The 54070-nt window shown below is 71.2% G+C and carries 60 protein-coding genes and 1 tRNA gene (1 of these 61 running past the window's edge); 21 read left to right on the top strand and 40 right to left on the bottom strand.

Going from position 1 to position 54070, the window contains the following annotated elements:
• Positions 1-85 precede the first annotated feature (85 nt).
• A tRNA-Thr gene (locus O3X23_RS15765) sits at positions 86-159 on the bottom strand.
• A gap of 202 nt (positions 160-361) precedes the next feature.
• Here O3X23_RS15765 and O3X23_RS15770 point away from each other — a divergent pair.
• The 3 genes from O3X23_RS15770 (at position 362) to O3X23_RS15780 (ending at position 2968) form a co-directional block, all read left to right on the top strand.
• Positions 362-1480 carry an ABC transporter ATP-binding protein gene (locus O3X23_RS15770; protein WP_269271997.1) on the top strand — a complete coding sequence of 373 codons (1119 nt, stop codon included), beginning with the start codon at positions 362-364 and terminating at the stop codon, positions 1478-1480.
• A 227-nt stretch (positions 1481-1707) separates the two neighbouring features.
• A complete protein-coding gene (locus tag O3X23_RS15775) occupies positions 1708-2121 on the top strand; it encodes a hypothetical protein (protein ID WP_269271998.1) in 414 nt (137 codons plus the stop codon).
• Positions 2122-2242: 121 nt separating this feature from the next.
• Complete coding sequence (locus O3X23_RS15780; protein ID WP_269271999.1) at positions 2243-2968, top strand: nucleotidyltransferase family protein; 726 nt, start codon at positions 2243-2245, stop codon at positions 2966-2968.
• 266 nt (positions 2969-3234) lie between these two features.
• Here the strand turns inward: O3X23_RS15780 and O3X23_RS15785 are convergent, their stop codons facing one another.
• From O3X23_RS15785 to O3X23_RS15810, 6 genes are all read right to left on the bottom strand, one after another.
• The gene (locus tag O3X23_RS15785) at positions 3235-4770 is read right to left on the bottom strand and encodes a DoxX family membrane protein (protein WP_269272000.1); all 1536 of its coding nucleotides are present in this window, start codon (positions 4768-4770) and stop codon (positions 3235-3237) included.
• A gap of 349 nt (positions 4771-5119) precedes the next feature.
• Positions 5120-6076 (bottom strand): 23S rRNA (guanosine(2251)-2'-O)-methyltransferase RlmB, encoded by a 957-nt coding sequence (rlmB, locus tag O3X23_RS15790; protein WP_269272001.1) that lies wholly within the window; start codon positions 6074-6076, stop codon positions 5120-5122.
• 98 nt (positions 6077-6174) lie between these two features.
• Entirely contained in the window at positions 6175-7569 is a 1395-nt protein-coding gene (gene cysS / locus O3X23_RS15795) for a cysteine--tRNA ligase (RefSeq protein ID WP_269272002.1), read from the bottom strand.
• A gap of 246 nt (positions 7570-7815) precedes the next feature.
• The gene (ispF, locus tag O3X23_RS15800; protein WP_269272003.1) at positions 7816-8331 is read right to left on the bottom strand and encodes a 2-C-methyl-D-erythritol 2,4-cyclodiphosphate synthase; all 516 of its coding nucleotides are present in this window, start codon (positions 8329-8331) and stop codon (positions 7816-7818) included.
• Positions 8321-9034, bottom strand: coding sequence for a 2-C-methyl-D-erythritol 4-phosphate cytidylyltransferase (gene ispD, locus O3X23_RS15805; RefSeq protein WP_269272075.1), 714 nt, complete (start codon positions 9032-9034; stop codon positions 8321-8323). The genes ispF and ispD overlap by 11 nt, the downstream gene beginning before the upstream one ends.
• Positions 9035-9266: 232 nt before the next feature.
• On the bottom strand, positions 9267-9749 hold the full coding sequence (locus O3X23_RS15810) for a CarD family transcriptional regulator (RefSeq protein WP_033174074.1): 483 nt from the start codon (positions 9747-9749) through the stop codon (positions 9267-9269).
• Positions 9750-10270: 521 nt separating this feature from the next.
• On the opposite strand from O3X23_RS15810, the gene O3X23_RS15815 reads away from it, so the two are divergent.
• Entirely contained in the window at positions 10271-10927 is a 657-nt protein-coding gene (locus O3X23_RS15815; protein WP_269272004.1) for a DUF461 domain-containing protein, read from the top strand.
• Between the two features lie 88 nt (positions 10928-11015).
• Here the strand turns inward: O3X23_RS15815 and O3X23_RS15820 are convergent, their stop codons facing one another.
• A complete protein-coding gene (locus O3X23_RS15820; protein WP_269272005.1) occupies positions 11016-11696 on the bottom strand; it encodes a response regulator transcription factor in 681 nt (226 codons plus the stop codon).
• The gene (locus O3X23_RS15825; RefSeq protein WP_269272006.1) at positions 11693-12982 is read right to left on the bottom strand and encodes a sensor histidine kinase; all 1290 of its coding nucleotides are present in this window, start codon (positions 12980-12982) and stop codon (positions 11693-11695) included. Before O3X23_RS15825 ends, O3X23_RS15820 begins: the two co-directional genes overlap by 4 nt.
• Before the next feature lie 182 nt (positions 12983-13164).
• Here O3X23_RS15825 and phoU point away from each other — a divergent pair, with 182 nt between their 5' ends.
• Entirely contained in the window at positions 13165-13845 is a 681-nt protein-coding gene (phoU, locus tag O3X23_RS15830) for a phosphate signaling complex protein PhoU (RefSeq protein WP_269272007.1), read from the top strand.
• 397 nt (positions 13846-14242) lie between these two features.
• Here the strand turns inward: phoU and O3X23_RS15835 are convergent, their stop codons facing one another.
• Positions 14243-15001 (bottom strand): phosphoglyceromutase, encoded by a 759-nt coding sequence (locus O3X23_RS15835; protein WP_269272008.1) that lies wholly within the window; start codon positions 14999-15001, stop codon positions 14243-14245.
• 124 nt (positions 15002-15125) lie between these two features.
• Here O3X23_RS15835 and O3X23_RS15840 point away from each other — a divergent pair, with 124 nt between their 5' ends.
• Positions 15126-16406 (top strand): MDR family MFS transporter, encoded by a 1281-nt coding sequence (locus tag O3X23_RS15840; protein ID WP_269272076.1) that lies wholly within the window; start codon positions 15126-15128, stop codon positions 16404-16406.
• Here O3X23_RS15840 and O3X23_RS15845 read toward each other — a convergent pair.
• The 3 genes from O3X23_RS15845 to mshA form a co-directional block, all read right to left on the bottom strand.
• A complete protein-coding gene (locus O3X23_RS15845; RefSeq protein WP_269272009.1) occupies positions 16390-18075 on the bottom strand; it encodes a glycosyl hydrolase family 28-related protein in 1686 nt (561 codons plus the stop codon). The two genes, O3X23_RS15840 and O3X23_RS15845, sit on opposite strands and share 17 nt — an antisense overlap.
• 161 nt (positions 18076-18236) lie before the next feature.
• The gene (locus tag O3X23_RS15850) at positions 18237-18836 is read right to left on the bottom strand and encodes a YbjN domain-containing protein (protein ID WP_269272010.1); all 600 of its coding nucleotides are present in this window, start codon (positions 18834-18836) and stop codon (positions 18237-18239) included.
• Positions 18829-20181 (bottom strand): D-inositol-3-phosphate glycosyltransferase, encoded by a 1353-nt coding sequence (gene mshA / locus O3X23_RS15855; RefSeq protein ID WP_269272011.1) that lies wholly within the window; start codon positions 20179-20181, stop codon positions 18829-18831. Before mshA ends, O3X23_RS15850 begins: the two co-directional genes overlap by 8 nt.
• A 155-nt stretch (positions 20182-20336) precedes the next feature.
• Between mshA and O3X23_RS15860 the strand changes: the two genes are divergently transcribed.
• The 3 genes from O3X23_RS15860 to O3X23_RS15870 all read left to right on the top strand — a co-directional run bounded on the left by O3X23_RS15860 (position 20337) and on the right by O3X23_RS15870 (position 23823).
• Positions 20337-21143, top strand: coding sequence for a class I SAM-dependent methyltransferase (locus O3X23_RS15860; RefSeq protein ID WP_269272012.1), 807 nt, complete (start codon positions 20337-20339; stop codon positions 21141-21143).
• 123 nt (positions 21144-21266) lie between these two features.
• Positions 21267-22316 (top strand): C40 family peptidase, encoded by a 1050-nt coding sequence (locus O3X23_RS15865; RefSeq protein WP_269272013.1) that lies wholly within the window; start codon positions 21267-21269, stop codon positions 22314-22316.
• 223 nt (positions 22317-22539) lie between these two features.
• Entirely contained in the window at positions 22540-23823 is a 1284-nt protein-coding gene (locus tag O3X23_RS15870; protein ID WP_269272014.1) for a PP2C family protein-serine/threonine phosphatase, read from the top strand.
• A gap of 53 nt (positions 23824-23876) precedes the next feature.
• Here the strand turns inward: O3X23_RS15870 and O3X23_RS15875 are convergent, their stop codons facing one another.
• The 5 genes from O3X23_RS15875 to O3X23_RS15895 all read right to left on the bottom strand — a co-directional run bounded on the left by O3X23_RS15875 (position 23877) and on the right by O3X23_RS15895 (position 27242).
• Positions 23877-24218 (bottom strand): DUF2516 family protein, encoded by a 342-nt coding sequence (locus O3X23_RS15875; RefSeq protein ID WP_269272015.1) that lies wholly within the window; start codon positions 24216-24218, stop codon positions 23877-23879.
• A 160-nt stretch (positions 24219-24378) separates the two neighbouring features.
• Positions 24379-24942: a hypothetical protein gene (locus O3X23_RS15880; protein WP_269272016.1), complete on the bottom strand. Its 564-nt coding sequence runs from the start codon at positions 24940-24942 to the stop codon at positions 24379-24381.
• 96 nt (positions 24943-25038) lie between these two features.
• Positions 25039-25455 (bottom strand): helix-turn-helix domain-containing protein, encoded by a 417-nt coding sequence (locus O3X23_RS15885; protein WP_269272017.1) that lies wholly within the window; start codon positions 25453-25455, stop codon positions 25039-25041.
• Between the two features lie 60 nt (positions 25456-25515).
• Entirely contained in the window at positions 25516-26814 is a 1299-nt protein-coding gene (locus O3X23_RS15890; protein ID WP_269272018.1) for an RNA polymerase sigma factor, read from the bottom strand.
• A 74-nt stretch (positions 26815-26888) separates the two neighbouring features.
• Positions 26889-27242: a YciI family protein gene (locus O3X23_RS15895; RefSeq protein ID WP_269272019.1), complete on the bottom strand. Its 354-nt coding sequence runs from the start codon at positions 27240-27242 to the stop codon at positions 26889-26891.
• Positions 27243-27403: 161 nt separating this feature from the next.
• Between O3X23_RS15895 and soxR the strand changes: the two genes are divergently transcribed.
• Complete coding sequence (soxR, locus tag O3X23_RS15900) at positions 27404-27940, top strand: redox-sensitive transcriptional activator SoxR (RefSeq protein ID WP_269272020.1); 537 nt, start codon at positions 27404-27406, stop codon at positions 27938-27940.
• A 52-nt stretch (positions 27941-27992) separates the two neighbouring features.
• A complete protein-coding gene (locus O3X23_RS15905) occupies positions 27993-28547 on the top strand; it encodes a DinB family protein (RefSeq protein WP_269272021.1) in 555 nt (184 codons plus the stop codon).
• Between the two features lie 48 nt (positions 28548-28595).
• Here O3X23_RS15905 and O3X23_RS15910 read toward each other — a convergent pair whose 3' ends face one another.
• On the bottom strand, positions 28596-29630 hold the full coding sequence (locus O3X23_RS15910; RefSeq protein WP_269272022.1) for an aspartate-semialdehyde dehydrogenase: 1035 nt from the start codon (positions 29628-29630) through the stop codon (positions 28596-28598).
• The gene (locus O3X23_RS15915) at positions 29627-30541 is read right to left on the bottom strand and encodes a dihydrodipicolinate synthase family protein (RefSeq protein ID WP_269272023.1); all 915 of its coding nucleotides are present in this window, start codon (positions 30539-30541) and stop codon (positions 29627-29629) included. Before O3X23_RS15915 ends, O3X23_RS15910 begins: the two co-directional genes overlap by 4 nt.
• A 126-nt stretch (positions 30542-30667) precedes the next feature.
• Here O3X23_RS15915 and O3X23_RS15920 point away from each other — a divergent pair, with 126 nt between their 5' ends.
• Positions 30668-31090 (top strand): GNAT family N-acetyltransferase, encoded by a 423-nt coding sequence (locus tag O3X23_RS15920; RefSeq protein ID WP_269272024.1) that lies wholly within the window; start codon positions 30668-30670, stop codon positions 31088-31090.
• On the opposite strand, the gene O3X23_RS15925 is transcribed toward O3X23_RS15920, so the two are convergent.
• From O3X23_RS15925 to O3X23_RS15935, 3 genes are all read right to left on the bottom strand, one after another.
• Positions 31050-32177: a phosphotransferase gene (locus O3X23_RS15925; RefSeq protein ID WP_269272025.1), complete on the bottom strand. Its 1128-nt coding sequence runs from the start codon at positions 32175-32177 to the stop codon at positions 31050-31052. The two genes, O3X23_RS15920 and O3X23_RS15925, sit on opposite strands and share 41 nt — an antisense overlap.
• A gap of 109 nt (positions 32178-32286) precedes the next feature.
• Positions 32287-33006, bottom strand: a complete 720-nt coding sequence (locus O3X23_RS15930; protein WP_269272026.1) for an HAD family hydrolase — start codon at positions 33004-33006, stop codon at positions 32287-32289.
• Positions 33003-33896 (bottom strand): GntR family transcriptional regulator, encoded by an 894-nt coding sequence (locus tag O3X23_RS15935; protein WP_269272027.1) that lies wholly within the window; start codon positions 33894-33896, stop codon positions 33003-33005. Before O3X23_RS15935 ends, O3X23_RS15930 begins: the two co-directional genes overlap by 4 nt.
• Before the next feature lie 236 nt (positions 33897-34132).
• Here O3X23_RS15935 and O3X23_RS15940 point away from each other — a divergent pair, with 236 nt between their 5' ends.
• Entirely contained in the window at positions 34133-34291 is a 159-nt protein-coding gene (locus tag O3X23_RS15940; protein ID WP_269272028.1) for a hypothetical protein, read from the top strand.
• Between the two features lie 26 nt (positions 34292-34317).
• Here the strand turns inward: O3X23_RS15940 and O3X23_RS15945 are convergent, their stop codons facing one another.
• Both O3X23_RS15945 and O3X23_RS15950 read right to left on the bottom strand, forming a co-directional pair.
• A complete protein-coding gene (locus O3X23_RS15945) occupies positions 34318-35562 on the bottom strand; it encodes a GNAT family N-acetyltransferase (protein ID WP_269272029.1) in 1245 nt (414 codons plus the stop codon).
• Between the two features lie 149 nt (positions 35563-35711).
• Positions 35712-36344 (bottom strand): RsiG family protein, encoded by a 633-nt coding sequence (locus tag O3X23_RS15950; protein ID WP_443047860.1) that lies wholly within the window; start codon positions 36342-36344, stop codon positions 35712-35714.
• Positions 36345-36543: 199 nt separating this feature from the next.
• On the opposite strand from O3X23_RS15950, the gene dtd reads away from it, so the two are divergent.
• Positions 36544-36969 carry a D-aminoacyl-tRNA deacylase gene (gene dtd / locus O3X23_RS15955; RefSeq protein ID WP_269272030.1) on the top strand — a complete coding sequence of 142 codons (426 nt, stop codon included), beginning with the start codon at positions 36544-36546 and terminating at the stop codon, positions 36967-36969.
• A 14-nt stretch (positions 36970-36983) separates the two neighbouring features.
• On the opposite strand, the gene ygfZ is transcribed toward dtd, so the two are convergent.
• The 7 genes from ygfZ to O3X23_RS15990 form a co-directional block, all read right to left on the bottom strand.
• A complete protein-coding gene (gene ygfZ, locus O3X23_RS15960; RefSeq protein ID WP_269272078.1) occupies positions 36984-37952 on the bottom strand; it encodes a CAF17-like 4Fe-4S cluster assembly/insertion protein YgfZ in 969 nt (322 codons plus the stop codon).
• A gap of 19 nt (positions 37953-37971) precedes the next feature.
• Positions 37972-38409: a Fur family transcriptional regulator gene (locus tag O3X23_RS15965; protein ID WP_269272031.1), complete on the bottom strand. Its 438-nt coding sequence runs from the start codon at positions 38407-38409 to the stop codon at positions 37972-37974.
• 62 nt (positions 38410-38471) lie between these two features.
• Positions 38472-39035 (bottom strand): FABP family protein, encoded by a 564-nt coding sequence (locus O3X23_RS15970; protein ID WP_269272032.1) that lies wholly within the window; start codon positions 39033-39035, stop codon positions 38472-38474.
• 283 nt (positions 39036-39318) lie between these two features.
• On the bottom strand, positions 39319-40269 hold the full coding sequence (locus tag O3X23_RS15975; RefSeq protein ID WP_269272033.1) for a hypothetical protein: 951 nt from the start codon (positions 40267-40269) through the stop codon (positions 39319-39321).
• A complete protein-coding gene (locus tag O3X23_RS15980; protein ID WP_269272034.1) occupies positions 40266-41249 on the bottom strand; it encodes a hypothetical protein in 984 nt (327 codons plus the stop codon). The genes O3X23_RS15975 and O3X23_RS15980 overlap by 4 nt, the downstream gene beginning before the upstream one ends.
• Positions 41246-42037 (bottom strand): hypothetical protein, encoded by a 792-nt coding sequence (locus tag O3X23_RS15985; protein WP_269272035.1) that lies wholly within the window; start codon positions 42035-42037, stop codon positions 41246-41248. Before O3X23_RS15985 ends, O3X23_RS15980 begins: the two co-directional genes overlap by 4 nt.
• A 60-nt stretch (positions 42038-42097) precedes the next feature.
• Complete coding sequence (locus O3X23_RS15990; protein WP_269272036.1) at positions 42098-42835, bottom strand: hypothetical protein; 738 nt, start codon at positions 42833-42835, stop codon at positions 42098-42100.
• Positions 42836-43066: 231 nt separating this feature from the next.
• On the opposite strand from O3X23_RS15990, the gene O3X23_RS15995 reads away from it, so the two are divergent.
• Positions 43067-43429, top strand: coding sequence for a DsrE family protein (locus tag O3X23_RS15995; protein ID WP_269272037.1), 363 nt, complete (start codon positions 43067-43069; stop codon positions 43427-43429).
• Here the strand turns inward: O3X23_RS15995 and O3X23_RS44185 are convergent.
• The 8 genes from O3X23_RS44185 to O3X23_RS16030 all read right to left on the bottom strand — a co-directional run bounded on the left by O3X23_RS44185 (position 43423) and on the right by O3X23_RS16030 (position 48761).
• Positions 43423-43749: a DUF3099 domain-containing protein gene (locus tag O3X23_RS44185; RefSeq protein ID WP_443047861.1), complete on the bottom strand. Its 327-nt coding sequence runs from the start codon at positions 43747-43749 to the stop codon at positions 43423-43425. The genes O3X23_RS15995 and O3X23_RS44185 overlap by 7 nt on opposite strands.
• Positions 43750-43887: 138 nt before the next feature.
• On the bottom strand, positions 43888-44178 hold the full coding sequence (locus tag O3X23_RS16005) for a DUF1416 domain-containing protein (protein WP_138354054.1): 291 nt from the start codon (positions 44176-44178) through the stop codon (positions 43888-43890).
• A 45-nt stretch (positions 44179-44223) separates the two neighbouring features.
• Entirely contained in the window at positions 44224-45063 is an 840-nt protein-coding gene (locus O3X23_RS16010; RefSeq protein ID WP_269272039.1) for a sulfurtransferase, read from the bottom strand.
• Positions 45064-45200: 137 nt separating this feature from the next.
• Positions 45201-45281: an Ms5788A family Cys-rich leader peptide gene (locus O3X23_RS44190; RefSeq protein WP_358789501.1), complete on the bottom strand. Its 81-nt coding sequence runs from the start codon at positions 45279-45281 to the stop codon at positions 45201-45203.
• 160 nt (positions 45282-45441) lie between these two features.
• A complete protein-coding gene (locus O3X23_RS16015; RefSeq protein WP_269272040.1) occupies positions 45442-46155 on the bottom strand; it encodes an LmeA family phospholipid-binding protein in 714 nt (237 codons plus the stop codon).
• 129 nt (positions 46156-46284) lie between these two features.
• Complete coding sequence (locus tag O3X23_RS16020; RefSeq protein WP_269272041.1) at positions 46285-47469, bottom strand: hypothetical protein; 1185 nt, start codon at positions 47467-47469, stop codon at positions 46285-46287.
• A 2-nt stretch (positions 47470-47471) separates the two neighbouring features.
• The gene (locus O3X23_RS16025; protein ID WP_269272042.1) at positions 47472-47765 is read right to left on the bottom strand and encodes a MoaD/ThiS family protein; all 294 of its coding nucleotides are present in this window, start codon (positions 47763-47765) and stop codon (positions 47472-47474) included.
• A 120-nt stretch (positions 47766-47885) separates the two neighbouring features.
• Entirely contained in the window at positions 47886-48761 is an 876-nt protein-coding gene (locus tag O3X23_RS16030; protein WP_269272043.1) for an alpha/beta fold hydrolase, read from the bottom strand.
• 206 nt (positions 48762-48967) lie between these two features.
• On the opposite strand from O3X23_RS16030, the gene O3X23_RS16035 reads away from it, so the two are divergent.
• The 6 genes from O3X23_RS16035 to O3X23_RS16060 all read left to right on the top strand — a co-directional run.
• A complete protein-coding gene (locus tag O3X23_RS16035; RefSeq protein WP_269272044.1) occupies positions 48968-49783 on the top strand; it encodes a response regulator transcription factor in 816 nt (271 codons plus the stop codon).
• Between the two features lie 32 nt (positions 49784-49815).
• Positions 49816-50838 carry a LacI family DNA-binding transcriptional regulator gene (locus O3X23_RS16040; RefSeq protein WP_269272045.1) on the top strand — a complete coding sequence of 341 codons (1023 nt, stop codon included), beginning with the start codon at positions 49816-49818 and terminating at the stop codon, positions 50836-50838.
• Positions 50839-50960: 122 nt separating this feature from the next.
• The gene (locus tag O3X23_RS16045) at positions 50961-52073 is read left to right on the top strand and encodes a S1C family serine protease (RefSeq protein WP_269272046.1); all 1113 of its coding nucleotides are present in this window, start codon (positions 50961-50963) and stop codon (positions 52071-52073) included.
• Positions 52074-52137: 64 nt separating this feature from the next.
• Positions 52138-52377, top strand: coding sequence for a hypothetical protein (locus tag O3X23_RS16050; RefSeq protein WP_269272047.1), 240 nt, complete (start codon positions 52138-52140; stop codon positions 52375-52377).
• Positions 52378-52421: 44 nt separating this feature from the next.
• The gene (locus tag O3X23_RS16055) at positions 52422-53156 is read left to right on the top strand and encodes a response regulator transcription factor (protein WP_269272048.1); all 735 of its coding nucleotides are present in this window, start codon (positions 52422-52424) and stop codon (positions 53154-53156) included.
• Positions 53153-54070: the 5' portion of a HAMP domain-containing sensor histidine kinase gene (locus O3X23_RS16060; protein WP_269272049.1), read on the top strand. Its footprint extends 489 nt past the window's final position; the window shows 918 of its 1407 coding nt (coding positions 1-918); the start codon lies at positions 53153-53155; its stop codon lies beyond the right edge, outside the window. Before O3X23_RS16055 ends, O3X23_RS16060 begins: the two co-directional genes overlap by 4 nt.

Consider the following 54070-nt stretch of genomic DNA (forward strand, 5'->3'; position numbering starts at 1 on the left):
GCAAGCGGCCCCGGACGCAGAGTCCGAGGCCGTTGATGACGCTCCTAGACGACCAAAACTGCAGGTCATCCAGGGTGGGAATGAGAGCCCCCTGTCGGATTCGAACCGACGACCTTCGCTTTACAAGAGCGGTGCTCTGGCCAGCTGAGCTAAGGGGGCCTGGTCCCGTGGGGTGGGGCCAGGAGAAGTGTACTCAAGGCGGGGGGTGCGGGTGGTAGGGGAAAAGTCAGGGACCTGGGGCTACTGACAAAGGGGCAGGCGGCGGGTAGCGTCACCGACAGTTCGCGTCTCGCGGACTAGACCAATCCTTCCTTTACTCGGATCGTCCGGCACGTTCCTGCCGGTGAGGGGCGCATCAGTTATGGCTACTGTCACGTTCGACAAGGCAACTCGCATCTACCCGGGCTCGGAGAAGCCCGCGGTGGACGGCCTGGAGATCGAGGTCGGGGACGGCGAGTTCCTGGTTCTGGTCGGTCCGTCCGGCTGTGGGAAGTCGACCTCCCTGCGCATGCTCGCGGGCCTCGAGGACGTCAACGGCGGAGCGATCCGCATCGGTGAGCGCGACGTCACGCACCTGCCGCCGAAGGACCGGGACATCGCGATGGTGTTCCAGAACTACGCGCTGTACCCGCACATGACCGTCGCGGACAACATGGGCTTCGCGCTCAAGATCGCCGGCGTGAACAAGGCGGAGATCCGCAAGCGCGTCGAGGAAGCCGCGAAGATCCTGGACCTCACCGACTACCTGGCGCGCAAGCCGAAGGCGCTCTCCGGTGGTCAGCGCCAGCGTGTGGCGATGGGCCGCGCGATCGTGCGTGAGCCGCAGGTGTTCCTCATGGACGAGCCGCTGTCGAACCTCGACGCCAAGCTGCGCGTGCAGACCCGTACGCAGATCGCCAGCCTGCAGCGCCGGCTGGGCGTCACGACGGTCTACGTCACCCACGACCAGGTCGAGGCCATGACGATGGGCGACCGCGTGGCCGTCCTCAAGGACGGGCTGCTGCAGCAGGTCGACACCCCCCGCAACATGTACGACCGCCCGGCGAACCTGTTCGTCGCCGGCTTCATCGGCTCGCCGGCCATGAACCTCGTCGAGGTCCCGATCACGGACGGCGGCGTGAAGTTCGGCAACTCGGTCGTCGCCATCGAGCGCGAGGCCATCGCGGCCGCCTCCGACAAGGGTGACCGCACGGTCACCGTCGGTGTCCGTCCCGAGCACTTCGACATCGTGAACGGCGAGGCCAAGTCGCTGTCGAAGGACGAGCCGGCCGGCCTGGCCGTCACGGTCAACGTCGTCGAGGAGCTGGGCGCCGACGGCTTCGTCTACGGCTCCGCCGAGGTCAACGGCAAGCACCAGGACCTGGTCATCCGGGTCGGCGGCCGCGAGATCCCGGAGAAGGGCTCCGTGCTCCACGTCGTGCCGCGCGGTGGCGAGGCCCACGTGTTCTCGACCTCCACCGGCGCGCGCCTCAGCGACTGACGCCAGCAGGACAGCACGACAGCAGGCATATAAGCAGTTCGGAACGGCCGTCCGCGCAACCTGCGGGCGGCCGTTCCGCGTTGCCCGTCGCCGTGTCGACAAATACCCCCACAGATCGGTCCTTTCGACTCTGTTCGTCAACCTGTCGCACCCGTATCAGCGATCTCCCTCACCCGGCAGGGTGACTGAATGTCCCCAATTCATCACCCATCGCTACGATCGCGAGCGTGAACCAGGTAGCTCGCCGCATCGGCAAGACATTCGCGCTCGTACTCCCGGTCGTCCTCGTGCTGTCCGGGACCCTCGCCGTCACCCGCGTCCCGTGGGCGACCTCGGCCTCCGAGGCCCAGGTGCTCACGGCCTCGCACAACAAACCGGAGGTCGTCCCGTCCTCGAAGGAGCCGCAGGAGGTGCTGCGCACCCGCCTGCTGGACGAACTCCAGCACAAGTCCGCGGGCGTCGTCCTGACCGACCTCCAGGCGGCGATGGCCACCAGGCCGTCGCTCGCGAAGTACTGCACGTCGATCGCCCGGTCGCTCGGCCGCGCCGCCGTCGCCAAGTACGGTCCGGTCCGCGCCCAGTCCTTCTCGCGTCCGGTGTGCGACACCTCGTTCGCGACCGGCGTCGCCTCCGTCTTCTGAGCATGACGGGCGTCCCCCGCCGTCCGGGGACGCCGTCATCGAGAGATCGGGGCCTGGACCAGGACCGGGGGCGGTATCGGGGCCGGGATCGAGGTCCCGTGGGTCCCGTAGGGTGCCGGGCATGACGAACGGCGCTCCCCCCGTGACCCAGGCCGTCCTCCTCGCCGGAGGGCAGGGGTCGCGTCTGCGGCCCTACACCGACGACCGTCCCAAGCCGATGGTCGAGATCCCGGGCACCGGGACACCGATCATCGGCCACCAGCTCGACTGGCTGGCCGCCGAGGGCGTCACCGACGCCGTCGTCTCGTGCGGCCACCTCGCCGGAGTGCTCCAGGAGTGGCTGGACGCGGCCCGACTGCCGCTGAACGTCACCACCGTCGTCGAGAAGGAACCGCTGGGTCGCGGCGGCGGGCTCAAGTACGCCGCCGCGTCGCTCCCGCGCCCCGACGAGCCCTGGTACGCCACCAACGGCGACATCTGGACCCGCTTCTCGCTGCGCGAGATGGCCGCGTTCCATCACGAACGCGCCGCGGTCGCCACGCTGGCGCTGGCCCGCCCCCGGATCCCGTGGGGCGCCGTGGAGACCAACGAGTTCGGGCAGATCCTGGACTTCATCGAGTCGCCGCCCTCGCCGTTCCTGATCAACGCGGGCGTGTACGTCTTCGACCCGGAGTTCACCGCATTGCTGCCGGCCCTCGGCGACCACGAACGCACCACGTTCCCCCGGCTCGCCCGCGAACGCCGCCTCGCCGGCTTCCCGATCCCTCAGGGCGCGTACTGGCGGGCCATCGACACGGCGAAGGACCTCACCGAGGCCGCCAAGGAACTGGCCGCCCTCCAGCGCTGAGCCGCGGGGTCACCGCGCCGGCCCCCAGGGGTCACCGCGAGCCGCGGGGGTCACCGCGCCGCGAACGGGAGGCGTCCGTGGCGCCCCGCGCCTCCCTGTGCCGCCCCTGCGCCTCCCGCACGCACGAGAACCACCCGGGCCGACTCCGGGGCGCCCGCTGCCCTCTGGGGCGCCCCCAGGCCCCCGGGTGCCCGTCCGACGCGCGAACGTGGCGGTGGCCCGCACCCCCGGAAGGGTGCGGGCCACCGCCACGTCGTGGGAGGAGCTCAGGCCGCTCCGCCGGTGCCTCCGGCGTCGCCGGCCGGCGAGGACCGGCCGAGCAGCAGCCCGGTGGGTGATCCGCTGCCCAGGAGGCCGCCGATCGGGTCGTGCACGGTACCGCTGCTGGTCGTCGGCGAAGTGGGCGGGCGGTGGGTCTGGCGCGGGGAGCTGGGCTTCGTCGGCTGCGAGGAGGCCTCGCGCGGCTTGCCGCTGCTGCCGCTGCCGCTGCCGCTGCCCGTGCTGCCGCTCTTGCGGGTGCTGCTGGGCGACGCCGAGGGCGACTTCGACGACTTCTTCTTGCCGCTGGGCGACTTCGACGGCTTCGGGGCCGGCTTGGGCTTGTCGCGCGTCGCCGTCCCCGACACCTCGGGGAGCGGAGTGCCCGGCAGGTTGTTGACGGGGATGCGCTCCGGGGCCGGCACGTCCGTGTGCGTGCTGGACGACCGCACCGCGGTACCCAGCACCGAGCCGCACAGCAGCGTCAGGCCGACGAAGACCGTGGCCAGCACCACGCCGCGGCGCAGCACCCGCTTGCGCAGGTCCCACAGGTCGGCGCGCGGCCCGAGCCGCCGCCACGCCTCGCCCGCCAGGCGGCCGTCCACGGAGTAGACGGGGGCGCCCGCGATGACCAGCGGGCTCCAGGCGGCGAGGTAGATGAAGTCCGGCGCGTCGTAGACCGGGACCGTGCGCCAGGTCACGGTCACCAGCAGCGCCACGGAGAGCGCGGCGGCGACGGACGCGGCGACCCGCTGCCACAGCCCGCAGATCGTGAGCACGCCGACGATGACCTGCAGGAAGGCGATGGTCAGCCCGGCGCCCACGGGGTGGGTGAGCGCGAGGTCGCGCAGCGGGGCCGCGGCGGCCCACGGGTGCAGCGACGTCAGCCACTTGACCATCGAGCCGCGCTCGCCGCCGTCGAAGTACACGGGGTCGCAGAGCTTGCTCATGCCGGCGTAGACGGAGGTGAGGCCGAGGAGGACGCGCAGCGGGAGCAGGACGACGCCGAGGTTCATCCGGTGCCCGGGGTACCAGGCGTGCCGGATCGGTTCGGCATTGCGGCCGCGCCGGATCCCGCTCGTCTCGCCGGGTCCGGCCGCGAGGGCCTTGCCCCGGCCGGCACCGCGCCCGGCGCCCGAGTCGCCGTCGTAGCCGTCGTTGTCGTCGTCGAAGGCGCCGCGGGCCGGTCGGATGCCGCGCAGCAGCTCACGTTCCGGCATGCGGGGGCCGACGACGGCGGGCGTCGGCGCCTCGTCGACGTCGATACGGGGCAGCAGCTGCGTCGAGCCGCCGGGGGTGTCGGGGCCGGACCCCGCGCCCGCGTGGCGGACCGCCTGCAGGAGCCGTCCGGCAGCAGGGTCGCCGGGCCCGGACCGGCCGGACCACACCACTGGTGCGGCCCGTCGCTTGACGGAGCTGGGAATGACGGGGATCCGCGCGGTCTCGCCGAGGCTCAGGGCACGGGCCGAGGTCGCGCCGAGCCGAACGCGGAAACTCGCGTGGTTGACGATGACCTGGGCCGGGTCGCTCGGAACCTTGAGCATGCTCAGGGCAGGCTCGTCGAACCCGGGCGTCCCACCCCCCGTAGGAGTGCGGGGTGTTCTGGTGTCCACACTCCACTAACCGAGTGACGGACGGTTAGGACACTGCCGACGGCCCGACGGATGTCCGAGACCCGTCAAGATCAACAGAATCGGGGCCCTGGCCGGGGATGATGCGGATCCGTTCCGCAAAAGATCGCGAACGATCGTGGACCCGGACCGAGGTGATCGGTCCGGGTCCACGTCAGGCATACCCGTCAACGTCACGCACCGCACGCAGCGCGCCGAACGTTGACGGCCGCGTCAGGCATCACGCGTCACGCCGACAGGCGCGTCACACGGTGCGCGCGGTTCACGCGCGGCGGCGGGCCGCCTCGTACAGGACGATGCCGGCGGCGACGCCCGCGTTGAGGGACTCCGAGCCACCCGGCATCGGGATGCGCACCAGGTAGTCGCAGGTCTCGCCGACGAGGCGGGACAGGCCCTTGCCCTCGGAACCCGCGACGATCACGACGGGGCCGGCCAGCGCCTCCAGCTCGTGCAGGTCCACATCACCGTCGGCCGCGAGGCCCACGACAATCAGACCGGCCTTCTGGTAGGCCTCCAGCGTCCGGGTCAGGTTGGTGGCGCGGGCGACCTGGACGCGGGCGGCGGCACCCGAGGAGGTCTTCCACGCACCGGCGGTCATGCCCGCCGCGCGGCGCTCGGGGACGACGACGCCGTGACCGGCGAACGCGGCCATCGAACGGACGACCGCACCGAGGTTGCGCGAGTCGGTGATGCCGTCCAGCGCCATGATCAGCGGGTCCTCGTGGCTGTTGGCCGCGGTCTCCAGCAGGTCTTCCGGGTGCGCGTACTCGTACGCCGGGATCTGCAGGACCATGCCCTGGTGGTTCAGGCCGTTCGTCATGCGGTCCAGCTCGGGGCGCGCGGCCTCCATCAGCGGGACGCCGCGGTCGGTCGCGAGCTTGATGGCCTCGCGCACCCGGTCGTCGGTGTCGATGTACTGCTGGACGTAGACGGCGGTCGACGGGATCTCGGCGCGCAGCGCCTCGACCACCGAGTTGCGGCCGACGACCAGCTCGGCCGTGGACTTCGCGCCACGGCCCGACGGGCGGCGCGACTGCGACGAGACGGTCCGCTTGGCGACGGACTTCGCGACGCGGTTCTTCTTGTGGCCCTTGCGGTCGGCGGCGGGCGGGGTCGGGCCCTTGCCCTCCAGAGCCTTACGCCGGTGACCGCCGGTGCCGACCTTCATGCCCTTCTTGTTGGAGGTACGGCGGTTCCTGCGCTGGCTGTTCCCGGCCATGGGGCACTCTCAATTCTTCGCTGCTGAAAATGTACTGACGTATAGGGGGACTGGGCTGATCGGGCGGCTGATCCGGCGGAGCCGGCACGGCGACGCGCTCAGCGCGTGCCGAGCGACCACCGGGGTCCGGACGCGGTGTCCTCGATGTCCAGCCCCGACTGCTGGAGCTGGTCGCGGATGGCGTCGGCGGTCGCGTAGTCCTTACGCTCCCGGGCCGCCTGCCGCTGTTCCAGCACCAGCCGGACGAGTGAGTCCACGACGCCGTGCAGGTCGTCACCGTGCCCGCCGCCGGCCCACTGCTCGTCGAGCGGGTCCAGTCCCAGTACACCGAGCATCGCACGGACCTCGGCCAGACGCGCGACCGCGGTTTCCTTGTCGTCCGCCGTGAGGGCCGAATTGCCCTGCCGGACGGAGGTGTGGACGATGGCCAGCGCCTGCGGAACGCCCAGGTCGTCGTCCATCGCCTCGGCGAAGGAGATCGGCACCTCGGCGGCCGGCGCGACCGGGCCGCACTTCTCGACGACCCGCTGCGCGAAGCCCTCGATGCGCGCGAACGCGGACTCGGCCTCGCGCAGTGCTTCCTCGCTGTACTCGATCATCGAGCGGTAGTGCGGGGTGCCGAGGTAGTAGCGCAGCACGATGGGGCGCCAGCGCTGGACCATCTCGGAGACGAGCACTGAGTTGCCGAGCGACTTGCTCATCTTCTCGCCGCTCATGGTGACCCAGGCGTTGTGCACCCAGTAGGCGGCGAAGTCGTCGCCGAAGGCCTTGGCCTGGGCGATCTCGTTCTCGTGGTGCGGGAAGATCAGGTCGATGCCGCCGCCGTGGATGTCGAAGGCGGTGCCCAGGTACTTGTGGGCCATCGCCGAGCACTCCAGGTGCCAGCCGGGACGGCCGCGGCCCCACGGGGTCTCCCAGGACGGCTCGCCGGGCTTGACCGACTTCCACATGGCGAAGTCGCGGGGGTCGCGCTTGCCGGTCTCCACGACGTCCTCGGCCGCGCGCAGGTTGTCGAGCTCCTGGTTGGACAGCGACAGGTAGTCGGCGAACGAGCGCACGTCGAAGTAGACGTTGCCCTCGGCGACATAGGCGTGGCCCCGGTCGATGAGCCCGCGCATCATCTCGACCATCTCGGGGATGTGGCCGGTCGCCCGCGGCTCGTAGCTGGGCGGCAGGCAGCCGAGCACGTCGTAGCCGCTGTTGAAGGCCCGCTCGTTCTCGTACCCGATCGCCCACCACGGGCGGCCCTGCTCCGCCGACTTCCAGAGGATCTTGTCGTCGATGTCGGTGACGTTCCGGATGAAGGTGACGTCGTAGCCGCGGTAGGCGAACCACCGCTGCATGATGTCGAAGTTCAGTCCCGACCGGATGTGCCCGATGTGCGGGACGGCCTGCACGGTGGCACCACAGAGGTAGATCGAGACACAGCCCGGCGTGAGCGGGGTGAAATCACGGATCTGCCGAGCGCTGGTGTCGTACAGGCGAATAGTCACGCCAACAAGGGTAGTGGGCGAAACGCCGTGCCAAGTGCGCTCTGCACGGGTTGCAGGGGGGAGCGGGCCGGACGATCTTCCGGGTGGGGCTCCGGCCTGCGGGGCTATTCCCCTCAAGGCCTGGTCGGACCCCTCATTCCGCTGCGGACCGGGCCCGGCGCGGCCTCGCGGAAGCCGCTGCGGGCAGCCGGATCCGACCGCGGATCGGCCCGGATCGTCCCGGATCGGAGCCGGGGCCGTACCGCTTCAGACGGCCGGACCCCGGCCCGTCGGCACCACCAGTGCCGTCGCGACGGCCGCCAGGCCCTCGCCGCGGCCGGTGAGGCCGAGGCCGTCGGTGGTCGTTCCGGAGACGGAGACGCGGGCGCCGACCGCCTCGGAGAGGGCCTTCTGGGCCTCGTCGCGGCGCTTGCCGATCTTCGGGCGGACGCCGATCACCTGGATCGCCACGTTGCCGATCTCGAACCCGGCCTCGCGGACGATACGGGCGGCCTCGGCGAGCAGCTTGACGCCGGACGCTCCGGCCCACTCGGGCCGGCCCGTGCCGAAGTGCGCGCCGAGGTCGCCGACCCCGGCCGCGGAGAAGAGGGCGTCGCAGGCGGCGTGCGCCGCGACGTCGGCGTCCGAGTCACCGGCCAGGCCGTCGCCGGCGTCCGGCCAGTGCAGGCCCGCACACCACAGCTCGCGGCCGGCCTCGAAGGCGTGCACGTCCGTTCCGATGCCGACCAGCGGCAGCAGCGGGCGGGGGGTCTCAGAGGTCATCGGTGGCCCTCCTGCGGGCGAGTACGGCCTCGGCGAGCACCAGGTCCAGCGGCCTGGTCACCTTGAAGGCTTCTTCGTGGCCGGGTACGACCACGACCTGGACGCCGGTCCGCTCGACCATGCCCGCGTCGTCGGTGGCACCCTCGCCGTCGCCCGGCACCGTGGCGTGCGCCGTGGCCAGCACGTCCCGCCGGAAGCCCTGCGGGGTCTGCACGGCACGCAGCAGGGCGCGCTCGGGCGTGCCGGTGACGGCGTTCGTGGCGGGGTCGATCTGCTTGACGGTGTCGGCCAGCGGCACTCCGGGGACGACGGCCGGAGCCCCGTCCCGTACGGCGGCGACGACCGCGTCGACGATCTCGACGGGCACCAGCGGGCGCGCGGCGTCATGGACGAGGACGATCTCGACGTCCTCGGGGAGGGCGGCCAGCCCGAGCCGGACCGATTCCTGGCGGGTCTCGCCGCCGGCGACGATCCGCAGGCCCTTGTCCTCGGGCAGCCCGTGACCACCGAGCAGGGCCCGGACCTCGGCCACCCCGTCGGACGGGGCGACCACGACGACCAGCGAGACGGCGGAGGAGCGGGTCATGGCGCGCACGGCGTGCACCAGCATCGGGATGCCGCCGAGGGAGCGCAGCGCCTTGGGGGCGCCGGGGCCGAGCCGGAGGCCTCGTCCGGCGGCGGGGATAACAGCTGCGGTACTCAGAGGTTTGTGTCCTTGGCCGAGGTGGGTATCGGCTCAACGTGCGACGCTGCGGCCCCTTCCGTGAGAAGTCCGCAGGGTCGTACACGCCGAGACGTCGGAACAAAAACAGACAGCGCCCGGACAGCACGGACGGCGCTGACACAGACAGCGCAGCCGGCTGCTGGAACGAACTGGGTCAGGACGCAAGCATGCCGCAGCACCCGGCCGGAACCGGGTACCGCGGCAACTCACGTCAGGACGCGAGGACCTCGTCGAGCAGGGCCTCGGCCTTGTCCTCGTTGGTGTTCTCAGCGAGCGCGAGCTCGCTGACCAGGATCTGCCGCGCCTTGGCGAGCATGCGCTTCTCGCCGGCGGACAGCCCGCGCTCACGCTCACGACGCCACAGGTCGCGGACCACCTCTGCGACCTTGATGACATCGCCGGAGGCGAGCTTTTCCAGATTTGCCTTGTAGCGGCGGGACCAGTTGGTCGGCTCTTCGGTGTACGGCGCGCGAAGCACCTCGAAGACCCGGTCCAGCCCCTCCTGACCGACCACGTCGCGCACGCCGACGAACTCCGCATTGTCCGCGGGTACGCGTACCGTCAAGTCGCCCTGGGCGACCTTGAGCACCAAGTAGGTCTTGTCCACGCCTTTGATCTGGCGAATTTCGATAGCCTCGATCAGCGCGGCCCCGTGATGGGGATAGACCACGGTGTCGCCAACCTTGAACGTCATGTGACAGGTACCCCTTCCGTGGCTATCCAGGGTAACACGTGAACGGCCTCTTCTGAATGGCGTTTTCGCAGGTCAGGGCATATCTCGGGGCTTGACAACCCCTACCGGGACGTGCTGGAGGGGCATGCCGGGCAGGGGTATTCGCAGGTCGGAGCCGGTATGCGGGAGGGGTGAAACGCCCCCGTTACACCCAGCGGCGCGCCGATGGAAGGGGGGTTACATCCCCATTTGTCATCTCCGAAGAGTGGATCTTCGCTACTCCGTTCGGACCTGGTTCACCTGATGATCCATTTTTTCGAAGTCGCGGAACGGACGCGATCGGTGCACGATAAATGGATCTTGTACGCGCCGCCCGGAATCCCGCAGCGGAATGCCGGAATGCAATCCGGGCCACCCGGTCGGGTGAGGCTCGGGCGAGACCGCCCCGCCGAGGGGCGGCCCGGTGCGGGGGCGGCACGAAGGCTGAGTAATGTAAGGCCGCTGGAAGATCTTCCCTACCTGTACTAGGAGATACCGCCGCCGTGAGCAGCAGTCTTCGACGCGGTGCCCTCGCCGCCGCCCTCGCGCTCTCGATTGCCCCGCTCGCCGCCTGCGGCGCCGGCACCAACGCGCAGACGAACGAGGTCCGCCCCGACAACGCCGAGATCACCGTCGGCGACATTCAGGTGCAGAACGCCGTGATCCTGACGCAGAAGGCCGGAACCGGCCCTTCGGCGGTCTCGGCCCGCATCTACAACAACGGGAACGGTAACCAGACGCTGCAGTCGGTGAAGGTCGGCGACGCCCTGACCGCGTCCCTGTCCGGCACCGCGGGCAGCAAGACCATCACCGTCCCGGCCCACGGCTCGGTACTGCTGGGCGGTGCGGGCAACCCCTCCGCGACGCTCCCGAACAGCAACGAGGCGATCAAGGACGGCGACTTCCAGCGCCTCGCGCTGACGTTCAGCGCGACGGGCGAGGTCGCCCTCAGCGCGAACGTGCTGCCCGCCGCGGGCTACTACCAGAAGTACGGCGCCACCAGCAGCCCGTCACCGGCCGCCGCGCCCTCCGGCAAGGCCACGCCGACGTCCACCGGGACCCCGGAGGACGGCGGGTCCGCCACGCCGACCGGCGGCGCCACCCCGACCGGCACCGGCACGCCCACCGGGTCCGGCACCCCGTCGCCCAAGAAGAGCTGACGGCGCGCCTCACGCACGACGACGGGCCCGGCAGCGTGTGCTGCCGGGCCCGTTCCGCTGTCCGGGGGGCAAGCGCCCCCCGGCGCGGCTACGGCTCGAACTTGTAGCCCAGGCCGCGAACGGTGACGAGGTAGCGCGGCACGCCCGGGTCCGGCTCGATCTTGGCGCGCAGCCGCTTGACGTGGACGTCCAGCGTCTTGGTGTCACCCACGTAGTCGGCGCCCCACACCCGGTCGATGAGCTGCATACGGGTCAGCACGCGGCCCGCGTTGCGCAGCAGCATCTCCAGCAGGTCGAACTCCTTGAGCGGGAGGTCGACCTTCCCGCCGGAGACGGTGACCACGTGGCGGTCGACGTCCATCCGTACCGGCCCGGCCTCCAGGGCGGCGGGGGACAGCTCCTCCGGCTCGCCGCGGCGGCGCAGGACGGCCCGGATGCGGGCCACCAGCTCGCGGGAGGAGAAGGGCTTCGTCACGTAGTCGTCAGCGCCTATTTCCAGGCCGACGACCTTGTCGATCTCGCTGTCCTTGGCCGTCACCATGATGACCGGGACATTGGACTTGAGCCTGAGCTGGCGGCAGACCTCGGTGCCGGGCAGGCCCGGCAGCATGAGGTCGAGCAGTACCAGGTCGGCGCCGTTGCGTTCGAACTCGTCCAGCGCGTCGGGCCCGGTCGCGGCGATGGCGACCTCGAAGCCCTCCTTGCGGAGCATGTACGACAGCGCGTCGCTGAAGGACTCTTCGTCCTCTACGACGAGTACACGGGTCACGGAAGGACCTCCGGGGCAGGGATGTGATCGGAATAGTTCTCGTAGAACTGCTGGTCTCCGGCGGGCCCGCCCCCGCCGATGGCGGATTCGGAGTCGTCCGCGTCGGTACCGAGGAGCGCGTGTTCGCGCGCCATGCCGGCTTCGGGCAGTCGCAGGGTGAAGGTGGAGCCCTGTCCCTCGGCGCTCCACACGGTGACCTCCCCGCCGTGCGAGGCGGCCACGTGCTTGACGATGGACAGGCCGAGACCCGTGCCGCCGGTGGCGCGGGAGCGCGCCGGGTCGACGCGGTAGAACCGTTCGAAGATCCGGTCCCGGTCCTTCTCGGAGATGCCGATGCCGGCGTCGGTCACCGAGATCTCGATGAGGTCGCCGCCCGGTGAGGGGATCCGGCGGCCGGCTATCCCCACCCGGGTGCGGGCCGGGCTGTAGTTGACGGCGTTCTCGACGAGGTTGCCGAGAGCTGCCGCGAGCTGGCCGCGGTTGCCCCAGATGTGCAGGTCGGGGGCGGAACCGGTGGCCATGGTGATCTGTTTGGCGTTCGCCTGGTGGCGGCAGCGGTCGATGGCCTCCGCGACGAGATCGTCGACGTCGACGGGTTCCGCGTCGTCCAGCGGGTCGTCGTTCTGGACCCGGGAGAGATCGATGATCTCCTGGACGAGGCTGGTGAGGCGGGTCGCCTCGATCTGCATCCGCCCTGCGAAGCGGATGACGGCCTCGGGGTCGTCGGAGGCGTCCATCACGGCTTCGGAGAGCAGTGACAGCGCGCCGACGGGGGTCTTGAGCTCATGGCTGACGTTCGCGACGAAGTCACGGCGTACGGCCTCGATCTTGCGGGCCTCGGTCAGGTCCTCCACGAGGAGGAGGACCAGCCGGGAGCCGAGCGGAGCGACTCTGGCGGAGACCGCCAGGCCCTCACCGCGACCGGCGCCTCTCTTCGGCAGATCCAGTTCGACCTGGCGTATCTCGCCGTCCCGCCGGGTCTCACGGGCCATCTGCAGCATCTGGTCGACGGCCAGGCGGCCGCCGCGGACCAGTCCGAGGGCGTACGCCGCCGAGCTGGCCTTGACCACCGTGTCGCCCTCGTCGAGGACGACCGCCGACGAACGCAGTACGGAGAGGACGGTGTCCACTCCGGGCGGCAGTACGCCGGTGCCGTCGGGTCGCAGGGCCGTGCGGGTGGGGCGGGCTTGTTCCCGCTCACTCCAGCGGAACGCGAGCACAGCGATCACACCGGTACACAGACCGGCTATCGCACTGGCTGCGGCAACTGCCGCGTTCACGTCCATACCCCCAGGTTAGGCGGCTCCGAGGGGTGCTCCACAGCCTTGAGAGCTACCTCTCGAACGCCCGTTGCCAAGAGTTCACCTTGACGTAGGCGCTGATTCACTCGGGATGCTCGAGCGGTACGCGTACGCCCATCAGCGTGGGAGCGTGGAGGAGACGCCTCTGTTTGGACGGAAGGACAGCGATGCGGGACGCATACCACGAGGAGCTCGACTCGATCGGTGAAGGCCTGGTCGAGATGGCCCGGCTCGTCGGATCCGCCATCGGCCGGGCCACCACCGCGTTGCTGGACGCGGATCTGAACATCGCCGAGAGCGTGATCGCGGCCGATGAGAAGGTCGACGGCCTGCAGCGCGACCTGGAAGCACGGGCGATCAACCTGCTGGCCCGGCAGCAGCCGGTCGCCACCGACCTGCGGATCGTCGTCACCAGCCTGCGGATGAGCGCGGACATCGAGCGGTCGGGCGACCTCGCGCGGCACATCGCGAAGGTGGCGCGGCTGCGCTTCCCCGAGTCGGCCGTACCGAACGACCTGCACAGCACGATCCTGGAGATGGGCCAGCTCGCCCAGCGCCTGATGGCGAAGGCCGCCGAGGTCATCGTCTCCAAGGACGTCGACGACGCGCTGCAACTCGAGGCGGACGACGACCGGATGGACGAGCTGCACCGCGCGCTCTTCCAGCACCTGCTGGACGACCGCTGGAAGCACGGCATCGAGACGGCGGTCGACGTGACCCTGTGCGGCCGCTACTACGAGCGGTTCGCCGACCACGCCGTATCGGTCGCCAAGCGCGTCGTCTACCTGGTCACGGGCGAGCACGCCGACGAGCTGACGCCGGCCCCGACGCAGGTCGACGGGGTCTGACGGCCGCCGCGGAGGCCCGGGGCGGGCGCGAGGACAGGCCCTCGCGCCGTGCCGTGCCTCCGCGCGCCGTTGATGCGCCCGGCCCGGGGTGCGTTCAATGGGGGGCGATGCGCCCGCACGTGGCGGCTTCGACTGCGTGCGGTGGCCCAGCCGAGGAGGGTACTCATGCAGGATTCCCCCACCCCGTCGACCACCAGGGAACAGCCGTCACTCGACCGTCCCCCGCAGCTCACACCCGTGTGGCTGCCCGTGCTCGGCGCGTGCGGCTGCGGATCGAGCTGCGGGTGCGGATGCCAGTCCGGCGGCGCCTGCCAATGCGGCGGCTGCACCTCCTGACAGATCGAGAAGGGCCCCACCCGCACCGGGTGGGGCCCTTCGTCACATCGCTGACCTGTGGTTACTTCTTCTTGCCCTGGTTCTTGACGGCCTCGATGGCGGCCTTCGCGGCGTCCGGGTCGAGGTAGGTGCCGCCCGGGTTCACGGGGCGGAAGTCGGCGTCGAGCTCGTACGAGAGCGGGATGCCGGTGGGGATGTTCAGACCGGAGATGTCCTCGTCGGAGATGCCGTCGAGGTGCTTGACCAGGCCCCGCAGGCTGTTGCCGTGCGCGGCGACCAGGACCGTGCGGCCGGCGAGCAGGTCCGGGACGATGCCGTCGTACCAGTACGGCAGCATGCGCTCGACGACGTCCTTGAGGCACTCGGTGCGGGGACGGATCTCGCTCGGGATCGAGGCGTAGCGCGGGTCGTCGCTCTGCGAGAACTCCGTGCCGTCCTCGAGGGGCGGCGGCGGGGTGTCGTAGGAGCGGCGCCAGAGCATGAACTGCTCCTCGCCGAACTCCGCGAGGGTCTGCGCCTTGTCCTTGCCCTGGAGGGCACCGTAGTGCCGCTCGTTCAGCCGCCAGGAGCGGTGCACCGGGATCCAGTGGCGGTCCGCGGCTTCGAGCGAGAGCTGCGCGGTGCGGATCGCACGCTTCTGCAGCGAGGTGTGCACGACGTCGGGGAGCAGGCCGGCGTCCTTGAGGAGCTCGCCGCCCCTCACCGCCTCCTTCTCGCCCTTCTCGTTCAGATTGACGTCCACCCAGCCGGTGAACAGGTTCTTCGCGTTCCATTCACTCTCGCCGTGGCGGAGGAGGATCAGCTTGTACGCAGCAGCCATGGCCCGAGCCTAATCGAAATCCCGTAGCGCCTGCCCATGTGTCCACGGTAAGTTACGCAGGTCGTATTCAGTCATTACATGGGGGCCCTGAGTGCCGGACGTCAGACGAGCTGTGAGCGAGACCATGTCCGGGCTCCCGCGCCAGTTCTGGTGGCTGTGGACCAGCACGCTGGTCAACCGGCTCGGCGGGTTCGTCGTCACGTTCCTGGCGCTCTACCTGACCGTCGAACGCGGCTTCTCCGCCTCCTACGCCGGCCTCGTCGCCTCCCTCTACGGGCTCGGCGGCTCGGTCGCGTCCGTCGTCGGCGGCGTTCTCGCGGACCGCGTCGGGCGGCGCGCCACCATGCTCGTCGCCCAGCTGGGCACGGCCGCGGTCACCGCGCTGCTCGGCTTCGTCACCCACCCGGTGGCGATCGCGGCGGTCGCCGGGCTCGTCGGCGTCACCAGCAACGCCTCCCGGCCGGCCCTCCAGGCGATGCTCGCCGACCTCGTGCCGCCCAAGGACCGGGTGCGGGCCTTCGCCCTCAACTACTGGGCCATCAACATCGGCTTCGGCGTCTCGGCGGGCGTGGCCGGACTCATCGCCGCCCAGGGGTACGTCTGGCTCTTCCTGGGCGACGCGCTGATGACGCTGCTCTGCGCGATCGTCGTCTTCCTCAAGGTCAAGGAGACCCTGCCCGCCGCCGACGCCCTGCCGGCCGCGGACGAGGAACCCGCCGGGCTCGGCCAGGTGCTGCGCGACCAGCGGTTCATGGCCCTGGTCGGACTCACCTTCCTGCTCGGGACCGTGGGCCAGCAGGGGGCCACCACCCTGTCGGTCGACATGGGCCGCTCCGGGTTCACGGCGAGCGAGTACGGGCTGGTCATCGGCCTCAACGGGCTCCTGGTGGTGCTGCTCCAGATCCCCGTCACCCGGATGATGACCGGCCGCAGCCCGGCCGCGCTGCTCGCCGCCGGCACCCTGCTGATGGGCTGGGGCTTCGGCCTGACCGCGTTCGCCGGCTCGGTCGGCTTCTACGCCCTCACCGTCACGGTGTGGACGCTCGGCGAGATCATGCACGCGCCCGCCTCGATGGCGATCGTCGCCGACCTCGCGCCGGCGCGGGCCCGCGGCCGCTACCAGGGCATGTTCTCGCTCTCCTGGTCCGCCGCCTCCTTCGTCGGCCCCCTGGCGGGCGGCTTCGCGCTCGACCGCTGGGGCGGCTCCGCGGCGTGGGGAGCCTGCGCGGTCGTCGGCACGGTCACCGCGGCCGGGTACTGGGCGCTGCTGCGGACCCGGGGACCGGCCAAGGCCGTGGAGGCGGAGGCGGTCGAGGCGCTGGAAGCGGTCGCGAGGGAAGAGGTGCCGATGCCGGCCTCCGGGCCGGCACCGGCATCCGCCGCTGCCGTCAGGAGCAGCCGTTGAGGTGGCGCTGGGCCTCGTAGAGGTTCGGCGGGGTGACCGCCGGGGTGCCGTAGGACTCCAGGCGGGAGTGGAGCGGGCCGGCGAAGTCCGGGACGTCGATCTGGCCGAACGCGGTGACCTCGGAGATACCGGCCGTGGCGCTGTACGGGGCGACGTCGTCGATCTTGACGCAGCCCGCGCGGCCGTTGGTGACGGTGACGTTCCAGTGGGTGAAGCGGGCGCCGTAGAGCGGCCCGGCGCTGGCGTCGCCGCCGTGCTGCCCGTCGTTGAGGACGGTGATCTCGGTGCGGACGTTGGCGAACGGCAGTCCGCGGTGGGTGTCGAACGTCCCCATGTCCATCCGCCCGCGCGACCAGACGTTGTAACTGGACAGTCCCTCGACGTTGATGCCGTGCAGCTGGGTGCCGGCCGGGGCGGGGAGCACGGTGCGCCGGTCGATGGCGAAGTCCTCGATCAGGTTGTCGTGCGAGCCCTCGCGGCAGCAGTACGGGTGGTGGCTGCCGCGTCCCGAGACGCGGGTGCGGCGGAGCGTGGAGCCCTTGGCGGCGACGAGCAGGAACCCGTTGTCGACGTTGACGGCGCGCACGTCGTCCACCCAGCAGTCCCAGGCGCACTGCAGGACCAGGCCGTTGTAGCCGGTGTCGAGCAGGTGCTGGGCCTGCGGGGTCTCCACCATCTCGATGGTGAGGCCCTCGACGCCGGAGTTCACCACGGGGTCGACGAGCGTCGTCAGCTTCGGGGCCCAGTCCAGGCGCGTGTCGAGCGGCAGCGGGCGGTCGAGTGTGACGCGGTGGCCCCGGACGCCGGTGATCCGGGCCGGCCACTCGTAGGGGACGTACGACAGCACCTTGGTCTTGTCGGACCAGTCGTAGGTCCCGGCGCCGTCCACGTCGCCCGCCATGTGGTCGAGCAGGCTGTGCCGGGCGTCGTCCGCGAGCTGGAGCAGGACGCGGTCGCCGCGCCGGAGGCGGGAGGCGTTGTCGACGGTGACGGTGGAGTCGCCCTGCGTCGCGACCGCCGTGATGGTGGCGAGGGTCTGCCACTCGTCGCGCTTGTTGCCGGTCCAGCCCTCGAACGGCCAGGCCTTGGCCTTGATCGCGTCGGTGAGGGTGCGGTAGCGCTCGCGCGGGCAGACCCAGACCAGGCCGCCGGCCCAGGACCAGGACGACTTGGTGCCGCCGTAGCGGCTGCCGTAGGCGCCGATGATCTCGGTGAGCGAGCGCGTCGCGAAGAGCTTGGTGCTGCCGCTGCCCTCACCGCGCAGGGTGACGTTGCTGTAGCCGAGCTGGATGACGTCGTCGATCCGGTAGGTGCCGCGCGGCAGCAGGACCGTGCCGCCCCCGCGCTTGCCGACCGCGGCGATGGCCCGGTTGATGGCGGGGGCGGCGTCCGCGGAGCCGTCCGGCCTGGCGCCGTAGTGCAGGACGTTGGCGCGTACGGGACGGCGGGGGAAGTTCCGCTCGCCTCCGTTGTAGCCCGCGCGGGCGACGTTGGGGATCTGCGGGTGGGTGTAGGGCGCGGCCTCGAACTCCGCCCAGAGGGGGGACGGCACGCCCGTGGACCCCGGTTCGGACGCGAAGGCGGTGCGGCCGCCGAGCGCGTCGGCGGCCACCGCCGCCGTGGTGACCTGGATGGCTCCCGTGAGCAGTCTCCTGCGACTGATCGTCATGACCCCGCCTTTCACGTATCTGAACACTATTCAGATGTGCGACGGCATGAGGGTGCCATGAGCCTGGGGTTGGCGGGAAGGGGGTGGAACGCAGAAGTCTGCCGACAGCTTTCACCCGTTGATGAGCGGCCCGGAGTCAGGAGTGCCCGAGGAAGGTGGCGTCAGTCGTTCGACGCCGCCGGCTTGTCAGCGCCGGTCAGATGTGTGAACGCGTCCAGGTTGCGGGTCGACTCCCCGCGCGAGACGCGCCAGGCGTACTCCTTGCGGATCGAGGCCGCGAACCCGAGTTCCAGCAGCGTGTTGAACGAGCCGTCCGCGTTCTCCAGGACAGCGCCGAGCAGCCGGTCGACCTCGTCGGCCGTCACGGCGGCGAGCGGGATGCGGCCGGTGAGGTAGACGTCACCGAGCCGGTCGATCGCGTAGGCCACCCCGAACAGCCGGAGGTTGCGCTCCAGCAGCCAGCGGTAGACCGCTTCCTCGTTCTCGTCCGGGTGGCGGACGACGAAGGCGTTGAGGGAGAGCGTGTGCCGGCCGACGATCAGCGAGCAGGTGGTGGACAGCTTGCGGGTGCCGGGGATCTTGGCGACATACGTGCCGGGCTGCGGGTTCTCCCACTCCAGCCCGGCCTCCTCGAGCGCCCGCTCGACGGTGTCGCGGGCGGCCTGCTCGGCGGGGTGCGGCTGCGCGGCGCCCTGGGGCTCCGCGCCGTCCTGACCCTGCTCGTCCTGTCCCGCTCCTGCTGTCTGTCCGTGCTCAGCCATGAGCCGATCGTAGGTGACGGCGGTGTTCCTGCATCGCGGCGCTGTAGACGTCGGCGGTCGATGTCGCCGCCCTCCCCCAGCCGAACTCCTGGGCGTGCCGGGCGGCGGCCTCCCCCAGTCGGTCGCCCAGGTGCGGCTGGTCGACGAAGCGGCGCAGCGCCCGCGCGTAGTCGGCCGGGTCGTGGCCGGGGACCAGGAAACCGGTCTCACCGTCCTTGACCGCCACCGGCAGCCCGCCGACGGCCGCGGCGACCACCGGCGTGCCGCAGGCCTGCGCCTCGATCGCGACCAGGCCGAAGGACTCGCTGTACGAGGGCATCACCAGCACCGTCGCGGCCCGGTACCAGTCCGCGAGCCGCTGCTGGTCGACCGGCGGCTGGAACCGTACGACGTCGCTCACGCCGAGCCGCGCGGCCAGCTTGTGCAGCCGCTCCGGCTTGCTGAGGCCGCTGCCGCTGGGGCCGCCGACCACCGGGACGACCAGCCGCTCGCGCAGCGACGGGTCCTCGTCCAGCAGCACCGCGACGGCGCGGAGCAGCACGTCCGGGGCCTTGAGCGGCTGGATGCGGCCCGCGAAGAGCGGGATCAGCGCGCCCTGCGGCAGGCCGAGGCGGGCGCGGGCCGCGGCGCGGCCGTCGGCGGGCCGGAAGCGGTCCAGGTTCACGCCGGGATGGACGACAGCCACCTTGGCGGGCTGCGCACCGTAGTGGCGGGCGAGCTCGTCCGCCTCCTCGTCGGTGTTGGCGATCAGCCGGTCGGCGGCTTCCACGATCTGGGTCTCGCCGATGACGCGGGCGGCCGGCTCGGGCGTGTCGCCCTCGGCGAGCGCGGCGTTCTTGACCTTCGCCATGGTGTGCATGGCGTGCACGAGGGGGACGCCCCAGCGCTCGGCGGCAAGCCAGCCGACGTGGCCGGAGAGCCAGTAGTGCGAGTGGACGAGGTCGTAGTGGCCGGGCCGGTGGCCGGCCTCCGCCTGCATCACCCCGTGGGTGAAGGCGCAGAGCTGCGCGGGCAGCTCCTCCTTGGCCAGCCCCTCGTAGGGGCCCGCGTCGATGTGCCGGACGAGGACGCCGGGGGCGAGCTCGACGGAGGGGGGCAGGGCGCCGGTCGTGGCGCGGGTGAAGATCTCCACCTCTATGTTGATCTCGGCGAGGCGCTTCGCGAGCTCCACGATGTAGACGTTCATACCGCCGGCGTCGCCGGTGCCGGGCTGGTCGAGGGGCGAGGTGTGCACGCTCAGCATCGCCACCCGACGCGGGGCGCCGCGGCCGTGGGCGGGCCGGCGCAGCCGGCGCGATTGCGCGTAGCCGCGCAGGGCACCGAGCCGTGCCATGTGCTGGGTCACGCCGCTCTCCATTCGGCCGGACGGATCCGTTCAACGGGAGAACGCCGGAACCGACCATTCCCATTTCCGCTTTGCCGAACTTTTTGCCTGGGGTGCGGGCGCGGGGCCGAAGTGCCCGCACCCGCACCCGCGGTGCCACCACTTAAAGTCGAACCATGGCGAGACCCGTCGGCACCATCACCCGCGGCACCACGAATCCGAACCGGCTGCGTCGGATGGACCGGTGGATCGCGTCCGTGCTCGGGGCCGAGCTGCGGCGGACGGCGGATCCGGTGGCGGTGGACCTCGGGTACGGAGCGGCGCCGTGGACGGCGGTCGAGCTGCTGGGACGGCTGCGTACCGTCCGGGCGGACGCCGAGGTGGTCGGGCTGGAGATCGACCCTGCGCGGGTCGCGGCGGCGGAGCCGTACCGACGGGACGGGCTGACGTTCGCGCACGGCGGGTTCGAGGTGGCGCTGCCCGCTGCCTCCCAGGGCGCCGGCAGGCGGCCCGTCCTGATCCGGGCCGCGAACGTGCTGCGGCAGTACGACGAGGGCGAGGTGCCGGCCGTCTGGGACCGGCTGCGGGCCCGGCTGGCACCCGGCGGGCTGCTCGTGGAGGGCACCTGCGACGAGATCGGCCGCCGGCACGTGTGGGTGGCGATCGGCCCCGAAGGGCCGCGCACGGTGACGTTCGCGACGCGGCTGGGATCGCTGGAGCGGCCGTCCGACCTGGCGGAGCGCCTACCGAAGGCACTGATCCACCGGAACGTCCCCGGTGAGCCGGTGCACGCGTTCCTGACGGAGTTCGACCGGGCGTGGGCGACGGCGGCGCCGTTCGCGTCCCTGGGCGCGCGGCAGCGCTGGATCCGCAGCGTGCGCCTGCTGGCGGAGGGCGGCTGGCCGGTCACGGACCGCGCGGACCGCTGGCGGCAGGGCGAGGTCACGGTGCGCTGGGAGGCGCTGGCACCGCGCGGGTCCTGAGTCCTCTTCCGACCGGCGCCCGCTGGTCCCCGTCACTAATTCCCCCCTGCCCCTGTCGCATTGCGGCACCTCGTGGCACCATCCCCCCTCATGTGACGAACCGTCAGATACGAGGTGGTGACGATGGCGGCGAGACCATCGCGCGGCGCGGCCGTCGTGTGCACGGCCCTGCTCTGCGCGGCAGCGACGCTGGCGGTGCCCGGGGCCGCGCACGCCGAGCCGCCGCGCACGCTCGCCCAGGTGCAGGCCGAGGTGAACACCCTCTACCACCAGGCGGAAGCGGCCACCGAGGCGTTCAACGCGGCCGAGGAGAAGGTGCTCACGCAGCAGAAGAACCTGGTCGCGCTCGCCATCTCGCTGGACGCCGCCCAGACGCGCCTCGCCACGCTGCGGGACCAGGCGGGCGCGATGGCGCGGGCGCAGTACCGCAGCGGCGGGATGACGGACGAGATGCAGCTCGCGCTCTCCTCCGACCCCGAGACGTTCCTGTCCGACGCGAGCCTGGCGCAGCGCGGGGCACGGGCCGCGAACGCCACGATCCGCGACCTCACCTCCACCCAGGCGGCGTTGGACGGCTACGCGCACGCGGCCACCGCCGAATGGGAGGCGCTGGTCGAGACCCGGAAGAAGTCCGCGAACGCCAGGACCCAGGTGGAGTCGCGGCTCGCGCGGGCGAAGGCGCTGCTGGCCACCTTGCGGGAACAGGAGCGGCTGCGGCTGCAGAAGCTGGAGGACGAGGCCGCGTACCAGGCGCAGTTGGCGTGGACGCGGAGCGACGCGGCGAAGAAGCTGGCGCAACTGCCCAGGGCGGCGGGCGACGCGAGCGCGCAGGGCCGGCGGGCGGTGGCGTTCGCGGCCGGGCAGATCGGCAAGCCCTACGTGTGGGGCGCGGGCGGGCCGTCCTCGTACGACTGCTCAGGACTGACGCAGCAGGCGTGGGCGGCGGCGGGCCGGAACATCCCGCGGACGTCGCAGGAGCAGTGGCGGCTGCTGCCGCACGTACCGGTCGACCGGATGCGCCCCGGCGACCTGATCATCTACTTCGACGACGCCAGCCATGTGGGGGTGTACGTCGGGGACGGAGCGATCGTGCACGCGCCGCGGCCCGGCAGGAACGTCACCATGGCCGGGGCGGGCTCCATGCGGATCCTGGGCGTGGTCCGCCCCGGGTGACCGCTCCCCGCACAGGGCGTCGGGCAGGGCGTTGCGCACAGTGCGCGCCAACCGCCGGGGCCGGGTGATGTATGTCATGCCCGGATCGTCGCATCGGAGCTGAAATCCCCTTCTGACCGCTGCATATGACACAGGCGGTTTACCTCGTGGCCTCCCGCCACACCGCGCGCTGCCGCTATGGTCGCCTGTCAATGACCCTCGGGGGGAGGGAAGGAACAGGCCGATGACCGCAACAGGGGTACCGCACGCCGGTGAGGCGGACGGCTGCGCCGTCCTGCCCGTGCCCCGGCAGCGCCAGGATCCGTCAGCGCCCGCGCTGACGCTGCTGGTCATCGGCGACGACCCGGCGGGCACCTTCACCGCGCCCGAGCTGCTCGACGGCGGCGGGAACCGGGTGCGCATCCGCCGGGCGCGCAACCTCACCGAGGCGGAACGGCTCCTCACCGACGACGTGCACTGCGTCCTGCTGGTACTCGACGGCGACGGGCTGGAGAGCCTGCGCCGGCTGCTGCTGATCGCGCCGACCACGGCCGTCCTCGTGCTGACCGGCGACGATGCGGACGAGCCGGCTGAGGCCGGTGAGGCGGTACGGATCGGCGCGCAGGACCACCTCACCCGCGACGAGCTCGACGGCTCGCACCTGACCCGGGCGATCCGCTACGCCGTGGAGCGCAAGCGCGCGGACCTCGCGCAGCGCCAGCTCACCGAGACCCGGCTGCTCGCCCAGGAGAACTCCCGGCTGGAGCGCGGACTGCTGCCCAAGCCGCTGCTGGAGGGCGCCGACCTGCGGTTCGCGGCCATGTACCGGCCGGGGCGCAGCCGCGCGCTGCTCGGCGGCGACTTCTACGACACGGTGCGCACGACGGACGGCACGGTGCACGCGATGATCGGCGACGTCTGCGGGCACGGCCCGGACGCGGCCGCGCTCGGTGTCCAGCTGCGGATCGCGTGGCGGGCGCTCACGTTCGCCGGGCTCAGCGGCGACCTGCTGCTGAGCACCCTGCAGAAGGTGCTGGAGAACGAGCGCGCCGACGACGAGACCTTCGCGACGCTCTGCACGGTGGACATCGCGCCGAACGGCGTGAGCGCCGAGCTGTACCTGGCCGGGCACCCGGCCCCGCTGCTGACCGGTGCCGACGGTGTGCCGCGACTGCTGCCGTACGAGGCGGGCGGCCCCGCGCTCGGGCTGCTGGAGCACACCGCGTGGAGCCGGATCAACGTCGGGCTGGGCGTGTCCTGGAGCCTGATGCTCTACACGGACGGGCTGATAGAGGGCCGTATCGGTGAGGGCACGCAGCGGCTCGGCCAGGACGGGATGGTCGAGATGATCACCCGCCAGCTGGCCGGAGGGCTGCGCGGCGAGGACCTGCTGGGCGCGGCCGTCACCGAGGCGCGCGAGCTGAACGGCGGGGAGCTGACGGACGATGTCGCCCTCGTGCTGCTCGACCGGGTCGCCCCGGCCCGGATCAGGGGCCTGCCGGCCCAGCTCCAGCGGTCCGACGGCTGACGCCGACGGCTCGGAGGCTTCGGGGTTGCGGGGTTCGCGGTTTTTTGCGGACGTCAGCGGCGGAACGGTCCGTACGGGCCGTCGCTGCTGCTGCCGCCACCGCGGCGGCCGCCGCGCCCGCCGCCGGAGATCTGCTTCAGGGCCGGACGGACGTCGACCATGTAGACGATCACCGCGACCAGGCCGAAGGCCGGCAGGAAGTCGAGGATCGAGAAGAACTTCATCACCAGGGCCGCGAGGCCGAGGACGATCAGCCAGAACGGCTTGGTCTTCTTGCCGGCCGCGCGGTAGGCGTCCTCGCGGCGCACCGCGGCGTCGATGAACGCGAAGAGCGCGAAGAGGAACAGGCCCCATGACACCAGGGCCACCACCCCGAAGAACCCCGTGACCAACACGCCGCCCACCGCCTTGTCCGCTCTGCCCTACCGGCCGGATGCCCGAGAAACCGTCGCCGCCACCGTACCCGTACCGCACGGACAACGGGCCGGGCACGCTGAGCGTGCCCGGCCCGTCCTGTTCCTGCCCTGCCCTGTCCTGCCCTCTGCGAAGCGCGTACTACTCGGCCGGCTTGGCCGCCGGCTTCTTGGCGGGGGCCTTCTTCGCGACGGGCTTCTTCGCCGGAGCGGAAGCCGAGGCGTCCACCGCCGGGGCGGAGGTGGACGCGGCCGCGGGCCGCGGGTCGGGCTCGACCGCCACGGCGATCTCCTCGATCTCGTCGGCCACGTCGCCGCGCCAGGTCGCCACGGCGCCCTTGCCGCGCTCGGCCAGCGTGCCGTAGGTCTCCTGGACCTTCACGGCGGCCTCGGCGGCCCGGCCGACACCCTGGAGCGCGAAGTCCTGGACGGACTCACCGATCTTCTTCAGGTCCAGCTCGACGGAGCCGAGGGCCTCGGTCACCTTCGTCTGGGCGTCCTTGGCCTGCGCGGCGACGCGGTCCTGGAGCAGCTTCGGGTCGGTGTTGCGGATCTTCTCGAAGCGCTCGGGGGCCTCGGCGCGGATCTTCTCGATCAGCGCGGGCACCCGCTGCAGCTTCTCGGCGGCGAGGTCGGCGGTGCCGGCCACCGCGTAGAGCGGAGTCGGGTCCTTGAGCGTCTTCACAATGTCATCGGTGATCGCCATGAGGGTCCTCCCGGACGGGGGTCGTTGACGCGTGGTCTTGCGTGCGGTGTCTGTTGACGGTGTGCCGGGCGCGGTGCACACGCGCCGGTCGAGCGGTCAGGCTGGTCGAGCGGCCTTCGGCCGCACCGGGTCCGTCGGCGCCGGCTCCGCCGGTACCGGCTCCTCCACCACGGCGTTCTCCTTGCGGAACGACTCGTAGATCTGGATCAGCACCTGCTTCTGCCGCTCATTGATCGTCGGATCGGCCAGGATCGCCGCGTGGACCTCCAGCTCGTCCCGGTCGCGCTCCTCGAGCATTCCGGCCTGGACGTACAGGGTCTCCGCGGAGATCCGCAGCGCCTTCGCGAGCTGCTGCAGGATCTCGGCGCTGGGCTTGCGCAACCCGCGCTCGATCTGGCTGAGGTAGGGGTTCGAGACCCCGGCGGCGTCCGCGAGCTGCCGCAGCGACAGCTGCGCGTTGCGCCGCTGCTCCCGCAGGTACTCGCCGACGTTGCCGACGTTCAGTGAAGCCATGCCGCGATGCTGCACCATCGATGCTAACTATTGCAAGCACATCGCTTGCAAAAGGCTCCATTACGGGGTGTGAGAGCCGTCACGACGGCGCGCGCACTCCGTCGCCCGCTGTTCCAGCAGGGTGCGCTCGCGGGCGTTTCGGGTGAGGGAGGCGGCTCGGACGAACTCCTGACCTGCCTCTTCGTACCGGCCGAGCCGGGCGAGGAGGTCGCCGCGGACGGTCGGCAGCAGGTGGTAGCCGGCCAGCGACGGCTCGGACGTCAGCGTGTCGACGAGTTCCAGACCGGTGGCCGGGCCGTACGCCATGGCGAGCGCGACCGCGCGGTTCAGCTCCACGACGGGTGACGGGGCGCGCGCGGCAAGCTGCTCGTAGAGCCCGGCGATCGACCGCCAGTCGGTCTCCTCCGGAGTGCGGGCCCGCGCGTGGCTCGCGGCGATCGCGCCCTGCAGGACGTACGGGCCGGGCGGCCCGCCGAGCGCGGCGGCCCGCTCCAGGGCGGCGAACCCGCGGCGGATGAGCAGCAGGTCCCACCGCGAGCGGTCCTGGTCGAGCAGCAGGACCGGCTCGCCCGCCGGGCCCGTCCTGGCCGCCGACCGCGACGTCTGGATCTCCATCAGCGCGACGAGGCCGTGCGCCTCGGGCTCCTTCGGCATCAGCGCGGCCAGGACACGGCCCAGCCGCAGCGCCTCCGCGCAGAGCGCCGGGCGCATCAGGTCGTCGCCGGCGGTCGCCGCGTACCCCTCGTTGAACACCAGGTAGATCACCTCGAGGACGGAGGCCAGCCGGTCGGCCAGCTCCGGCCCGGCCGGCACCTCGAAGGGGACGTCGGCCTCGGCCAGCGTCTTCTTGGCCCGCACGATCCGCTGGGCGACCGTCGACTCCGGGACGAGGAACGCGCGCGCGATCTCCTCGGTCCGCAGACCGCCCAGCAACCGCAGCGTGAGCGCGACGCGCGCCTCGGTGGAGAGCACCGGGTGGCAGGCGGTGAAGACCAGCCGCAGCAGATCGTCCTCGATGTCGCCGTCGAGAACGGCCTCGACGTCGGCCGCCGCGCCGTGCCCCGAGGTCTCCAGCTCGTGCCCGAGCACGTCGATCTTGCGCGCGAGCCGCTCCTTGCGGCGCAGGAGGTCGATCGCGCGGTGCTTCGCGGTGGCCATGAGCCAGGCGCCCGGATTGTCCGGCACGCCCGACCCGGGCCACTGCTCCAGCGCCGCGACGAGGGCGTCCTGCGCCAGTTCCTCGGCGAGGCCGATGTCGCGCACGAGACGTACGAGCCCGGCGATGAGCCTCGCCGACTCGATCCTCCACACCGCCTCGATCGCGCGGTGGGCGTCGGGGCGGGCGCTGGGTACCGTCATGGCGACCCATCAGAGCACCCTCGTCCGCGCGACGGCAACCTGCGGTGGCCGCGGTGGCGGGCCGCCGCGGGCGATCAGTCGTTCATCCCCTCGATCTGCCGGATCTCCGACTCGATCTCCCAGCCGTCACCGTGGATCCGCAGGAAGCGCGAGGCCCATTCCAGCGCCTCCTCCTTGCTCTTCACCTCGATCATCGCGTAACCGCCGATGACCTCCTTCGCCTCGGTGAAGGGCCCGTCGGTCACGGTCAGCCTGCCGCCGGAGAGCCGGATGCGGGTGCCTTCCGCGGTCGGCCGCAGACCGGCGGTGTCGAGGAGGACGCCGGCCTTCGTCATCTCCTCGATGAGTTTGCCCATGTCCTCCATCAGCTGCTCGCTCGGGACGAGGTCGGTGTTCTCCTGGACCCGCAGCATCATCATGTAGCGCATCGCGATGGCTCCTTCTCGTGCTTTTCCGTCGTCGAACCCTGCTTCTATCTGATGCGTCGAACGGGAGACGTCCGGATCGACACGTCGGCGAAAGTTTTTTTCTCCTATCCCCACAGCCCGTACTTGAACGATGGTTCAAGTCGGCCGCTACTGTGGCCGCCATGACCCAACTCCCCTGGAACGCCAAGGAAGCCACCGTCGGTGAGCTGTCCGACCGCAGCGGCGTCCCGCCGTCCGCGCTGCGCTTCTACGAGCGCGAGGGGCTCATCCGCAGCCGGCGCACCTCCGGGAACCAGCGCCGCTACAGCCGTGACACGCTGCGCCGGGTCGCCTTCATCCGGATCTCGCAGCGGGTCGGCATCCCGCTGGCGCGGATCCGCGAGGTCCTCGGGCTGCTGCCGGAGGGGCGTACGCCGAACCGCGCGGACTGGGCGAACGTCTCGGAGTGCTGGCGCGACGATCTGAACAGCCGGATCGCCCAGTTGGAGCAGTTGCGGGACCGCCTCACCGACTGCATCGGCTGCGGCTGCCTGTCGATCGACTCGTGCCATCTGGCCAACCCGCACGACGCTCTCGGCGAGCAGGGGCCCGGCCCGCGCCGCCTGCTCGGATCTCCCCCCGTCACGGATGCCGTCAAGAATGCGGATGGCGCCGCGTGCGCGAATGCGGACGCCGGCGCAGTTGCGGACAGCACCTGACCGCAAGGGTTTCTAGAGTCGAGGCATCAAGACCGAACGAGAGGTGGTCGTCATGCCGACACTGGTGCACACGGGGAAGACCGGCGAGCAGGGCGAGCGGGATGCGCTGCTGGCCTTCCTGGAGGCACAGCGCGGCGCCCTGCGCCGGGCCGTCCTCGGGCTGAGCGACGAGCAGGCCGCGTCCCGGCCGAGCGTGAGCGAGTTGTCGCTGGGCGGCTTGATCAAGCATGCGGCGAGCTGTGAGGACAACTGGGTCCAGACCACGCTGATGGGGCGGCCGTCCGCCCGCAAGCGGGACGGATCGAACTGGCACGAGGACTTCCAGCTGGTCGGCGACGAGACCGTGGCCGGGGTGCTGGAGGAGTACACGGCCGTGGCGCGGCTGACCGAGGAGACGATCCTCGGCCTGCCGGACCTGGAAGGAAGCGTGCCGCTGCCGGAGGCACCGTGGTTCCCGGCCGGCATGCGGGTCAACGCCCGCTGGGTACTGCTGCACCTCATCGAGGAGGCGGCACGGCACGCCGGACACGCGGACATCATCCGCGAGTCGCTGGACGGGAAGACGTCGTACGTACTGATCGCCGAGGAGACCGGCAAGGCGTTCTGACGGCGGTCAGCACGTACGCGTCGGGTCCGTCCCGGGGGCCCGTCCGGTTCAGCGCGCGGCGGTCAGCTCCGCGGCGACCAGCTCCGCGACCTGGACGGCGTTGAGGGCCGCGCCCTTGCGGAGGTTGTCGCTGGAGCAGAAGAGGGCGAGGCCGTTCTCCACGGTCTCGTCCCGGCGGATCCGGCCGACGAAGGTCGGGTCCTGGCCCGCCGCCTGCAGCGGCGTGGGAATCTCCGAGCGCTCGACGCCGGGGGCGGCGGCCAGCAGCTCGTAGGCGCGCTCGACGCTGATCGGACGCTCGAAGCGCACGTTGACCTGCAGCGAGTGGCCGGTGAAGACCGGCACGCGCACGCAGGTGCCCGAGACCTTCAGCTCCGGGATCTCCAGGATCTTGCGGCTCTCGTTGCGGAGCTTCTGCTCCTCGTCGGTCTCGAAGCTGCCGTCGTCGACGATCGATCCGGCCAGCGGCAGCACGTTGAACGCGATCGGGCGGGCGTAGACGCCGGGCTCCGGCAGATCGACGTTCTCGCCCCCGAAGGCGAGCGCGGCGGCCTTGTCGGCGATCTTGCAGATCTGGCCGTCGAGCTCGGCGACGCCGGCCACACCGGAGCCGGAGACGGCCTGGTACGTGGTGGCGATCAGCGCGGTCAGACCGGCCTCGTCGTGCAGCGGGCGCAGGACGGGCATGACGGCCATCGTCGTGCAGTTCGGGTTGGCGATGATGCCCTTGGGGCGGTCCGCGATCGCGTGCGGGTTGACCTCGGACACCACCAGCGGGACCTCGGGGTCCAGCCGCCAGGCGGAGGAGTTGTCGATCACGACCGCACCGGCCGCGGCGACCTTGGGCGCCAGCGCCCTGGACGCGGCGCCGCCCGCCGAGAACAGGACGATGTCCAGCCCGGAGTAGTCGGCCGTGGCGGCGTCCTCGATGACGATCTCGCCGTCCTGCCATGGCAGTGTGCTGCCGGCCGAACGGGCCGAGGCGAACAGCCTCAGCTCCTTCACCGGGAAGGCGCGCTCGGCGAGCACCTTGCGCATGACTCCGCCCACCTGGCCGGTCGCTCCGACGATTCCGATCCTCATGACGCCTCTCCGATCAATGCGTGCGTACGGTCCCGAGTATCCCCTGCCGCGTCGTATGCCCGGAGGGCCGTCTCAAGCGCTGGGCTGCCGGCGGGCAGCAGCGGCAGCCGTACGCCGGGTCCCGGGATGCGGCCGTGGGCGTGCAGCACGGCCTTGACGACGGTGGGATTCGGCTCGGTGAACAGCGCCGCCGCGAGGGCCGCCAGCCGGTGCCCCAGCGCCCGGTCGCCGGTCGTGGAGAGCTCCACCCACCGCTCGGTCGCCAGGTGCGCGGAGGCCAGCACGGCGCCCGCCGCGCCGAGGGCGAGCAGCGCCGGGGCGAAGACGTCGTCGCCCGCGAGGACGGCGAAGCCGGGCGGTTCCGCGCCGAGCAGCGCCACCGTGTCCTCGTCGATCCCGCCGACCGCGTGCTTCACCCCGACGACGCCGGGGATGGCGGCCAGCCGCAGCAGCGCCGTGATGCCGAGGGTCTGCCCCGTGCGGTACGGGATGTTGTAGATGATCAACGGCACCGGACTGCCGGCCGCCAGCGCCTCGAAGTGCGCGACCACCCCGGCCTCGGAGGGCCGGGTGAAGTACGGCACGGGGACGAGCGCCGCGGCCGCCCCGGTGTCCCCGAGCGCGCCCAGCTCCTCCCCCGACCGCCGGGTGTCGTTCGACCCGGCACCCACCGTCAGCCACGCCCCGCGCTCCCGGCACACCCTGCCGACGATCGCGGTGACGGCGGCGCGCTCCCCCTCGTCGAGGGTCGCGGCCTCGGCGGTGGTGCCCAGCGCGACGACTCCCGTCGCGCCCGCGTCGAGGACGTCGTGCGCGAGGGCCTCCAGGGCGGCGGCGGCGACCGTCCCGTCGCTGTCGAAGGGTGTGATCAAGGGCACGTGAATGCCGCCGAGCGGCCGGTCCAGATCCATACCGCCGAGCGTGCCGCACAGCGACAGTCAAGGTCCAGTTAATTGTTCTTCGAGGACAGGTAAGCAACGCTGTACCGACGCGATATCGGGTCGACGCCGCAGCCCCACCCCTGGCAGCCTCGCGCCATGGACGACGACACGTACGAGATCTCGACGGACCCCGCCCGGCTGGACGCCGCCCGCATCCACCACTGGCTCTCCACCGACGCGTACTGGGCGCTGGGCAGGACCCGCGAGAAGCAGGACAGCGCGATCGCCAACTCGCTCAACTTCGGCCTGTACGACACCGCTTCCGGCGTCCAGCTCGCCTACGCCCGCGTCATCACCGACCACACCACGTTCGCCTGGCTCTGCGACGTCTACGTGGACCCCGCCACCCGCGGCAAGGGCCTCGGCGTCGCCCTGGTGACCGCCGTACGCGACCACCTCGCCCCCTCGGGCCTGCGCCGCATCCTCCTGGCCACCGCCGACGCCCACGGCGTCTACGCCAAGCTGGGCTTCGAACCCCTCAGCGACCCGGCCAAGTGGATGGCCCTCGGCCTGCAGTGACGGGCGCGGCGGGCTTGGCGTGCCGCCGGTGCCAGGCTTCGAAGGCGGCCTCCACGACCACCCGGGAGACCACCTTCTCCAGTCCCAGCGGCTCCTGCGCGGCCCGCAGCGCGCGCCAGACGGTGGCGGCGACCTGCCGCAGTTGCGCGTAGTCGAGGACAGCGTTCAGACCCGTCGCCCCACGGATGACATCCGTGAAGACGGACTGGATACGTTTGTAGGCCAGGTAGTGCGGCAGGTCCTCGTCCGCCCCCCGGGCCGCGGCCTCACCCACCGCCCGCTTCCAGCGCAGGACGACCTCGCGCTCCTGTGTCAGCGGATAGCGCATGAGGTGCAGATGGGTCGCCAGGTCGTAGAGCGGGTCGCCCACCAGGGCGAGCTCCCAGTCGATGGTCCACAGTCCGCCGTCGTCATCGACGATGAAGTTCTGCCGGTGCAGGTCGCCGTGGAGCAGCCGGTCGGGGCGTGGGCTCAGTTGCGGCAGTTCCCGCCCGAACGTGCTCAGCACGCCCACCGCCACGTCAAGATCGTTCAGCAGCTGGGAGAACTGCCTGCGGTGCGGGGCGTAGACGTGCTTGCGGGTGAAGTGCACCAACCCCCGGAGGAACGCCGTGGAGCTTCCGTCACCGCGGCTCAGCACACAGGTGCACCCGCGCTCCCGTTGCTGCGGCGGCGGCAGTTCCGCGACGTCGAAAGCCGCGAGGTGGTGGAAGAGCGCCTCGATCTGGTCCAGGAACGCGGCGCCGACCGTCCTGCTGCCGCCCGCCCCCCGCAGACTGCTCAGCGTGCGTCCTTCGATGAACGAGGTCGCGGACGCGTGCCCGTCGATCTTCGTGACGAGCGGGATGCGCGGAATCCGGCCCTGGAGGACAGGCAGCAGCTGGTCCTCGGAGCGGAACACCCGCAGGTCGAACCAGAAGACACCGGGGCGCGGTTCCCGCAGCTTCATCCGGCGGAAGCCCAGGCCGAGCGTGGAGCCGGCGTCGAGCCTGACCGCGTAGGTCACGTTGTGGTAGCCCGGGAACGGGCCCTCGACCCGCTCGACTCCTTCCAGGGACGCCACCCTGGTCGCTGTCGTCGTGGCCACGGATTCTCCGACTGTGAGTTCGAACTACTGACGCACACTCCGTGCCCCACAGCCCATGCGTGGCGTCGAGACTATTACGCGAGCCACCTCATCGAGCAGACCCGAACGATTACAATTGACGGCCTTCTTCGAAGAGGTGGGCGAGTGCATCGGCAATGTGTTCGGCTCCGGCGTCCTCCAGCTCGCGCCGCTTCGCCTCGTTCCTCGCGTAGCCAAGGAACGTGACACCGGCCGCTCGAGCCGCGGTGCAGTCGTCGGCGGAGTCCCCGATCATCAAACAGTCCTCAGCCCGCGTCCCCGTGGTCCGCAACGCCTCCCGCAGGCAGAACGGATCGGGCTTCAACAGTGCGGGATCGGCCGGCCGGCCGTGAACATGCGCGCCGAAGAACGAGGTCAGCCCCATCCGGGCCAGGTACACGTTCGCCGCCTCCACGGAGTTGTTCGTCGTGACGGCGACCTTGCTCCCGCGGGCGACGAGCCAGAAGACCAACTCACGGGCGTGTTCGGTGGGCACGGCCGATCCCGCGGCACGCACCTCCTCGGCGGTGAGGAGGCGCTGCAGTTCGGCCACCCGGTAGCCCCACACCGTCCCCCGATAGGCCCTTGAGGTGTCCCGCAGCACCTGCAGGGGGTTGTCCGGGGCGTCGAGGACGGGCGTCAGTCTCCAGTCGTCGAGCCGGCGACGCAGTACCCGGGCCACGTCGTGCGCCCGGTAGTGGCCGAAGAGGCCGGCCAGCGGACCGTCGAAGTCGAAGAGCACGCATTCCGCGGCGGCGACGAGTTCACGACGGGTCCGTCGGCAGGTGGCGGAGCGCGGGCGGGAGGTCACTCGAAAAGTGTCAACGGCTCGGCGATGGTTGACCAGACGGAATCGAACCAATCCTGCGAGCGCTGCACGAACGCGGGGCCGTACGGGTCGAGGCCGGTCTCGACCGCGGAGTGGTGGAAGAGCGTGGCTCCGAGCCCCAGGAAGTCGTAGATGTCCATGTCGTCCCCGCGGTAGGACACCATGCGCTGGACGACCTTGTAGTAGCCGAACAGGGCTTCCGTCCCGTTGAGCAGGTAGAGCTTGTTCACCGGTGTGAGCGCCACGGATCTGATCTCGATGGACACCTCCGTCCCGAGGCCCAGGTCCGCCAGCCTGCCGACGGAGCTCTGCAGCCCGAGTGAGTGGCTCTGCGCCAGCCGCCGCAGCCGCTCCCTCGGACGGGGGTCGTCCGGGTCGTCGACCAGCCGCGGCACGGCCAACATCGCATCGGGAGAAGGCAGGAGCAACCGCACTGTCACGGACTCCGGGGCTTCGAGCTCTCCTGCCTGGATGAGCCGGAGCGGGCCCTGCATCGCCGAGTTCAGCGTCTCCGCGGTGAGCGAGAAGGAGTCCAGCGTCACGGTGGGCACGCGGAACGCGGCTTCGAGGTGCTCGGCCAGCTCGACGCCCGCCGGCCCGGGTCCCGCATGCGGGGGCGCCACCGAGGGGCGGAGGACGTACGACCCACGGCCGCGCTTGGAGTCGATGTACGAGTCCTTGCGGAGCTCGTCGAGCGCCCGTTGAACAGTGGCCCTGGAGACCTTGAACCGCCTGCTCAGGGCCTCCTGGGTCGGGAGCTGGTCGCCGACGGCCAGCTCACCGCTGTCCACCTCGGCGCGAAGCTTCTGCGCGATGCGCCGAAACGGCGGCACCGCGCCTTCGCCGTTCTGCTCCGAGCTGTTCGGACTCATACGTTGCAGGCTACAACCCTCCATCAACTAGCGGGAGTTGACTGACCCAAGTTTGTCGATCTCCTTCAACTGGGGATAACCGCTGAGTAACAGCTCAGTCGACTTCGGGGACTTGCAGACGAGTTACGAAGTTGACGCAACGGGGGTAAGCGTCATCAACCGTCCAACGGCGTACGGGACATCCCGCCACCACCCACCTTCTGTCACCACCCAGCGCCACGAAGGAGGGACCTGCCATGCCTGTTCTCGGATTCCTTTTCGAGCAGTTCGTTCAGTGGAGGTACGGCGCAGCCTGGGCGATCGTCTTCGGACTGATCGCCCTGGACCGTAAGGACCGTGGCACCACGTACACCTGCCTCGCCCTCACCGGGATCGCCATCCTGATGGCGCAGTAGGGGCGGCGGGCGCGGGGAGCGCGGGGTCAGAAGCCGTCCGGGGTCCAGGGGCGGCGGGGGGTACGGAGGAGGGTGTCCGCGCGGGTGGCGGCGCCGGGGCGTTCCTCGGTGACGCGGCCCAGGACGGAGAGCCGCTGGACGGACTCGTCGCCGAGGTACAGCGTTCCCAGTTCGGCGATGTCGAGCGAGAGATCCGCGTCGTCCCGGGTCGGGGTGCAGGAGGCCCTGCCGTCCGCGTCCGTCTCCAGACGGAAGCGGCCGCCGGCCAGGCCGGCGGCGTCGTGCAGATCCAGCACGAGGGAGCCTGCACCCGTGTAGGTGCGGGCTTCCAGGGCGCGGGGGGTGTCGAGCACCCGGAGCCACATGAAGTCGGCGTTCGTCTCGACCTTGGCGGCCCGCGGGTCGCCGAGCAGCAGGGGCATGATGTCGTCGGGGGCGCGGAAGCCGGACTTCAGTTCGGTGATCCAGTCGATGGAGAACAGGTAGCGCCACAGCGCGAGTTCCGCGGCCGGGGAGACCGCGATCAGCTTGCCCGTCTCCAGCGTCATCCGTGGGAACTTGTTCGCCCACCGGTGTTCCGTGACGGAGTACGTGGCCAGGCCGTCGACCCGGCCCGAGTCGTCCCGGTACACCGCGTAGAAGGGTTCCTTCCAGGGGTTGGACGGGAAGACGAGCTGCCCGGTGTCCAGGTCCCACCACCGGTCGTCGCGGTTGATCGCGCCGGGTGTCAGCCGCCGGAACCGCTCGTGGAGTTCGGGACCGATCTTGCGGATCTCCGCGGGCGTCATCAGGTCGATCCTGCCCTCGGCGGGCCCCGCCCAGCGGCGGTCGAGGCCGGCCCGGGGGACGTCGACGTCCCACTCGTTGATCCACGTCGCCGGGCCGAAGCCGTAGCGGCCGTAGATCGGGTACTCGGCGGCGATCAGGATCGCCACCGCCTCGCCCCGCTCCTTGGCCCCCGCGAGGTCGTGGGACATCATGCGGGTCGCCAGGCCGCGCCTGCGATGCGTCGCGGTGACCGCGACGTTGGTGACGGCGGCGGCGGCGAGCCGCTCGCCACCCGGCACGGTGAGCTCACGCGGCATGCTGCGGAAGGTGGCCACGCAGCGGCCCTCGTCGAACACGCCCTGGGTACGGTCCAGATCCATCCCCGGCCTGCGGGCCGCGAGTTCCTCCGGAGTGACGGTCGGCGGCATCAGGAACGCGTTGTTCACCGCGCGGAGCCAGTCCGGCAGATCGGATTCGTCGAGGGGGCGGAGGTCGAGGCTCATCCTCCGAACGTAGGCGGAGGCACGCCGGGACGCACCCGGATTTTACGACGAGGGCGGCGAGGCGGCGGGAACGGCGGAGCGGTGGAGCGGGGGCGGCGGAACGCAGCTCCGGCGGAGGCCGTGAGGCCCCGCCGGCCGTTCCACCGCGCTCAGCCCTCGGCGAGCAGGTCGTCCACGCTGGCTTCCCCGTCACGGTATCTGCGGGTGATCTCCGCGCTGCACCCGTCGACCGTCCGCTGGAGGGTCTGCCGGCGCCGGGACACCTGCTGCTCGTGGCGGACGAGGCGCCCCATGCCCTCGTGCAGGTCCTGGTCGGTGCGGGCGTCGAGGTCCGACAGCTCGACCTCGGCCAGCATCTCCTCGGCGAGCCGCCGTACCCGCTCGGTGAGCGGCGTGCCCAGCGTCACGTGCCGGGCGGACGAGCGGTGCCGCGACGGCGCGTCGGTCAGGATCTCCGGCAGCCGGTCCAGCAGCGGGGCGTCCGGCGCCGTGCGGCGCCCCAGCTCCGCCCGCAGGATGTCGATCCGGCCGTGCAGCAGCCGGCGCAGGTACGAGAGATCCGCCTCCTCCTGCTGCGCGTCGCGTCGCAGGGTGCGCAGGGCGCCGAGGCCCATGGCCACCATTTCGGTCTCCTGGGTGTCCGCGGCGAGCGGGCTGCGCGGACCCGGGGGCCGCGGCCCCAGCGCGTCGGCCTTCAGCATGTGATGGCCTTTCTCGATGGGCGCGGTCGGTGCGGTCGGTGCGGTGGTACCGGATGTCTCTCCAGTGCCGGGTGTGGTCATGCCTGTCGTCCCCTCGTTGCGGCCGAAAGCCGCCCAGGTACCGATGGTCCCACTGCCTGCGGACACCTCGCAGCGACTCTGCACCCGAACGGCCCCGACGGCGGGCGTGCTTGGCGTCCAACCGGGCGTACGACCTGCGGTCGCGTGCGCCCCCTCACCCGTGCGAGTGGTGTTGGCACATGCACGCGACAATGGCCGTATGCGAGCGGTTGCCCAACGGGTCAGTGAAGCGAGTGTCGTGGTCGACGGCGAGACGGTCGGGTCGATCACCGGCCCGGGATTGTGCGTCCTGGTGGGGGTGACGCACGAGGACACCCCGGAGAAGGCGGCGCTGCTGGCCCGCAAGTTGTGGAGCCTGCGCATCCTGCCGGACGAGAAGTCCTGCTCGGACATCGGCGGCCCGCTGCTCGTCATCAGCCAGTTCACGCTTTACGGTGACGCCCGTAAGGGGCGCCGGCCCACCTGGAACGCCGCCGCACCCGGCGAGATCGCCGAGCCGCTCGTCGGCGAGGTCGTGAAGCGGCTGCGCGAACTGGGAGCGGACGTGGAAACGGGCCGGTTCGGCGCGGACATGAAGGTCTCGCTGACGAACGACGGCCCGTTCACCCTGGTCATCGACATCTGATCCCGCCAGGCGGGCTACGGCGCGACGACGATCTCCTGCGAAGCGACGGTCGTGTCGGCCAGCAGCGTCGCGTCGACCGCCGTGTTGCGCTTGACGAGGGCCAGCGCGATCGGGCCCAGCTCCCAGTGCCGGGCCGAGGAGGTGACGAAGCCGATCTGCCGGCTCTCCGCGCCCTCGGAGGCGATGCGAACCGGTGATCCGTGCGGCGGGAGCTTCACCTCGCTGCCGTCCAGGTGCAGGAAGACCAGGCGGCGCGGGGGCTTGCCCAGGTTGTGCACGCGGGCGACCGTCTCCTGGCCCCGGTAGCAGCCCTTCTGCAGGTGGACGGCGGTCTCCAGCCAGCCCAGCTCGTGCGGAATCGTGCGGTGGTCGGTCTCCAGGCCCAACCGCGGCCGGTGCGCCTCGATCCGCAGCGCCTCCAGCGACAGCGACCCGATCGGCCGGCCGGCGCCGGCCGCGAAGGACTCCAGCTCGGCACGCGGCACGAAGACGTCCCGGCCGTGCGCGGTCTCCCGGACGGCCCAGCCTTCCGGGACGGCCGTGATGGCGCCCGCGGGCAGGTGGACGACCGCGTACTGCTCCGAGGCGTCGAGCGCCTCGACCTTGTAGAAGAACCGCATGCTCTCCAGGTACGCGAGCAGTGCGCCCTGCGTACCGGGCTCCACGTGGATCCAGGTGGTCGTGCCGTCGTCCACGAGGTAGAGCGCGTGCTCGATGTGGCCGTGCGCGGTGAGGACCAGTGCCTCGGTGGCCTGGTGGGCGGGCAGCTGCTCGACGTGCTGGGTGAGCAGCAGGTGCAGCCAGGCGAGCCGGTCCTCGCCGCTGACGGTGAGGACGCCGCGGTGCGACAGGTCCACGAAGCCCGTCCCGCCGGCCAGCGCGCGCTGTTCGCGGAACAGATCGCCGTAGTGTCCGGCGACACCCTCGTCCGGCCCTTCCGCGGGAACGGCACCGGGAAGGGACAGCAAGGGGCTCTTCGACATGACGGTCATGGCGATAAGCCTACGACTCGGCGGCGGAAGCCTTCGCGGTGCAGGCGGCGCAGCGGCCGAAGATCGCGAAGTGCTTCATGTCCGTCTCGAAGCCGAAGGCCTCGCGCAGCCCCTCGGTGAGGGGCGCGGCGAGCGTCACCTCGGCCTCGATGACGGAGTCGCAGTCCCGGCACACCAGGTGCATGTGGTGGTGCCGGTCCGCGAGGTGGTACGTCGGGGCACCGTGCCCGAGATGGGCGTGGCTGACCAGGCCCAGCTCCTCCAGCAGCTCCAGCGTCCGGTAGACGGTGGAGATGTTGATGCCGGAGGCGGTCCTGCGCACCTCGGTGAGCAGCTCGTCCGGAGTCGCGTGCTCCAGAGCGTCCACGGCCTCCAGGACAAGCTGCCGCTGCGGGGTCAGCCGGTACCCGCGCTGCCGCAGATCGCTCTTCCAGTCGGTGGTCACCACAGCCCCCAGTGTAGAGCCGCGGCTCCAGGGCGCCGCTTGCCCGCGGACACCCCTTCGCGCGCCTACTTGAAGAAGGCGATCCCGTCGTCGGGAAGGTCCTTGAGGTCCTTCGCCCACTCGCTCGGGTCCACGACCTTCTTCAGGTGCGCGGAGATGTACGGGCGCAGCGTCACGGCCGGGGTGGCCTTCTCGCCGACCCACATCAGGTCGCTGTTGACGTAGCCGTAGAGCCGCTTGCCGCCGGAGTACTCCGGGGCCTCGGGCAGCCGCGCGACAGCGTCCGTGACGATGTCGATCTGCGGCTTCTGGTCGGCCAGCTCGCCGGTCCAGATCTCGATGACGCCCTCGTCACGGGTGACGGTGACATCGACCTTGCGGTCCTTGTCGATCCGCCAGAAGCCGCTCTCGCTCTCCAGCGGGCGCAGCTTCTTGCCCTCGGCGTCCAGCACCCAGGTGTGCGAGGTGTACTCCAGGAAGGAGCGGCCGTCGTGGCTGAACGTCACCTCCTGCCCGAAGTTGCACTTCTCGGCGCCGGGAAAGTCGTACACGCCCGCGCCTTCCCACCTGCCGAGGAGGAAGACGAGAGGGACAAGGTCCGGGTGAAGGTCGGACGGGATCTCGATCATGTTGTGGTGCCCTGTTCCGTTGTCCGTGCGGCCGAGGTCAGCGCTGGCCCTGGTACAGCTTCGCCACCGCGAAGACGGAGAACGCGGCGACGCCGAGGCAGACCAGGATGAGCAAGGCGTCGAAGATGTACTCAATACGCACGAGTGTGCTCCTCGGGCAGGCAGGCGGTAATGGACCGGGGACGAGTCTAGTCCGCAGCCACGGGGACGGCGCTGTGAGGTGCGTCCCCGTGACCGTGGCGGGCCGGGGCGGGGCCCGGAAGGGCCCGGATGGCCGCTGGGCTCAGCCCAGGAGCTGGGCCTGGAGCGTGATCGTCTGCCGGAACGGCACGGCGGGCATCGCGCCGGCGTGGGACAGGACGACGAGGCCGAGGGTGTCGCCCGCGGAGATGAGCCCGTAGCGGAGCTGGGCCGCTCCGCTGGACCCCGACTCCACGTACTGGTACAGCGAGGCACCGGCCATGGCGCCGTTGCTGTCCAGGTCCCGGTCCGTGTCGACCGTGGGCGCGCCGTCCAGCGGGGTGCGGCTCAGCTCGTCGCGGTAGCGCTCTACGTACGTCCCGGTCGAGAACTGCAGCAGGTAGATCTCGGCCCGCGTTCCGTCCGGCATGGTCCAGGCGCGGGCCGCGATGTGCCGCAGCCCCTCCTGGACCAGATACCGGCCCTGCGGCTCCGCGCCGCGCGCACCGAACAGCTTCAGGTACCGGTCGGTGGGCAGCCAGCCCTTCTCCCCGGGGAAGGCCGGATCCGGCTTGGCACCCTCGGGAGCCGGCAGCAGGAGCGACCGCATATCGGCGTAGTGACGGCCGCCGCGGTTGAGGGTGGTGTCCAGTGCGGCGGGCTTGCCCGCGGGCAGCCTGGGCAGGGCGAGCCGTGGGTACTCCCAGCGGCCGTCGCCCGGGGTCTCCAGACCGGGGATCTCGGTGCGCTCGGGCTGGGTGACTCCGTACGCGACGCCGCCGCCGAGCGCGCCGAAGACCAGCACGGCCGCCGTCCAGCGCAGCGTCGCGCGCAGCACGCGGCGTGGTTTCCTCGGTTCGACGGGCAGCACGGCGTCCGCCTGCGGCGGGCTTTCCGGGAGGGGCGGTACCGGCGGAAGGCCTTCGGCGGCGGGCTCGGGCGCGGGCTCGGGCTCCTGTTCCACCTTGAGCTCGGGCGTCGGCTCGGGCTCGGCGGCCTTCACGTCCGCGTCCTGCGGCTTCTCGTCCTTCGGTGCGATCGACTGGTCGGTCATGCCGCCACCCCCGGGTCCTGGATGCGGTCGAGCTGCTGCTTGAGCAGGTCCGCCGCCTCGGTCTTGTGCAGCGGCACGGAGCCGGTCACGTCCATCGTCACCAGCAGGTCGCCTTCGGTGGCCTGGCAGGTCATCTCGTCCAGCTTCTCGCCGGGTTCGGTGGGCGGCAGCACACAGCGCGCCTTGTCGTGACCCGCGATCTTCGGACCGTTGCGGAAGATCCCCAGCGCCTTCGTGAACTCGTCGAAGTACTGGGTCCTGGCGGCCGCGGCCTGCTTGTTCTGCATCTGCACGATCTGTATCTCGACGACGTAGGAGCCGTCGCCCGACGTGTACGTGCGCATGCCCGCGCCCTGCAGACGCAGGTCGTCGATGGCCTTCTCGACCGCTTTGCGGTTCTTCTTGGACAGCCGGCTGACGCTGCCCTTCATCATCGAAGCCGCCTGCTTGCCGTCCAGTTCAACGTCGTTGCCGAACTCATGCACGTCGGGGCCGGGTTCGTAGGAGTCGGGCATCGGGAGCAGCAGCTTTCCGAGTCGGCCATAGTGGCTGCCGCCGGACCTGGCACCGAACTCGCCGGTTTTGGCCGGGGCCGGGGCCTTCCAGGGCGCTTCGGCCGCCTTCTTGTCCGCCGCGTCGTCGTGGTGCAGTACGGCGTAGCCGATACCGCCACCAGCCGCTACCGCGACGAGCGCGGCGGCGATGCCGAGCGCGAGGCCACGGCGCGACTTGGGCACGGGCGCCGCTCCGGGCTCCGCCGCAGGTTCCGTCGCGAGCTCCGCGACAGGCGCCGTTTCGGACTCGGCCGCGGGTTCCACCGCGGGCTCGAGCTCAGATACCGCCGGGGTCTCGGGTACGGTCTCGGGCTCTGCGGCAGGTGCCGCCGCGGGCTCGGGCTCGGGCTCGGGCTCGGGGGCCACTGCCCCGGTCTCCGGCCGAGCGTCCGGCTCCGGGGCCACGGGGTTCTCCTCGTTGCTCACAGTCGCTCCAACTGCCGCTTGGAAACATCCAGGATGGTGGCCGTGCTGATCGGAGAGGACGAGAAGATCCAGACGTCCATCACGATGTCACCGCGCCGCGCCAACCCCCGTGCCCGGTAGAGGGGTTCGTAGCCCTCCTTGGTCTCGGGCTCGGAGTAGACCCAGACGCGGCCGTCCGTGTCGTTCGGGATCGCCGTCCCGCCGTTGCCCGCGTACTTGTCCTGCGGCATGTACCGCTCCTGTCCCTGGAACAGGGCATCGGCGAATGACGTTGACTGGTCGCGGAACTGCAGCAGTCGGAGATCGGTATGGGTGTGGTTCTCGCTGTCCCAGGAGGTGACCGCGGCACGCCGGAATTGGTTCGTGCTCATCTCCTGGAACATGTCTCCCGGCTCGTCGTAGCCGGACGCGTACTCAGCGAGCGACGCCCAGCCGTCCACACCCTCCGCGATCTCCGACTGCTTCGCGCCCTTCGGCCGCTCCACCAGCAGCTTGCGCAGGTCCCCATCGGTCTTCACGAGGTGGTCGTCGGCGGCCGTCAGCGGGGCGGCGGGGGCCGCCGCGCCCGCCGGCTGGACGAGCTGGGGCTGGGCCAGCGGCGGGAGCGGGGTTTCCGGGCGGTCCTGCTGGATCCTGTAGCCGGTGCCGGCGCCCGCGAGGACGCCGAGGACGGCCGCTACGGCGATCAGCAGCGTGGTGCGGCCACGGCGGCGCGGCTTGCGCTCCGGCGCCACCGGAAGCGGTTCCGGTGGCGGCTCAGGTGCCGGCGCAGGGGTGTCTTCGGACATGGCGGTCTCCACAGGAGGCGATGCGAAAAAGAGCGGGACGGGAGAGGAGGAAGGACGTGCTCAGCGGCCGGTCTTGAGGCGCTGGTACTGCGCGTCCAGCAGGGTCTGGAGCAGCTTGGGATCAGCGGTCTTGCCACCCGTCACGGTGACGGTGATGTGCACGTCGCCCTGGTACGAGATGGCCAGCAGCGAGTCCGTGCTCTCCGCGGAGGCGGACTTCAGGTGGTAGGCGCGGGCCGGGTAACCACCCGTCAGGGTGAGCTTGGTGCCCTCGAAGTAGTGGGCGTTGTAGTACCCGGCGGCCGAGGCGGAGTCCGCGAAGCGGCTCAGCTTGACGGTGACTTCGGTGGCGCCGCCCGCGGTGAGGTACGTACGGAAGGCGCCGGCCTTGAAGCCGTATTCGCTCAGGGCGCGCTTCATCTCGGCTTCGTCGGACGCGGTGCTCGCGATCTCGGCGGCGGTGAGCGCGCTGCCCGCCTCGTCGCCGTACACCTCGGCGTCCTTCGGCGGCGGAAGCAGGAAGTAGCGCAGGTCACCGGTGTGCGCGCCCTGGCTGACCTGGCCCTTGACGGTGGATGCGCCGGACGCGGACGGTGCGGCGCTCGGGGAGGTCGTCGCGCCGGCCGACGGGCCCGTCGCCGCGACGGTCGGCGCGGCGGACGCGGATGCGGCCTCCTCGGCGTGGCCGGACGAGGAGCCGAGTGCCACCACGGCTCCGGCCGTTACGCCGATGAGCGCGAGCATGCCGATTCCGACGGACACCGCGATGACGGCGCCTCGACGGCGTACAGGTTCCACAGGAAGCCCCCCCGGGCACAAACACGCACTCGCACTCGCACGCGTGTCGCATTGCGAGTGGAACCGCATTATGTCCAGCCGACACGGCGACCCCACAATCCTTTTGCCGTGACATGGGACACAGATGGGGCTCATGTGACGGATGGGAAAGTCGCTGGGGCCTGCCCTCACCTTGGCGGCGTCCGCCCGCCGGGCAGGCGCGAAGGTGAAGACAGGCTCTAGCCTGGCCTCATGGCGAAGAAGCTCGTGATCAAGGTGACAGCGGGCGCGGACGCGCCCGAGCGCTGCTCGCAGGCGTTCACGGTGGCGGCGGTAGCGGTGGCCAGCGGGGTGGAGGTCTCGCTGTGGCTCACCGGCGAGTCCGCGTGGTTCGCGCTTCCGGGCCGCGCCGCGGAGTTCGAACTCCCGCACGCCGCACCGCTGCCGGATCTGATCGACGGGATCCTCGCCGGCGGCGGCATCACTCTCTGCACCCAGTGCGCGGCGCGCCGGGACATCGGGGAGAAGGACGTCATCGCGGGCGTGCGCATCGCGGGCGCCCAGGTCTTCGTGCAGGAGGTCATGGCCGACGGCGTCCAGGCCCTCGTCTACTGAGTCGGGCCGTCGAAGCCGCCGTTCCCGTCGTCCGGCCGCTTTCCGGCCGCGCGGGCCCGCGCCGCCTCCTCGTCACGAATCCAGGAGTCGTCCGCCGGCTCGTCCTCCAGCCAGCTGTCGGCCGGATCGTCCCAGAAGTCGCCGGGCTCGCGCCGGTTTCCCACGATGGCGGCGAGCGGCGGGATCACCATCGCGACCACGCACATCGCGACGGCCGCCGGCACCGACCACAGGCGCACCACGCCCCACGCCAGGACGAACAGCAGGATGCAGCTGCCCATCATGGCGAAGTACCAGTGGCGACGCCGGCGTGCGTCCATAGATCCACGGTACGTCCGGGCCGGGCATCCGGACAGCGCGAAGGGCCGCAACCCCGGACACGGAACCCGGGAGTGCGGCCCTTCGGCCGTTCGGTCGCCGTCGAGGGACAGCTCGACGGCGATCGGTCAGGACAGGCTTCAGACGGCGATGGCCACGTCGGCCGCCGCGCCCTGCTGGGCCACGACCGTACGGTCCACCGTGGCGCCCGGGACGAGGGCGCGCAGCGTCCAGGTGCCGGGGGCGGCGAAGAAGCGGAACTGTCCGGTCGCCGAGGTCGGGACCTCCGCGGTGAACTCGCCGCCGCCGTCGAGCAGACGGACGTAGCCGCTGATGGGCTCGCCGTCGCGGGTCACCGAACCCTGAATGATCGTCTCGCTCGCCACGTCAACTCCTGCCAAGTCCGGGCCGCCGGCCTTTGCTCCACACATGTCTGATCCTTTGAGGGGTCGTCTTGATCGGGTCTGTAACCGGACTCAGGCGTTGGCGCCGAGCTCGATCGGCACGCCGACGAGGGAGCCGTACTCGGTCCAGGAGCCGTCGTAGTTCTTGACGTTCGGCTGGTCGAGCAGCTCGTGCAGCACGAACCAGGTGAGCGCGGAGCGCTCACCGATGCGGCAGTACGCGATGGTGTCCTTCGCCAGGTCGACGTTCTCGTCCTGGTAGAGCTTGGTGAGCTCTTCGTCGGACTTGAAGGTGCCGTCGTCGTTGGCGTTCTTCGACCACGGGATGTTGCGGGCGCTCGGGATGTGGCCCGGGCGCTGCGACTGCTCCTGCGGGAGGTGGGCCGGGGCCAGCAGCTTGCCCGAGAACTCGTCGGGCGAGCGGACGTCGACCAGGTTCAGGGTGTTGATCGCGGCGACGGCGTCGTCACGGTACGCGCGGATCGAGGTGTCCTGCTCCTTGGCCCGGTACGTGGTGGTGGCCCGCTGGGGGACCTCGGCGACCAGGTCGCGGGAGTCGAGCTCCCACTTCTTGCGGCCGCCGTCGAGCAGCTTGACGCTGTCGTGGCCGTAGAGCTTGAAGTACCAGTAGGCGTACGAGGCGAACCAGTTGTTGTTGCCGCCGTAGAGGACCACGGTGTCGTCGTTGCCGATGCCCTTGGCCGAGAGCAGTGCCTCGAAGCCGGCCTGGTCGACGAAGTCGCGGCGGACCGGGTCCTGGAGGTCGGACTTCCAGTCGATACGCACGGCGTTACGGATGTGGTTCTTCTCGTAGGCCGAGGTGTCCTCGTCGACCTCGACGATCACCACCTTGGGGTCGTCGATGTGGCTCTGGACCCAATCGGCGTCCACAAGGACGTCACTGCGGCTCATTTTGTTCTCCTCCGGGGCAGTACGGATGCGCCAAGACGGGGCGCGACATTGCGCAGAATGTGCGAGAGAAACGCCGGGGAGGCAGGCGCACACGAACGGCCGTCGGGCCTGGTCCGGTACGTAGAAGGCTGCCGCCCCTATGGCATGCGACAGAGACTGGCGGCGACGCGGCACAGGTCGACTGCCCGCCGCTTCGTGAGATCCGCCTGTCGCTTCATGACCCCGATCGTAGGGAAACCTCCCCAGAAGTGTCACCAGCGTGTCATATACCGAGACAAGATTGTCCGAATATTGGGACGCGGGAGGGGTTGAGCCTTGCGGGGCGGGCGCGGCAGCCGTTCAGTCGGTGTTTCTGACTGAGGTGCGGACGGCGCCGTCTCAGCCCGCGAGAACGACGTTCGTCCCGGACGCAGCCACCGAGATGCCGCTCGGGGTCGTCACGACCGACTGGACCTTGATGCCGGTGGGCAGGCCCACCAGACTCCGGGTGAAGTCGATCTTGTCGCGGATCAGCTTGTCGAGGCCGGGGATGGAGCCGACGCCCGGGATCACGTCGGCGTGCAGGCGCACCGTGTTGCCGTTCTCGACGCTGACCACGCTCGTGACGCTGCGCTTGACCGTCCCGAGCACCGGCACGCCCGTGACGGTGCCGGTCACCCGGACCTTGCCCTTGCCGTCCTTGTTCGCGCCCCCGTACGCCACCGTCACGCCCGGAGGCGCGGCGGCCGACAGGTCCGCGTAGGTGATGAACGCCGAGCCGTCCGCCGTGTCGGCGACGGCGCGCTGGTAGTTGCCGGAGAGGGTCACCCCGCGCAGGTCGGCGGTGAAACTGTCGATCCGCAGCCGCTCGGTGCCGGTGCCCGCCTGGATGTCATGCGCGGTGATCCTGACATCGTCCAGCTTGTCCGAGGCGACCTGCGTCAGGAACGGGAAGCCCTTGATCGATATGTCGGGCTTCGAGCTCAGCCCCTGGGTCTGCTGAGCGCGTTCGGCCGCCTTGTCCTCGGCCACCGAGACGGCGATGCGGTCGGCCGCGACGAACAGCCCGCCGAGGACGACGAGGACGATCAGGAGTATCCGTGCGGCTCGCATTGCTCTCCCCCGGTTCAGGCTTGATCGACCGACACTAACCGCCTTCCCCCGGCGTCCGGGCGGACCGCTGTCGTTTGTCGAGAGGTTGTGACAGCGGCCCGCACGGTCCCGGAGGCCTGGGTGCCGCGGTCAGCCCGTGAGGACCCGGCCCAGTACGTACACGACCGGAGCCGCGGCCGTCAGGGGGAGCGCGACGCCCGCGGTGAAGTGGACGAAGCGCGACGGGAAGTCGTAGCTGGCGACGCGCAGCCCGATGACGGCGCAGGCACCGGCGGCCAGGCCGAGCAGCGCGCCCTGGGTGCCGAGGTCGGTCAGCCGGCCGGTGACGATGCCGCTGCCCGCGGCGGCGAGCACGGCCACCACGACGGAGGCGGAGCCGGGCAGCGGCAGGGCGCGGGCGAGCGTCGCGACGGCGACCGCCACCGCGCCGACCACCACCGGATCGCTGCCGCCGGGTGTCCAGGCGACCGCGAGGAACCCGGTGGCCAGAACGGTCATCAGTGTCGACGCCGAGGTGGCCGTCAGCGAGGCCAGCCGCTCGTCCGTCGTCCCGCGGTGGCGCATCTGCAGCACGAGGATGAGCAGCAGCCACGTCCCCAGCGTGCCGACGACCACGGCCGGAACGTTCTCGCCGTCCGTCGCGAGCAGCGCGATGTCCGCGGTGACGCCCGAGAGGAAAGCCAGCACGATGCCCTGCCGGGCCGGCCACATGCCGTTCAGCCGGAACCAGCCGGCGGCGGTGACGGCCTGCAGGGCCGCCACCACGAGCGCGAGCCCGGGACGGCCGACGACGGCCCCGCCCGCGATCAGCAGGGCGAGGACGGCGGTCAGCGCGGCCGGCTGCATGCCGGGCGCGATGATCGGCGAACCAGTGCGCTGCCCGGCGGCGGGCGCCGCGGCCCGTCCGCGGGCGGCACGCCTGCCACCGGCGCGCGGCTCCGGCGCCGGCTCCTGGGCGGACTGGGCGAGCTGGGCGGCCTGCGCGGGGAAGTCGTCGATGGCGGGCAGCACGGCGGTGTGGTCTCCCTCGCGCGCCGGGTCGTACGACGGGTACTGCCCGTACTGGGGCGCCGGGGCGCCGTACGCGTCGTGGTGCTGATCGCCGTACGGCTGCTGCGCGGGAGCGTCGTAACCGGGTGCTGGGTAGCCGCCCCCGTACTGCTGGCCCTGCTGGCCCTGCTGGTTCGGCCACGGCTCCGCGGGCGGCATCGGCCCGGGGTGCGCCTGCGGCTGCCCGCCCGCGTACGGGTCGTACGCGTCCGGGTCGAAGTTCGGGTTCTGGTTCTGGTTCGGGTTCCAGTCGGAGGAGGTCATGTTCACCCACCCGCGAACGGCGGAAGGACCTCGACGGTGCCGCCGTCGGCCAGGGCCACACCCGCGTGGTCGCGGGTCCCGACGGGGTCGCCGTCGACCAGGAACGAGCACCTCAGCAGCACGCGAGCGAACTCCGGCTGCCGCGCGTGCCGTTCGCGCGCAGCGGCGAGCGCCTCCGCCAGCGTGGCGGCGCGGTAGGGCTCCTCGGCCGTGCCGGCCGCTGCCTTGGCCGCGGCCCAGTAGCGGATCGTGCCGGCGCCTGGGGCGGGCCTCACCGGGATGTCGCTTGCCGCCATAGCGGTTCCTTGTCGTTGTCTTCGCGGTCTCACGGGGCCCTGCGGCTCCTGTGAGGTACAGCCGCCGTCCATGATGACACCCGCCCGGGACCCGGGTCGTGAGCCCCGGCGCGGGGCCGGTCAGACCGTGCCGAGCCAGGCCCCGACGCGGCGCAGCAGGTGCTCGTCGGCCGCGTTCTCGGCGTGGCCGAACCCGGACTCGATCCACAGCTCGGCCGCCTCCCCCGCGGCGCCCGCCAGCGATGTGGGGTGGTCGAGCGGGAAGTACGCGTCCCGGTCGCCGTGCACGATCAGCAGCGGCGTCGGGGCGATCAGCGCCGCGGACTCGATCGGGGAGAGCGGGACGGGGTTCCACTGGTGCGGGTGGATCCGGGTCCCGAGTCCGAGGCGTGAGACGAGCCGGCCGGTCGGCCGGGTGACCACCCAGTGCAGCCGGCGCATCGGCGCCGTCCCGCGGTAGTACCAGCGCGCCGGCGCGCTCACCGCGACGACGGCGTCGGGGGCGCCGCCCAGCCGGCGCCCACTGGACGGTGCTCCGATGCGCCCCTCCAGCGCCTCCGCGGGCCGCGCCGCGTGCCGGAGCACGACCGAGCCGCCCATCGAGAAGCCGACCGTGACCACCCTCCGGTACCCCAGGCGTCGCGCCCACCCCACGGCCGCGTCAAGGTCGAGAACTTCCAGGTCACCGACGGTGGACCGGCCGCCGGAGCCGCCGTGGCCCCGGAACGAGAAGGTGATCACGCCCGCGAACTCGGCGAACACCTCGGCCGCCCGGCGGATCGCCGGCCGCTCCAGGGCCCCCGTGAAACCGTGCGCCACGACGATCGCGCAGCCCTCGTACGGCCCAATCCCAGCGCGCGGAGTTCCGCCGTCCGACGGCCGGTGTTCGGCCTCGATTCGTACGCCGTCCTCCGTCAACAGAACCGCACGCCGAGCACCCGAAGTGATCGATGAAACACACAAAGGCCCGTTCAGGGACTCACTGAGGCTCTCCATGTGGGCTATTCTCCTGGGGAAGAGGATCCGGGCAGCGTCGCCCCCGGGTCCTTTCGTGCTTTCTGAACCAGCTGTTCTGACCGAATATTGAGACGCCGCTTTCTGAAACACCGCTTCACCAGGTACGTCCTCGCAGGGACCGAGGAGGGTTCGCAAATGGGCAAGCAAAGCGTGCAGCAGTACCGGACGACCGTCGGGAGCACACAGTGAGTTCTCTCCTGCTCCTCACGAACGCGCTCCAGCCGTCGACCGAAGTACTTCCCGCTCTCGGACTGCTGCTCCACAGCGTCCGCGTCGCGCCGGCCGAAGGACCGGCCCTGGTGGACACCCCGGGCGCCGACGTCATCCTGATCGACGGCCGCCGTGACCTGCCCCAGGTCCGCTCGCTGTGCCAGCTGCTCCGCTCGACGGGTCCCGGCTGTCCGCTGGTCCTGGTCGTCACGGAGGGCGGGCTCGCCGCCGTCACCGCCGACTGGGGCATCGACGACGTCCTGCTCGACACGGCTGGTCCCGCCGAGGTCGAGGCGCGGCTGCGGCTCGCGATGGGCCGCCAGCAGATCGGCGTCGACGACAGCCCGATGGAGATCCGCAACGGCGACCTGTCGGTCGACGAGGCGACGTACAGCGCGAAGCTCAAGGGCCGGGTCCTGGACCTGACCTTCAAGGAGTTCGAGCTGATCAAATACCTCGCGCAGCACCCGGGCCGGGTCTTCACCCGCGCGCAGCTGCTCCAGGAGGTCTGGGGTTACGACTACTTCGGCGGCACCCGAACGGTGGACGTCCACGTACGGCGACTGCGCGCGAAGCTCGGCCCCGAGCACGAATCCCTGATCGGTACCGTCCGAAACGTCGGCTACCGCTTCGTCACCCCGGAAAAGGTCGAGCGGGCCGCCGAGGAAGCCGCGAAGGCGCAGGCCCAGGCCCAGGCGCAAGCCCAGGCTCAGGCGCAGGCCCAGGTCCAGGCGCAAGCCCAGGTCCAGGCCGAGGCCCGAGCGCGTGCGAGCGCCGACCGATCCGCGTAACGGACGGGGTGGACCCGCGTAGACTGCGGCCCGTGGCAAAGGTGACGCGTGACGATGTGGCCAGGCTGGCGGGGACGTCCACCGCCGTCGTCAGCTATGTCATCAACAACGGACCCCGGCCGGTCGCCCCGGCCACCCGCGAGCGGGTGCAGGCGGCCATCGCGCAGCTCGGCTATCGCCCGGACCGTGTGGCCCAGGCGATGGCCAGCCGCCGCACGGACCTCATAGGCCTGATCGTCCCCGATGCCCGTCAGCCGTTCTTCGGCGAGATGGCGCACGCGGTCGAGCAGGCGGCCTCCGACCGCGGGAAAATGGTCCTCGTCGGCAACTCCGACTACCTGGACGACCGCGAGATCCACTACCTCCGCGCCTTCCTCGGGATGCGGGTCTCCGGGCTGATCCTGATCAGCCAGGGCCCGAGCGCGAACGCCGCCGCCGAGATAGAGGCGTGGGACGCCCGGATCGTCCTGCTGCACGAGCGGCCGGAGGCGATAGACGAGTACGCGGTGGTCACGGACGACATCGGCGGAGCGCAGCTCGCCACCCGCCATCTGCTGGAGCACGGCCACGAGTACGTGGCGTGCCTGGGCGGCACCGAGAAGACCCCGGTCCTCGGCGACCCCGTCACCGATCACGTCGAGGGCTGGCGGCGCGCGATGCGCGAGTCGGGCCGCTCCATCGAGGGCCGGCTCTTCCAGGCCCCTTACAACCGCTACGACGCCTACCAGGTCGCCCTCGGGCTGCTCGCGGGCCCGGACAGGCCGCCCGCCATCTTCTGCGCCACCGACGACCAGGCGATCGGCGTGCTGCGCGCGGCGCGCGAACTGCGGATCGACGTGCCGGGCGAACTGGCCGTCGCCGGGTTCGACGACGTGAAGGAGGCGGCCCTCACGGACCCGCCGCTCACCACGGTCGCCTCGGACCGCGAGGCGATGGCCCGCGCCGCCGTGGACCTCGTCCTGGACGACTCGCTGCGCGTCAACGGCACCCGCCGCGACCGGCTGCGGCAGTTCCCGTCCCGGCTGGTCGTGCGGGCCTCCTGCGGCTGTCAGTAGGCCCCCGCTAAAGACCCGGCCCTCTAGGGGCCACTGGCCTTTACATCGGTCATACCTACTTCTGTCGGGCTTCTCAGCGGGCGCTCAGCAAGCTCTCATCTTGCCGCCGCAGAGTCAGTGACATGACCGATCACACGCACCGCGGCAACAGCGACTACGACCCGAACGCGGCCTACCCACCCCCGCCGGCGTACGAGCCGGAACAGCCCGTGACGACCCCGTCCGGGGTCACCGTGTGGCCCAGCGGATCGTACGCGGCCCACCAGGCACCCGAGGCCGACGGCGGCCACGGCGGGGCGTACCCCCCGCCGCCGCCCGGCGCACAGCCCTCGCCCGGCCCCTCCCCCGTCCCCACCTCGCGGCGCAAGGTCCGCAAGCCGATCGCCCTGTTCGTAGCGGTGGCGATCGCGTCGGGCGTCGTCGGCGGCGGAACGGTGGCGCTGATCGGCAACACCACCTCGCACTCCTCCGTCAGCACCCCGGCCGCCGCCGTCAACGCCAGCTCCAGCAAGACCGGCGTGGCCGGCGTCGCCTCCGCCGTCAGCCCGAGCATTGTCGAGATCGGCGCGACCTCCGGCGCCGGCCGGTCCACCGGCGCGGGCGTGATCATCACCAGCGACGGCGAGATCGTCACCAACAACCACGTCATCGCCGGCGCGAGCAGCATCAAGGTCACCTACAGCAACGGAAAGACCGCGACCGCCAAGGTCGTCGGCACCGACGCCAAGAAGGACCTCGCGCTCATCAAGGTCGACAACGCCGGCGGCCTCACCGCCGCCAAGCTCGGCAACTCCGACGGCATCGCCGTCGGCGACCAGGTCGTGGCCATCGGCTCACCCGAGGGCCTGACCGGCACCGTCACCAGCGGCATCGTCTCCGCGCTCAACCGCGACGTCACCGTCTCCACCGACGAGAGCCAGGGCCAGAACCAGGGCGGCAACGGCGGCTCCGGCCAGTGGCCGTTCGAGTTCGGCGGCAACCAGTACAACGGCGACACCGGCAACTCCACGACCACCTACAAGGCCATCCAGACCGACGCGTCCCTCAACCCCGGCAACTCCGGCGGCGCGCTGATCAACATGAACGGCGAGATCATCGGCATCAACTCCGCGATGTACTCCGCCGCTTCGTCCTCGTCGGGCAGCAGCGCCGGCAGCGTCGGCCTCGGCTTCTCCATCCCGATCAACACCGTCAAGGCGGACCTCGACTCACTCCGAAGCGGCGGCACCAGCTGACCTGCGGTCCGCACGACCGGCCTGCGGCCCGCGCGCGAGCTTCGACTCAGGGGAGGCACAACCCATGACCAGCAACATCACCGTCAACATCAACCGCGCCCGGCACGCACTCGCCACCGCCGTCTCCTGGGGAACGGACGACCCCGCGCCGCACGCCGCGGTCCGCACCGGCCCCGCCGACCTCGACCTGCCGCTCGGGATGCCGATGGCCCGCCCGCGGCCGCCCAGGGCCGCCGAGGTCGCGACCCCCGCACCCGCGCGACGCGGCCCTGCACGCCGCCGCCCCGCCGTCGTGCGAGGCTGATAACCGTCCCCACCCCCCTTCACCACCACGAGGTCGCGACCCCCATGAGCCCCGGCGAGAACGGCGAGACCCCTCGCATTCTGATCGTGGACGACGAGCCCGCCGTACGCGAAGCGCTGCAGCGCAGCCTCGCCTTCGAGGGGTACGACACCGCCATCGCCGCCGACGGCATGGCCGCCCTCGACCAGGTCGACGGCTACCGGCCGGACGCGATCATCCTCGACGTCCTGATGCCGCGCATGGACGGCCTCACCACCGCCCGCCGGCTCCGCGCCACGGGTGTGACCGTGCCCATCCTGATGCTCACCGCCCGCGACACCGTCGGCGACCGCGTCACCGGCCTCGACGCGGGCGCCGACGACTACCTCGTCAAGCCCTTCGAACTCGACGAACTCCTCGCCCGGCTGCGCGCCCTGCTGCGCCGCAGCTCCTACGCCGCCGCGTCGGCAGCCGCCGACGCGGACAACGCCCTCACCTTCGCCGACCTCCGCATGGACACCTCCACCCGCGAGGTCACCCGCGCCGGCCGCCCCGTCGAACTCACCCGCACCGAGTACACCCTGCTGGAGATGTTCCTCGCCCACCCGCGCCAGGTCCTGACCCGCGAGCAGATCCTCAAGTCCGTCTGGGGCTTCGACTTCGAGCCGTCCTCCAACTCCCTCGACGTCTACGTCATGTACCTCCGCCGCAAGACCGAGATCAACGGCCTCCCCCGTCTCGTCCACACCGTCCGAGGCGTCGGCTACGCCCTGCGGGCACCGGACGGCGGCACGTCATGAAGCGGTTGCCACTCCGTTCGCGGTTGGCGATCCTCACCGCCGCGGCGGTGGCGGTGGCGGTGGCGGCGGTCGCACTTTCCTGCTGGCTGATCACGCGCAATCAGCTCATGCGGGAACTCGACTCGACGCTGATGAGCGCTCATGCCGACAACAGATACGTTCTGAACCTGCTCCAATCCTGCGGATCGACTCCCGCCCCGAACCAGCCCCCAGCCGGACCCAGTCCGTACATCGTTCAGGTCATCACCGCGAGCGGCGAAGTCTGCTCCGGTGGCGCGGTTCCGCTTCCCCATGACGCGAGCGATCTGTCGGTGGCCAAGGGCGAGCAGCTCGAAAGCCTGCACACCGTCACGGCAGCGGACGGGACCCAGATGCGAGTGGTAACCCACCCGTCGGGCCGTATTCCGGGCGTGAACGGCGGGCCGTTCGCCGTATCCGTCGCACGGCCGCTCACCGAGGTCACCGATCCGTTGGGCACCCTCGCCTGGGTGCTCCTCGCCGTGGCGGGCATCGGCGTCCTCGGCGCCGGCGGCGCCGGCCTGCTGATCGCCCGCGCCGGGCTGAAGCCGGTTGACCGGCTCACCGAGACGGTGGAGCACATCGCGCGGACCGAGGACCTCAGCGTCCGGATCCCCGTCGAGGGGGAGGACGAGATCGCCCGCCTCTCCGAGTCCTTCAACGCGATGACAGCCGCGCTGGCGTCCTCGCGGGACCGGCAGCAGCAGTTGATCGCGGACGCGGGGCACGAGCTCCGGACGCCGCTGACATCCCTCCGCACGAACATCGAACTGCTGGAGCGCAGCGAAGCTGCCGGGCGGCCCATCCCCCCGGCGGACCGCAAGGCGCTGCTCGCGAGCGTGAAGGCGCAGATGACGGAGCTGGCGGCGCTGATCGGCGACCTTCAGGAGCTGTCG

The sequence above is a fragment of the Streptomyces sp. H39-S7 genome (assembly GCF_027158205.1).
GTDB lineage: Bacteria > Actinomycetota > Actinomycetes > Streptomycetales > Streptomycetaceae > Actinacidiphila.

Coding starts and splice junctions, on each gene's coding strand:
- O3X23_RS15770 (WP_269271997.1), top strand. CDS start 362: ATGGCTACTGTCACGTTCGACAAGGCAACTCGCATCTACCCGGGCTCG.
- O3X23_RS15780 (WP_269271999.1), top strand. CDS start 2,243: ATGACGAACGGCGCTCCCCCCGTGACCCAGGCCGTCCTCCTCGCCGGA.
- O3X23_RS15785 (WP_269272000.1), bottom strand. CDS start 4,770: ATGCTCAAGGTTCCGAGCGACCCGGCCCAGGTCATCGTCAACCACGCG.
- rlmB (WP_269272001.1), bottom strand. CDS start 6,076: ATGGCCGGGAACAGCCAGCGCAGGAACCGCCGTACCTCCAACAAGAAG.
- ispF (WP_269272003.1), bottom strand. CDS start 8,331: ATGACCTCTGAGACCCCCCGCCCGCTGCTGCCGCTGGTCGGCATCGGA.
- O3X23_RS15810 (WP_033174074.1), bottom strand. CDS start 9,749: ATGACGTTCAAGGTTGGCGACACCGTGGTCTATCCCCATCACGGGGCC.
- O3X23_RS15825 (WP_269272006.1), bottom strand. CDS start 12,982: ATGGACGTGAACGCGGCAGTTGCCGCAGCCAGTGCGATAGCCGGTCTG.
- phoU (WP_269272007.1), top strand. CDS start 13,165: ATGCGGGACGCATACCACGAGGAGCTCGACTCGATCGGTGAAGGCCTG.
- O3X23_RS15835 (WP_269272008.1), bottom strand. CDS start 15,001: ATGGCTGCTGCGTACAAGCTGATCCTCCTCCGCCACGGCGAGAGTGAA.
- O3X23_RS15840 (WP_269272076.1), top strand. CDS start 15,126: ATGTCCGGGCTCCCGCGCCAGTTCTGGTGGCTGTGGACCAGCACGCTG.
- O3X23_RS15845 (WP_269272009.1), bottom strand. CDS start 18,075: ATGACGATCAGTCGCAGGAGACTGCTCACGGGAGCCATCCAGGTCACC.
- O3X23_RS15850 (WP_269272010.1), bottom strand. CDS start 18,836: ATGGCTGAGCACGGACAGACAGCAGGAGCGGGACAGGACGAGCAGGGT.
- O3X23_RS15860 (WP_269272012.1), top strand. CDS start 20,337: ATGGCGAGACCCGTCGGCACCATCACCCGCGGCACCACGAATCCGAAC.
- O3X23_RS15865 (WP_269272013.1), top strand. CDS start 21,267: ATGGCGGCGAGACCATCGCGCGGCGCGGCCGTCGTGTGCACGGCCCTG.
- O3X23_RS15870 (WP_269272014.1), top strand. CDS start 22,540: ATGACCGCAACAGGGGTACCGCACGCCGGTGAGGCGGACGGCTGCGCC.
- O3X23_RS15880 (WP_269272016.1), bottom strand. CDS start 24,942: ATGGCGATCACCGATGACATTGTGAAGACGCTCAAGGACCCGACTCCG.
- O3X23_RS15885 (WP_269272017.1), bottom strand. CDS start 25,455: ATGGCTTCACTGAACGTCGGCAACGTCGGCGAGTACCTGCGGGAGCAG.
- O3X23_RS15890 (WP_269272018.1), bottom strand. CDS start 26,814: ATGACGGTACCCAGCGCCCGCCCCGACGCCCACCGCGCGATCGAGGCG.
- O3X23_RS15895 (WP_269272019.1), bottom strand. CDS start 27,242: ATGCGCTACATGATGATGCTGCGGGTCCAGGAGAACACCGACCTCGTC.
- soxR (WP_269272020.1), top strand. CDS start 27,404: ATGACCCAACTCCCCTGGAACGCCAAGGAAGCCACCGTCGGTGAGCTG.
- O3X23_RS15905 (WP_269272021.1), top strand. CDS start 27,993: ATGCCGACACTGGTGCACACGGGGAAGACCGGCGAGCAGGGCGAGCGG.
- O3X23_RS15910 (WP_269272022.1), bottom strand. CDS start 29,630: ATGAGGATCGGAATCGTCGGAGCGACCGGCCAGGTGGGCGGAGTCATG.
- O3X23_RS15915 (WP_269272023.1), bottom strand. CDS start 30,541: ATGGATCTGGACCGGCCGCTCGGCGGCATTCACGTGCCCTTGATCACA.
- O3X23_RS15920 (WP_269272024.1), top strand. CDS start 30,668: ATGGACGACGACACGTACGAGATCTCGACGGACCCCGCCCGGCTGGAC.
- O3X23_RS15935 (WP_269272027.1), bottom strand. CDS start 33,896: ATGAGTCCGAACAGCTCGGAGCAGAACGGCGAAGGCGCGGTGCCGCCG.
- O3X23_RS15940 (WP_269272028.1), top strand. CDS start 34,133: ATGCCTGTTCTCGGATTCCTTTTCGAGCAGTTCGTTCAGTGGAGGTAC.
- O3X23_RS15945 (WP_269272029.1), bottom strand. CDS start 35,562: ATGAGCCTCGACCTCCGCCCCCTCGACGAATCCGATCTGCCGGACTGG.
- O3X23_RS15950 (WP_443047860.1), bottom strand. CDS start 36,344: ATGACCACACCCGGCACTGGAGAGACATCCGGTACCACCGCACCGACC.
- dtd (WP_269272030.1), top strand. CDS start 36,544: ATGCGAGCGGTTGCCCAACGGGTCAGTGAAGCGAGTGTCGTGGTCGAC.
- ygfZ (WP_269272078.1), bottom strand. CDS start 37,952: ATGTCGAAGAGCCCCTTGCTGTCCCTTCCCGGTGCCGTTCCCGCGGAA.
- O3X23_RS15970 (WP_269272032.1), bottom strand. CDS start 39,035: ATGATCGAGATCCCGTCCGACCTTCACCCGGACCTTGTCCCTCTCGTC.
- O3X23_RS15975 (WP_269272033.1), bottom strand. CDS start 40,269: ATGACCGACCAGTCGATCGCACCGAAGGACGAGAAGCCGCAGGACGCG.
- O3X23_RS15985 (WP_269272035.1), bottom strand. CDS start 42,037: ATGTCCGAAGACACCCCTGCGCCGGCACCTGAGCCGCCACCGGAACCG.
- O3X23_RS15995 (WP_269272037.1), top strand. CDS start 43,067: ATGGCGAAGAAGCTCGTGATCAAGGTGACAGCGGGCGCGGACGCGCCC.
- O3X23_RS44185 (WP_443047861.1), bottom strand. CDS start 43,749: ATGGACGCACGCCGGCGTCGCCACTGGTACTTCGCCATGATGGGCAGC.
- O3X23_RS16005 (WP_138354054.1), bottom strand. CDS start 44,178: ATGTGTGGAGCAAAGGCCGGCGGCCCGGACTTGGCAGGAGTTGACGTG.
- O3X23_RS16010 (WP_269272039.1), bottom strand. CDS start 45,063: ATGAGCCGCAGTGACGTCCTTGTGGACGCCGATTGGGTCCAGAGCCAC.
- O3X23_RS44190 (WP_358789501.1), bottom strand. CDS start 45,281: ATGAAGCGACAGGCGGATCTCACGAAGCGGCGGGCAGTCGACCTGTGC.
- O3X23_RS16015 (WP_269272040.1), bottom strand. CDS start 46,155: ATGCGAGCCGCACGGATACTCCTGATCGTCCTCGTCGTCCTCGGCGGG.
- O3X23_RS16020 (WP_269272041.1), bottom strand. CDS start 47,469: ATGACCTCCTCCGACTGGAACCCGAACCAGAACCAGAACCCGAACTTC.
- O3X23_RS16025 (WP_269272042.1), bottom strand. CDS start 47,765: ATGGCGGCAAGCGACATCCCGGTGAGGCCCGCCCCAGGCGCCGGCACG.
- O3X23_RS16030 (WP_269272043.1), bottom strand. CDS start 48,761: ATGGAGAGCCTCAGTGAGTCCCTGAACGGGCCTTTGTGTGTTTCATCG.
- O3X23_RS16045 (WP_269272046.1), top strand. CDS start 50,961: ATGACCGATCACACGCACCGCGGCAACAGCGACTACGACCCGAACGCG.
- O3X23_RS16050 (WP_269272047.1), top strand. CDS start 52,138: ATGACCAGCAACATCACCGTCAACATCAACCGCGCCCGGCACGCACTC.
- O3X23_RS16055 (WP_269272048.1), top strand. CDS start 52,422: ATGAGCCCCGGCGAGAACGGCGAGACCCCTCGCATTCTGATCGTGGAC.